This window comes from Rhodococcus sp. NPDC058521, assembly GCF_042719695.1.
Lineage (GTDB): Bacteria > Actinomycetota > Actinomycetes > Mycobacteriales > Mycobacteriaceae > Rhodococcus_F.
Map to the genome: position 1 here is coordinate 1 of NZ_JBHXNL010000010.1, position 57,671 is coordinate 57,671.

The 57,671-nt window shown below is 64.7% G+C and carries 46 protein-coding genes, 3 pseudogenes and 1 riboswitch (1 of these 50 running past the window's edge); of the genes and pseudogenes, 35 read left to right on the plus strand and 14 right to left on the minus strand.

Features of this window, described 5'->3' with window-relative positions:
- Window positions 1–202: 202 nt before the first annotated feature.
- Complete coding sequence (locus ACFWO3_RS15670; protein WP_378579268.1) at window positions 203–850, plus strand: GntR family transcriptional regulator; 648 nt, start codon at window positions 203–205, stop codon at window positions 848–850.
- Entirely contained in the window at window positions 847–2,109 is a 1,263-nt protein-coding gene (locus tag ACFWO3_RS15675; RefSeq protein ID WP_378579270.1) for an MFS transporter, read from the plus strand. Before ACFWO3_RS15670 ends, ACFWO3_RS15675 begins: the two co-directional genes overlap by 4 nt.
- Window positions 2,110–2,121: 12 nt before the next feature.
- Here the strand turns inward: ACFWO3_RS15675 and ACFWO3_RS15680 are convergent, their stop codons facing one another.
- The 4 genes and pseudogenes from ACFWO3_RS15680 to ACFWO3_RS15695 all read right to left on the minus strand — a co-directional run.
- Window positions 2,122–2,382 (minus strand): hypothetical protein, encoded by a 261-nt coding sequence (locus ACFWO3_RS15680; RefSeq protein ID WP_378579272.1) that lies wholly within the window; start codon window positions 2,380–2,382, stop codon window positions 2,122–2,124.
- A 74-nt stretch (window positions 2,383–2,456) separates the two neighbouring features.
- A complete protein-coding gene (locus ACFWO3_RS15685; RefSeq protein ID WP_378579274.1) occupies window positions 2,457–3,818 on the minus strand; it encodes a M1 family metallopeptidase in 1,362 nt (453 codons plus the stop codon).
- Window positions 3,779–7,687 (minus strand): Pls/PosA family non-ribosomal peptide synthetase, encoded by a 3,909-nt coding sequence (locus tag ACFWO3_RS15690; protein WP_378579276.1) that lies wholly within the window; start codon window positions 7,685–7,687, stop codon window positions 3,779–3,781. Before ACFWO3_RS15690 ends, ACFWO3_RS15685 begins: the two co-directional genes overlap by 40 nt.
- A 230-nt stretch (window positions 7,688–7,917) precedes the next feature.
- Window positions 7,918–8,403, minus strand: a pseudogene (locus ACFWO3_RS15695) (MetQ/NlpA family ABC transporter substrate-binding protein); the annotation flags it as partial.
- A 195-nt stretch (window positions 8,404–8,598) separates the two neighbouring features.
- Window positions 8,599–8,714: riboswitch (SAM riboswitch) on the plus strand.
- A gap of 63 nt (window positions 8,715–8,777) precedes the next feature.
- On the opposite strand from ACFWO3_RS15695, the gene ACFWO3_RS15700 reads away from it, so the two are divergent.
- Both ACFWO3_RS15700 and ACFWO3_RS15705 read left to right on the plus strand, forming a co-directional pair.
- Entirely contained in the window at window positions 8,778–9,995 is a 1,218-nt protein-coding gene (locus tag ACFWO3_RS15700) for an aminotransferase class V-fold PLP-dependent enzyme (protein WP_378579278.1), read from the plus strand.
- Between the two features lie 144 nt (window positions 9,996–10,139).
- Window positions 10,140–10,766: a hypothetical protein gene (locus ACFWO3_RS15705; protein ID WP_378579280.1), complete on the plus strand. Its 627-nt coding sequence runs from the start codon at window positions 10,140–10,142 to the stop codon at window positions 10,764–10,766.
- Window positions 10,767–10,773: 7 nt separating this feature from the next.
- Here the strand turns inward: ACFWO3_RS15705 and ACFWO3_RS15710 are convergent, their stop codons facing one another.
- Window positions 10,774–11,313, minus strand: a complete 540-nt coding sequence (locus ACFWO3_RS15710; RefSeq protein WP_378579282.1) for a flavin reductase family protein — start codon at window positions 11,311–11,313, stop codon at window positions 10,774–10,776.
- A 245-nt stretch (window positions 11,314–11,558) separates the two neighbouring features.
- Between ACFWO3_RS15710 and ACFWO3_RS15715 the strand changes: the two genes are divergently transcribed.
- Together ACFWO3_RS15715 and ACFWO3_RS15720 are read left to right on the plus strand one after the other, a co-directional pair.
- Window positions 11,559–11,981, plus strand: a complete 423-nt coding sequence (locus ACFWO3_RS15715) for an alcohol dehydrogenase catalytic domain-containing protein (protein WP_378579284.1) — start codon at window positions 11,559–11,561, stop codon at window positions 11,979–11,981.
- The gene (locus ACFWO3_RS15720) at window positions 11,876–12,379 is read left to right on the plus strand and encodes a zinc-binding dehydrogenase (protein WP_378579520.1); all 504 of its coding nucleotides are present in this window, start codon (window positions 11,876–11,878) and stop codon (window positions 12,377–12,379) included. The genes ACFWO3_RS15715 and ACFWO3_RS15720 overlap by 106 nt, the downstream gene beginning before the upstream one ends.
- Here the strand turns inward: ACFWO3_RS15720 and ACFWO3_RS15725 are convergent.
- The 4 genes and pseudogenes from ACFWO3_RS15725 to ACFWO3_RS15740 form a co-directional block, all read right to left on the minus strand.
- Window positions 12,328–12,801, minus strand: coding sequence for a YbaK/EbsC family protein (locus ACFWO3_RS15725; protein WP_378579285.1), 474 nt, complete (start codon window positions 12,799–12,801; stop codon window positions 12,328–12,330). The two genes, ACFWO3_RS15720 and ACFWO3_RS15725, sit on opposite strands and share 52 nt — an antisense overlap.
- Window positions 12,802–12,867: 66 nt before the next feature.
- Window positions 12,868–14,055 carry a hypothetical protein gene (locus tag ACFWO3_RS15730; RefSeq protein ID WP_378579287.1) on the minus strand — a complete coding sequence of 396 codons (1,188 nt, stop codon included), beginning with the start codon at window positions 14,053–14,055 and terminating at the stop codon, window positions 12,868–12,870.
- A 45-nt stretch (window positions 14,056–14,100) separates the two neighbouring features.
- Window positions 14,101–14,964 carry an alpha/beta fold hydrolase gene (locus ACFWO3_RS15735; protein ID WP_378579289.1) on the minus strand — a complete coding sequence of 288 codons (864 nt, stop codon included), beginning with the start codon at window positions 14,962–14,964 and terminating at the stop codon, window positions 14,101–14,103.
- Window positions 14,965–15,157: 193 nt separating this feature from the next.
- Window positions 15,158–16,212: pseudogene (locus tag ACFWO3_RS15740) on the minus strand (alpha/beta fold hydrolase).
- Between the two features lie 133 nt (window positions 16,213–16,345).
- Between ACFWO3_RS15740 and ACFWO3_RS15745 the strand changes: the two are divergent.
- The 6 genes from ACFWO3_RS15745 (at window position 16,346) to ACFWO3_RS15770 (ending at window position 30,305) form a co-directional block, all read left to right on the plus strand.
- Window positions 16,346–17,176 (plus strand): crotonase/enoyl-CoA hydratase family protein, encoded by an 831-nt coding sequence (locus tag ACFWO3_RS15745; RefSeq protein ID WP_378579291.1) that lies wholly within the window; start codon window positions 16,346–16,348, stop codon window positions 17,174–17,176.
- 236 nt (window positions 17,177–17,412) lie between these two features.
- On the plus strand, window positions 17,413–27,804 hold the full coding sequence (locus ACFWO3_RS15750) for an amino acid adenylation domain-containing protein (protein ID WP_378579293.1): 10,392 nt from the start codon (window positions 17,413–17,415) through the stop codon (window positions 27,802–27,804).
- Complete coding sequence (locus tag ACFWO3_RS15755; protein ID WP_378579295.1) at window positions 27,801–28,049, plus strand: MbtH family protein; 249 nt, start codon at window positions 27,801–27,803, stop codon at window positions 28,047–28,049. The genes ACFWO3_RS15750 and ACFWO3_RS15755 overlap by 4 nt, the downstream gene beginning before the upstream one ends.
- A complete protein-coding gene (locus tag ACFWO3_RS15760) occupies window positions 28,046–29,065 on the plus strand; it encodes an ATP-binding cassette domain-containing protein (protein ID WP_378579297.1) in 1,020 nt (339 codons plus the stop codon). Before ACFWO3_RS15755 ends, ACFWO3_RS15760 begins: the two co-directional genes overlap by 4 nt.
- Entirely contained in the window at window positions 29,062–29,862 is an 801-nt protein-coding gene (locus ACFWO3_RS15765) for an ABC transporter permease (RefSeq protein WP_378579299.1), read from the plus strand. The genes ACFWO3_RS15760 and ACFWO3_RS15765 overlap by 4 nt, the downstream gene beginning before the upstream one ends.
- A 29-nt stretch (window positions 29,863–29,891) precedes the next feature.
- Window positions 29,892–30,305, plus strand: a complete 414-nt coding sequence (locus ACFWO3_RS15770) for a hypothetical protein (RefSeq protein ID WP_378579301.1) — start codon at window positions 29,892–29,894, stop codon at window positions 30,303–30,305.
- 78 nt (window positions 30,306–30,383) lie between these two features.
- On the opposite strand, the gene ACFWO3_RS15775 is transcribed toward ACFWO3_RS15770, so the two are convergent.
- Window positions 30,384–30,875, minus strand: a complete 492-nt coding sequence (locus ACFWO3_RS15775) for an inorganic diphosphatase (protein ID WP_378579303.1) — start codon at window positions 30,873–30,875, stop codon at window positions 30,384–30,386.
- A 150-nt stretch (window positions 30,876–31,025) separates the two neighbouring features.
- On the opposite strand from ACFWO3_RS15775, the gene dacB reads away from it, so the two are divergent.
- The 4 genes from dacB to hpt are packed head-to-tail and all read left to right on the plus strand — an operon-like array spanning window position 31,026 to window position 35,008.
- Window positions 31,026–32,405: a D-alanyl-D-alanine carboxypeptidase/D-alanyl-D-alanine-endopeptidase gene (dacB, locus tag ACFWO3_RS15780; RefSeq protein WP_378579522.1), complete on the plus strand. Its 1,380-nt coding sequence runs from the start codon at window positions 31,026–31,028 to the stop codon at window positions 32,403–32,405.
- Window positions 32,405–33,442 (plus strand): zinc-dependent metalloprotease, encoded by a 1,038-nt coding sequence (locus ACFWO3_RS15785; protein WP_378579305.1) that lies wholly within the window; start codon window positions 32,405–32,407, stop codon window positions 33,440–33,442. The genes dacB and ACFWO3_RS15785 overlap by 1 nt, the downstream gene beginning before the upstream one ends.
- Before the next feature lie 15 nt (window positions 33,443–33,457).
- Window positions 33,458–34,450, plus strand: a complete 993-nt coding sequence (gene tilS / locus ACFWO3_RS15790; RefSeq protein ID WP_378579524.1) for a tRNA lysidine(34) synthetase TilS — start codon at window positions 33,458–33,460, stop codon at window positions 34,448–34,450.
- A 3-nt stretch (window positions 34,451–34,453) separates the two neighbouring features.
- On the plus strand, window positions 34,454–35,008 hold the full coding sequence (gene hpt, locus ACFWO3_RS15795; RefSeq protein WP_378579307.1) for a hypoxanthine phosphoribosyltransferase: 555 nt from the start codon (window positions 34,454–34,456) through the stop codon (window positions 35,006–35,008).
- Here hpt and ACFWO3_RS15800 read toward each other — a convergent pair.
- On the minus strand, window positions 34,996–36,942 hold the full coding sequence (locus ACFWO3_RS15800) for a serine/threonine-protein kinase (RefSeq protein ID WP_378579309.1): 1,947 nt from the start codon (window positions 36,940–36,942) through the stop codon (window positions 34,996–34,998). The genes hpt and ACFWO3_RS15800 overlap by 13 nt on opposite strands.
- An 88-nt stretch (window positions 36,943–37,030) precedes the next feature.
- Between ACFWO3_RS15800 and ACFWO3_RS15805 the strand changes: the two genes are divergently transcribed.
- The 16 genes from ACFWO3_RS15805 to ACFWO3_RS15880 all read left to right on the plus strand — a co-directional run bounded on the left by ACFWO3_RS15805 (window position 37,031) and on the right by ACFWO3_RS15880 (window position 51,494).
- Entirely contained in the window at window positions 37,031–38,362 is a 1,332-nt protein-coding gene (locus ACFWO3_RS15805; protein ID WP_378579312.1) for an amidase, read from the plus strand.
- 188 nt (window positions 38,363–38,550) lie between these two features.
- Window positions 38,551–40,998 carry an ATP-dependent zinc metalloprotease FtsH gene (gene ftsH / locus ACFWO3_RS15810; protein ID WP_378579314.1) on the plus strand — a complete coding sequence of 816 codons (2,448 nt, stop codon included), beginning with the start codon at window positions 38,551–38,553 and terminating at the stop codon, window positions 40,996–40,998.
- 61 nt (window positions 40,999–41,059) lie between these two features.
- Window positions 41,060–41,677, plus strand: coding sequence for a GTP cyclohydrolase I FolE (gene folE / locus ACFWO3_RS15815; protein WP_378579316.1), 618 nt, complete (start codon window positions 41,060–41,062; stop codon window positions 41,675–41,677).
- 50 nt (window positions 41,678–41,727) lie between these two features.
- Window positions 41,728–42,540: a dihydropteroate synthase gene (gene folP, locus ACFWO3_RS15820; RefSeq protein WP_378579525.1), complete on the plus strand. Its 813-nt coding sequence runs from the start codon at window positions 41,728–41,730 to the stop codon at window positions 42,538–42,540.
- The gene (folB, locus tag ACFWO3_RS15825; RefSeq protein WP_378579318.1) at window positions 42,533–42,901 is read left to right on the plus strand and encodes a dihydroneopterin aldolase; all 369 of its coding nucleotides are present in this window, start codon (window positions 42,533–42,535) and stop codon (window positions 42,899–42,901) included. The genes folP and folB overlap by 8 nt, the downstream gene beginning before the upstream one ends.
- Complete coding sequence (gene folK, locus ACFWO3_RS15830) at window positions 42,898–43,407, plus strand: 2-amino-4-hydroxy-6-hydroxymethyldihydropteridine diphosphokinase (RefSeq protein ID WP_378579320.1); 510 nt, start codon at window positions 42,898–42,900, stop codon at window positions 43,405–43,407. Before folB ends, folK begins: the two co-directional genes overlap by 4 nt.
- On the plus strand, window positions 43,401–43,871 hold the full coding sequence (locus ACFWO3_RS15835; RefSeq protein WP_378579527.1) for a DUF3180 domain-containing protein: 471 nt from the start codon (window positions 43,401–43,403) through the stop codon (window positions 43,869–43,871). Before folK ends, ACFWO3_RS15835 begins: the two co-directional genes overlap by 7 nt.
- Window positions 43,872–43,920: 49 nt before the next feature.
- A complete protein-coding gene (locus ACFWO3_RS15840; RefSeq protein ID WP_378579321.1) occupies window positions 43,921–45,036 on the plus strand; it encodes a DUF6779 domain-containing protein in 1,116 nt (371 codons plus the stop codon).
- Between the two features lie 131 nt (window positions 45,037–45,167).
- The gene (locus ACFWO3_RS15845) at window positions 45,168–46,124 is read left to right on the plus strand and encodes a Rossmann-like and DUF2520 domain-containing protein (protein WP_378579323.1); all 957 of its coding nucleotides are present in this window, start codon (window positions 45,168–45,170) and stop codon (window positions 46,122–46,124) included.
- The gene (panC, locus tag ACFWO3_RS15850) at window positions 46,117–47,049 is read left to right on the plus strand and encodes a pantoate--beta-alanine ligase (RefSeq protein ID WP_378579325.1); all 933 of its coding nucleotides are present in this window, start codon (window positions 46,117–46,119) and stop codon (window positions 47,047–47,049) included. The genes ACFWO3_RS15845 and panC overlap by 8 nt, the downstream gene beginning before the upstream one ends.
- Before the next feature lie 20 nt (window positions 47,050–47,069).
- Window positions 47,070–47,516 carry an aspartate 1-decarboxylase gene (gene panD, locus ACFWO3_RS15855; RefSeq protein ID WP_378579327.1) on the plus strand — a complete coding sequence of 149 codons (447 nt, stop codon included), beginning with the start codon at window positions 47,070–47,072 and terminating at the stop codon, window positions 47,514–47,516.
- 2 nt (window positions 47,517–47,518) lie between these two features.
- Window positions 47,519–48,337: a type III pantothenate kinase gene (locus ACFWO3_RS15860; protein WP_378579329.1), complete on the plus strand. Its 819-nt coding sequence runs from the start codon at window positions 47,519–47,521 to the stop codon at window positions 48,335–48,337.
- Window positions 48,338–48,463: 126 nt separating this feature from the next.
- The gene (locus ACFWO3_RS15865; protein ID WP_378579330.1) at window positions 48,464–48,991 is read left to right on the plus strand and encodes a cysteine dioxygenase; all 528 of its coding nucleotides are present in this window, start codon (window positions 48,464–48,466) and stop codon (window positions 48,989–48,991) included.
- Complete coding sequence (locus ACFWO3_RS15870; protein ID WP_378579332.1) at window positions 48,988–49,410, plus strand: rhodanese-like domain-containing protein; 423 nt, start codon at window positions 48,988–48,990, stop codon at window positions 49,408–49,410. The genes ACFWO3_RS15865 and ACFWO3_RS15870 overlap by 4 nt, the downstream gene beginning before the upstream one ends.
- Before the next feature lie 68 nt (window positions 49,411–49,478).
- Window positions 49,479–50,990: a lysine--tRNA ligase gene (gene lysS / locus ACFWO3_RS15875; RefSeq protein WP_378579335.1), complete on the plus strand. Its 1,512-nt coding sequence runs from the start codon at window positions 49,479–49,481 to the stop codon at window positions 50,988–50,990.
- Window positions 50,991–51,143: 153 nt separating this feature from the next.
- A complete protein-coding gene (locus ACFWO3_RS15880) occupies window positions 51,144–51,494 on the plus strand; it encodes an Lsr2 family protein (protein WP_378579336.1) in 351 nt (116 codons plus the stop codon).
- Between the two features lie 117 nt (window positions 51,495–51,611).
- On the opposite strand, the gene ACFWO3_RS15885 is transcribed toward ACFWO3_RS15880, so the two are convergent.
- Window positions 51,612–52,187, minus strand: coding sequence for a DUF3558 family protein (locus ACFWO3_RS15885; protein WP_378579339.1), 576 nt, complete (start codon window positions 52,185–52,187; stop codon window positions 51,612–51,614).
- Between the two features lie 366 nt (window positions 52,188–52,553).
- Here ACFWO3_RS15885 and ACFWO3_RS15890 point away from each other — a divergent pair, with 366 nt between their 5' ends.
- Window positions 52,554–55,109 (plus strand): ATP-dependent Clp protease ATP-binding subunit, encoded by a 2,556-nt coding sequence (locus tag ACFWO3_RS15890; protein ID WP_378579340.1) that lies wholly within the window; start codon window positions 52,554–52,556, stop codon window positions 55,107–55,109.
- Window positions 55,110–55,177: 68 nt separating this feature from the next.
- On the opposite strand, the gene ACFWO3_RS15895 is transcribed toward ACFWO3_RS15890, so the two are convergent.
- On the minus strand, window positions 55,178–55,747 hold the full coding sequence (locus tag ACFWO3_RS15895) for a dihydrofolate reductase family protein (protein WP_378579342.1): 570 nt from the start codon (window positions 55,745–55,747) through the stop codon (window positions 55,178–55,180).
- A 64-nt stretch (window positions 55,748–55,811) separates the two neighbouring features.
- Between ACFWO3_RS15895 and ACFWO3_RS15900 the strand changes: the two genes are divergently transcribed.
- Window positions 55,812–56,384, plus strand: coding sequence for a TetR/AcrR family transcriptional regulator (locus tag ACFWO3_RS15900; RefSeq protein WP_378579344.1), 573 nt, complete (start codon window positions 55,812–55,814; stop codon window positions 56,382–56,384).
- Here the strand turns inward: ACFWO3_RS15900 and ACFWO3_RS15905 are convergent.
- Window positions 56,370–56,978, minus strand: coding sequence for a TIGR03086 family metal-binding protein (locus tag ACFWO3_RS15905; RefSeq protein ID WP_378579346.1), 609 nt, complete (start codon window positions 56,976–56,978; stop codon window positions 56,370–56,372). The two genes, ACFWO3_RS15900 and ACFWO3_RS15905, sit on opposite strands and share 15 nt — an antisense overlap.
- Before the next feature lie 62 nt (window positions 56,979–57,040).
- Between ACFWO3_RS15905 and ACFWO3_RS15910 the strand changes: the two are divergent.
- Window positions 57,041–57,671 (plus strand): annotated as a pseudogene (locus ACFWO3_RS15910) (helix-turn-helix transcriptional regulator); it runs 114 nt beyond the window's last position.

Sequence of the window (57,671 nt, forward strand, 5' to 3'; positions counted from 1 at the left end):
AAGCTAAGCCTGCCTGCGCCGATGGTACTGCACCCGACAGGGTGTGGGAGAGTAGGACACCGCCGAACATCCGTTGCTGAAGCCCCCCAACATTGTGTTGGGGGGCTTCACGCATTTGTGAACTCCCTCACGAACTGAGGGTTTGCCCTGGTTCCCCTTTGCCATACCTCATTAGCGGGGCGTATAAATACATCTTGTGTCTATGTTGTATTCCGCTGCGGAGCAGGTGTACCGAGAGGTCAAGGAGTCGATCCTCTCGGGCGACCTACCGGGCGGAGAGCTGATCAGTGAGGGCGACATAGCCCGGCGTATGGAACTCAGTCGCACCCCGGTGCGTGAAGCATTCCTCCGCCTCGAAGCCGAGGGTTGGATGCGGCTCTACCCGAAACGGGGAGCGCTCGTCGTTCCCATTGCCGACGGAGAAGCCGAGAACGTTGTCGACGCACGACAGATGGTGGAAACCCAGAGTCTGCGCAACATCGTCGATCGCCCGGGCGCACTGAGCGCCTTGGACGCAGCCCTGCGCGCCAACCTGACCGACCAGCACCAGATCGCAGAGCGCCGGGATGTCGCTGCCTTCAGCGCTGCGGATGCGGACTTTCATCGGTTGATCGTGAAGGCCGCGGGCAACCCGATTCTCGACAATTTCTACTCCTCGCTGCGCGAACGGCAGCGACGGATGACGGCCCGATCTCTGGCCAGGGACCCGAGTCAGCTGCCCCGGATCATCGAAGACCATTCTCTGCTCGCAGATCTCGTAGCGGCCCGAGATGTCGATGGTTTCGCAGCCGCGCTGCTCACACACATGCACGAAGTACACGGACTGGAACGACGAGGAGGAACGCGATGACCGAATTGCGAGAGGTCACGTCCTCTGTTCGGACCGAGGAGCGATCGGCGAGTAGACGCACCTGGATGTTGGTCGCTGCAAGTATGTTCGCCGTCGCCTGGGGTGGCAACGAGTTCACCCCGCTGCTCGTGATGTATCGGCTGGACCACGGTTTCTCTCCTGTGGTCGTCGACTTCCTGCTGTTCGCGTACGTACTCGGCATCGTGCCGGCCCTGCTGTTGGGAGGCCCGTTGTCGGACCGGCTGGGACGCCGGCCGATCATGTTGCCGGCACCGATCATTGCGATCGTCGGCTCGTTGTTGCTGGCAATCGGCGCTGATTCCGCTCTGCTTCTCGTGCTGGGTCGTGTCCTGTGTGGCATTGCGCTCGGGCTGGGAATGGCAGTGGGTGGCAGCTGGGTGAAGGAACTGTCGTCGGCGCCGTGGGATCAGTCCGCAACGGGCGGAGCGGGCGCTCGCCGCGCGGCGATGAGCCTTACCGCAGGGTTCGGTCTCGGTGCGGGTATCGCCGGAGTGCTGGCACAGTGGGGCCCGCTGACGAGTTCGTCGGCGTATCTGGTCCACATGGCTCTGACCGGAGCGGCCGCCGTCGCACTGTGGAATGCCCCCGAGACCAGGCCCGCGCAGCCTGTGTCCGAGCGGTCCCGTCTGTGGGACGATCTGAAGATTCCGTCCGCGGGACACCGCCGGTTCCTGTACGTGGTTGTGCCGGTCGCTCCATGGGTATTCGGCGCGGCTGCAGCAGCATATGCGGTGATCCCGGCATTGATGTCGGAGAACAGTGGCGGAATTCCCGTTGCCTTCTCTGCACTGCTCTGCGTGGTGGGGCTGGGCTCGGGGTTCCTGATCCAGTCGCTCGGCCGCAAGATCGACACCCCCGCCAACTCGCGTGCCGTTGTTGTCGCGCTGGTTCTGGTGGCAGCGGGTATGGCCGTAGGAGGTGTCCTCGCAGATCAGCTGACGATCCCGATCGCGTTGTTTGCGTCCGTCGTCCTCGGGTGCGGTTACGGCATGGCACTCGTCTCCGGACTACAGGAGATCCAGCGGATCGCGGGGCCCGACGATCTCGCCGGGCTCACTGCAGTCTTCTATTCGTTGACGTACCTGGGCTTCGCAGCCCCAGCAGTGATGGCGGTGCTGTCCGAGACGTTCCCCGCCGTCACGTATACGCGGATGTTCGTGTTCGGTGTGCTGGCCGCGCTGGCCTGCCTCGGACTCGTGATCGCCAAATGGCGTTCACACCTGCCCAGCCGCGACTGAGAACGTCGGGCGTCAGAACGGCCAGTGAGTTCCGGGAGGCAGCGTGAAGACGAAGTCCCCGAAACCGGTGTGGCATTGAATGCGGGTCGGCGGCGGCGGGTAGATCATGATCATCGGCAACGCCTTGCAGTACGGGACGGAGCTCTCGGGCGCTGGTGACGGCGCGACGGGCTGGGCCCCTGCGAGGGCCGGCGCCCCTGCAGTGATGGCCGCAGCGATTGCGACCGATGCGCCCAGGCGAGTGAGCGTCCGAGTTGGTTTCGTGCCAGGCATGCGATCCTCCGAACAGTCCGATCTTCTCTGCCGTATACATCGTCGGACCCATTCGGAGGATTACCGGGCGCAGGTCAGTGGGGGTGCAAAGGCGGAAGCGTCTTCTCGCCCAACCAGGCGTCCCACAGTGGCCGCAGGGATTCGTCGCTGTACCGGCCTGCCAGGTCCGTGAACTGTTCCGACGTCACACTCCCGTGCCGGTGATCGGTCGTCCAAGCCCGCAGCAGTGCGAAGAACTTCCCGTCGCCGAGCCTGCCCCGCACGGCATGCAGCGTCAGCGCGCCTCGCTTGTAGATCCGATCGTCGAACATCAGGTCGGGTCCGGGGTCTCCCACCACGATGTCCTGCGGCTTGCGGGCGAGTCCCTGGTGCGCCTGGACCGCTAGTTGCTCGGCGGACGGACCACCCGAATGCTGCGACCACAGCCACTCCGAGTAGCACGCGAAACCCTCGTGCAGCCAGATATCACGCCACTGGCTCGCCGTCAGGGAGTTGCCGAACCATTGATGCGCCAGTTCGTGTGCGACGAGTCGCTCGGCGGGGTTCCTGCCGGTGCAATGGTTCGCCCCGAAAATCGACAGGCCCTGCGCCTCGATGGGGATCTCGAGTTCGTCGTCGGTGACGACGACGGTGTAGCTCTGGAACGGAAACGGGCCGAACAGGTCGACGAACAGTTCCATCATCGCGGACTGGTCGGCGAAATCTGCGTCGAACGCCGAGCGAAGACGCGGCGGGTGAACCGCGAAGATGGGCACGCTGCCCGTGCCTACGCTGCGATGCTGATAGGGGCCGATCTGGACGGTGGCCAGGTAGCTCGGCATCGGTTCGGTCTGTTCGTACACCCACGTGGTCTGGCTGGCGCGGGTCTGCTTCCGTAGGAGGGTGCCGTTGGCCAGGGCGTAGTACGGCGAGTCGGTGGTGATCGAAATGCGGTAACTGGCTTTGGAACTCGGGTGATCGTCGCACGGAAACCAGGATGCGGCGCCGTTCGGCTGACTGGCGACGAGAGCTCCCTCGGTGAGTTCTTCCCATCCGACGTCGCCCCATTGGCCGCGGATCGGCTGGGGGTTCCCGCTGTACTGGACGGAGGCGACGAGCGCACCACCGGAATGGATGCGATTGCCCGGGGTGAGAACGAGTTTGCCGCCCTGGTGGGACCATTTGACGTTCCGGGAACCGTTCACGGTCACCTTGCCGACCTGAAGATTCTGGGCCAGATCCAACGCGAACCGTGGCCGCTCCTCCGTGGTCACGGCGGTGATCGTCGCCTTGCCCGTCAATCGATTGCTGTTGAGACGGTATCCGAGATCGAGTTCGTAGCGGGACACGCGATAGCCACGGTTCCCGTTCTGCGGAAGGTAGAGGTCGATCGGTGCGTCGGGCACCTTGCCGGGCTTCACTTCTTCACCCACGGTGCGATGGGGTTGCCCTGCCATCTGCTGGACGGGGGAACAGTGTCACCTCGCATCACCAAAGATGCAGGTCCGACCGTCGCGCCCGCTCCAATTCCGGAGGCGGGCAGTGCGACACAGTGCGGACCCAGAGTTGCTCCGGCTCCCAGAGTGACGGTGTCCATGGCCATGATCCGATCATGGAACAGGTGGGTCTGCACAACGCACCCCCGTTCTACCGTTGCGCCGTCCTCGAGCGTCACCAGGTCGGCCTCGGGCAACCAGTACGTTTCACACCAGACGCCCTTTCCGATCCTGGCGCCGAGGCCGCGCAGCCAGACGTTGAGTACCGCCGTGCCAGTGGCCGCACGCGCGAACCATGGTGCGGCAACCGTTTCCACGAACGCGTCGGAAACCTCGTTTCTCCACACGAACGAGCTCCACAGTGGATGCTCCACCTTCCCGATACGGCCGACGACCAGCCATTTGGCGGCCACCGACACCGCGCCGGCCACTGCGCCCGCCACCAGCAGGACGATCCCGCTCAGCAGGGCCGCGAGCCAGTAACCGACCGCCGACGTGAGGACTTCGAGCGCGAACAGGACGCCGAGACCGATACCGAACGTAACCATCACCGGTATCAGACGGCAGGTTTCGACAAGGGCGCGAGCCACTTTCAGCCGGAACGGGGGTTCGAACGTCCGCGTCGAATCGGCCGAGCCGGCGGCACGGCGCAGGCGAACGGGAGGGCTACCCAACCAGGACGAGCCGGATTTCGCCTTCGACGGCGTCGCGGAAAGCACGGCGACGAGACCGTTCTTGGGCACTCGTCGTCCCGGGCCCGTCATGCCGGAGTTTCCGAGGAAGGCGCGTTTGCCGACCTTTGCATGCTCGATGTGAAGCCATCCGCCACCGAGTTCGTAACTCGCAATCATGGTGTCGTCGGCAAGGAAGGCGCCGTCGGCCACCGTCGTGTACTTCGGTAGCAACAGCACGGTCGAAGCCTCGACGTCCTTGCCGATCTTCGCGCCGAGCAGCCGCAGCCATCGGGGTGTGAGAAGGCTGGCGTACAACGGGAACAGGAAGGTTCGGGCCGAATCCATCAGACGCTCGGTCGCCCACACCTGCCACCCGATTCGGCTACGAACGGGGTGATAGCCCTCCTCGAGTCCGATGGACAGAAGTCGAACCGTGACAACGGTAGTCGCCGCGAACACGGCGAGACTCACGAACGTCGACAACGGCAGGTAGAGCATCGAATGCGCGATCGCGGATCCGATCGAATCGGTGTCTCGAACTCCCCAGCCGATGATGGCGATACCCGCGATCAACGCGAAGATCGGCATACCCGCGAGAACCATCGATGTCACACCGAACACCGGAACCCAGTGCGGGGCGCGCTTCGGATGTTCCTTGGGCCAAGGGGCATTCGCCTTACCGACCTTCACCGCCGGCGAACCGGCCCAGCGCTGACCGGCCTTGACGCGTCCGAACACCGCCGAGCCGGGGTCGACGACCGAACCGCGTCCGATCCGGGCGCCCGGCAGCAGTGTCGATCGTGCGCCGACCGTTGCATCGTCACCGACCTTGACAGCGCCGATATGGATCACGTCCCCGTCGATCCAGTGCCCCGACAGGTCGACTTCGGGCTCGACCGAACACCCGTCTCCGAGGTTCAGCATGCCGGTGACCGGTGGCAGCGTGTGCAGGTCGACGCCCTTGCCGACCTTGGCTCCCAGGGCCCGCGCGTAGTAGAGCATCCACGGTGCGCCGGACAGGTTCGCAGCGCCGCTGGCTTCGGTCAGACGCAGTGCAGTCCACAACCGAAGGTGTTCGCTTCCGCCGCGTGCGTAGGTGCCGGGTTCGAGGTTTCGGAGCAGAGTTCGCGAGCCCGCCACGGAAATGCACATTCGGCCGGGCGGCGTGATGAATGCGACGAACGCGAGCGACACCCACCACCACGACACGGTCGGTGCCCACGGCACGTCCACGAACCAGGACAGAACATTGTTCGTCAGTGCCAGCCAGGTGACCCATTGCAGTCCGGTGAGCGTCGTGAGCGGAACCGTTGCCGCGATCTGGGCGAACTGGCTGCCGCGCGGAGTCGGAGTCACGTCGCGCTGCTCCACAGTTGCCACCGGAGCCAACTCGTCGAGATGCTCGGCGAGAGAACCCAGACGTGGATGGTCGTACAGTTGCGCGACGGTGACCTCGGGGTAGTACTCGCGCAGTGCCGTCACCATTCGAGCAGCCGACAGCGAGCCGCCGCCGAGTTCGAAGAAGTCGTCGTCGAGGCCGCTGACCCGGGCTCCGAGAATGGAAGTCCAGAGGCCGGCGACCCAGGCGGCCGTCCCGTCGAGACCCAGTGCCTCCGCTGCGTCCTCACCGCTTCCCGGCAACGGCCACGGCAGGGCATTGCGGTCGACTTTGCCGGACGTCCGTGTGGGGAGTTCGTCGAGCAGCGCGAGACGTGGCACCAGGGCCGCCGGAAGTTGCTCGGTCAGCATCGCGTGTGCGGCCCGGAGGTCGAAATCCGAATCCGTGCTCGCGAGATAGCCGACCAGAACCTGGTGTCCGGCACCGGTTCTGCGTACGGCCGCGGCAGCGCCGCTGACCCCGGGCAGATTCTGTAGGGCGTTGTCGACCTCGCCGAGTTCGATTCGCCGACCGCCGAGCTTCACCTGGTCGTCCGCGCGTCCCTGAAAGAGTAGACCACCGAGTTCGAGGCGGACGAGGTCGCCGCTGCGGTAGGCACGTTCCCATCCGAGTGTCGGCATGGGTGCGTACTTCTCGCCGTCCTTGGCAGGGTCCAGATACCGCGCCAGGCCCACACCGCCGATGACCAGCTCGCCTACCTCGCCGACGGCGACCGGGTGCCCCTCTGCGTCGACGACTGCGAGATCCCAACCGTCCAGTGGAAGTCCGATGCTCACCGGGCTCTTGCCGTCCATCGGTGCGCCACAGGCCACGACCGTTGCTTCGGTGGGACCGTAGGTGTTCCACACCTCACGACCGTCGACCGCCAGTCGTTCGGCCAACTCGGGCGGACACGCCTCGCCGCCGAAGATGAGCAGACGGACGGCTTCGAGCGCCTCCGCCGGCCACAACGCCGCGAGGGTGGGGACGGTGGAGACGATGCTGATGTCCCGCGAGACCAGCCAAGGACCGAGATCCATACCGCTACGAACGAGCGAACGAGGCGCCGGTACGAGGCATGCGCCGCCCCGCCACGCCAGCCACATCTCCTCACACGACGCATCGAATGCCACGGACAGTCCTGCCAACACCCGGTCCCCGGGGCCGATGGGCTCGGCCTGTAGGAACATGCGAGCCTCGGCGTCGACGAATGCGGCCGCATTGCGATGGTCCACCGCGACGCCCTTCGGAGTGCCGGTGGAACCCGAGGTGAAGATGATCCAGGCGTCGTCGTCCGGTGTGGGTTTCCGGGACGGGGGACTAACGGTGCGCGCAGGTGCGGTACCAGGGCGAACTCCGTCCCCGGTGACGATGACGGCCACCTGCGCCTCGCCGAAGACCAGATCGGCTCGCTCGTCCGGGTCGTCGGCGTCGACGGGTACATACGCGGCACCCGCAGCCAGGGTGGACAGAATCGCCACGTACAGCGAATACGAACCCGACGGTATCCGGATTCCGACACGGTCGCCCGCGCCGACTCCGGCATCCGCCAACCACTGGGCGCCCTCTTCGATCGCTACCAGGAGTTCCTGGTAGGTGAGGGTTGTGGTGCCGTCGTCGATGGCGGCCGCATCGGGGTGGGCATTCGCCGTCTCGGTGAGGATGTCGACGAGCGTGCGGGGAATCGGTGCACAGTCAGCGCGAAGGTATCCCTCGGGTATGCCGCGGGAACGAGTGGAATCGGGGGTGTCCGAATCGAACTGTGAATGGAGCTTCAATCCAGGATTCCTTCTTCTGCGAGCTGGTGGTGCGGTGGGCTCGTTATTTCACAGCCAGGTGGACGGTTGGTGAACATTTGGCGTCGCAAGGACTGTCGTCGACCATTGTTTCACCGCCGAGATGTCACTTCGCTGCAGTTCGCACGCCTATTACCCCCGACGAATGTCACACCGGTTCGCCTGAGCTGAACCGGTGTGACATTCGTCGGGGAGCGACAGCGCTGTCTGCGCGGCGACACTCGAACCTTGGACGCGGCCGTGTCGATGTCCGAAGGAGTGGGTGAGGGGTTGTCTCCGTTGACGGTCAGCAGTCCGGCGTCATTCACAGTTCGAACAGGGCTCGAGCCTGATTGCTCGGATCGTTCGGAACAGCAATCTCCCCACCGTCCGGAATATCGGCAAGTGCGGCGCGGTTGCTCGAGTACAGTCCGAGGGGCACGATCTGAGTGGCACCCATGAGAGTCAGTGTGTCGTCGGCACCCACGTTGTGCTCGCCGAGGGACCGAAGGTGCTGGAACAGGTCGACGTCGATCTGTCCTTGTGACAGGGCAGTATTCGGCTGCGTGTAATCCGAGAAGTTCACTATGTCGAGGGTGATTCCGGCATCGGCGGGCCTTCGGCTCGAACACCTCCCGGTAGTGATCACTGGCCTCCGTGGTGCCGATGCGCACCGCGCCGTCCTCGGCGGAGTCGCCCGAGCATGCCGTGACCCCGGATCATCAACGGAACGGTCGATTGCCAAGGCGAAACGGCTGAACTTCACGTCGGAGACCTCACTGTGTGCGGAATGTGGCCACCTGTGTGGCCGTGACAGACTGCATGTGTGCGGCGAGCGGGACAGAACTGTTCCGATCTCGGTGATTCGAACACGCAGTTGACAACATGGTCCGACTCCTGCATTCTCGTTTTCAGGTCACGAGTACCAGCGTCAAGCCCCGGCTAGCTGGTCGGCAACCCTCCACCGCGGCGGGGTGCTCCGGGTGACGACCGGGCCGAGGTTCGAACCCGAATCCGGCAAGCGCGGACTCCGAGTAGTCACTCCGCAAGGTTTGCCGACTGCGACGAGTCCCTGATGGCAAGGGATTTCGTGATGACCGCTGCATTTACCGCTATCGCTCCGCTCGCCCAGGTGACGGGTGCAGACCTGTGTGTTCCGCTCGCCGACGGCAGCACCCGGACGTACGCGAACTTCGATTACGCCGCGAGCGCACCGGCGCTCACCCAGGTCGTAGAACGCATCGACCAGCTACTGCACACGTACTCGAGCGTTCATCGTGGCGCAGGATATGCGTCGAAGGTATCGACCGACAATTACGAGAATGCTCGCGAAATTGTCGGCCGGTTCGTGGGTGCCACCGACGAACATGTCGTGGTCTTCACCCGCAACACCACCGATTCTCTGAACCTGCTGGCCGGCTGTGTGCCGGGTTCGGTCGTGGTCCTGGACATCGAGCATCACGCGAACCTCTTGCCGTGGAAGGGATCCCGGATCGTCCGAGCCGCAGGCACGATCGAGGAGACGATCCGCCGCTTGGTCGTCGAGTTGTGCGCACGGCCTGCGGGTCTATTGGCGATCACCGGCGCCTCCAACGTCACCGGTGAGGTACTGCCCATAGCCCGAATTGCCGACATCGCGCACCGCTGTGGCGCTCGAATCCTGGTGGACGCCGCGCAGTTGGCTCCCCACCGCGCGATCGACATCGGAGCTTGGGGCGTCGACTACCTGGCATTTTCGGGTCACAAGCTCTACGCGCCGTTCGGTGCGGGGGTGCTGGTCGGTCGCCGCGACTGGCTCGACTGCGCCGATCCGTACCTTTCCGGTGGTGGCGCGGTTCGGAACGTCACCGTCACGAACACGCAATGGGCGCTTTCTCCCGCCCGCCACGAAGCGGGCACACCGAACATCCTGGGTGCCGGCGCATTGGCGGCGGCGTGCGAGACGATCGAGAGTCTGGGATTCGAGTACATCGCCGAACACGAACGCGCTCTGTGTGAGCAGTTGGTTGCAGGTCTGCGGACCGTGCCCGGTCTCGAAGTGCTGAGTCTGTGGTCGGATTGCGAGGACTCGGTCGGAATCGTCACCTTCACGGTAGACGGGTTCGAGCCGAGAGAGATCGCAACCTATCTGTCGGACGTTCACGGGATCGGTGTGCGGGACGGACGTTTCTGCGCGCATCCACTGCTCGACAGGTTGGGGCATGCAGACGGTGCGGTGCGCGCCAGCATCGGTCTCGGCACCGGCTGCGCCGACGTCGAACGTCTGGTGGGGGCTGTCCGCACACTGGTGCCGGAATCCGCGCTAGCATGAGCGGCATGGCATCGCAGGCAGGAACCACACGGGTGGCTCACTGGTGCCGTCGGCATGTGGATCTGTGCCGAACCGCCTCGGGCATGTGTTTCGACTGACGATCCGTCAGTTCGTAATCAACACACCATTTCCCGAGGAGAACCCATGTCTTCTGTCGATTTCGCAGTCGTCCGTCCGCTTCGTGTCGCCGTCGAACTGGTGGGGGCCGGGCATCACCCGGCAGCCACCGCGGCGCCGGGCAATCGCGCAGTACCCGAAAACTACTGGGTCGAGTTGACCGACCCCGGCGTCACCGAACCGTTGGACCTCACATCCGATCCTGCCGAGGTGGTACGTATTCGCGCAGTGGACCTTCGTGACGCACAGCAACAGCGCACGCGGATCCGGGCGGCCGCCGCCGCGGATGGGCGTGATCCGGATTCGATCACGGTCCTGGTCGATGTGGAAATCCTCGTCGCCGACGAAGCGAGGGCGGCCCGAAAAGAGTTGGCGCAGTTGGACAGTGCCCTGGATGTGGCACGTGCACCGCTGTCGCTGCAGTACATCGGAACAGGGTCCGGTCTCGCTGGTCTGATCTCGGATATCCAAGCCGCCGACGTCGCGGACGGAGTGACGCTCCTGCCGCTCTCACTCCCCAGGGTTCTGCAGAATCTGGTCGAGGTGACGCTGCCGTGGCTCGGCGATCGGGGTGTGCAACTGGCTCAGGGAGCAGCCGACGACGCGTTGGCCAGGTTCGGCCTGTCACGCGATCGTCGGGTGCTCGCGTCCTGAGCCCGGCCTACTCCGCGATCGGAGTGGGCCGGTAGTACCGGCCCTCGTGGTACAGCAGGGGAGCGGCAGCGGTTTCGTTCAACTCCTCGCTGTACACGCGGGTGACCAGGCCGATGACGAGCGTGTGGTCACCGACCGGAATCAGCTGATCGACCTTCACGCGTAGCCAGCTCGGGGTGCCGTGCAGTACCGGCTCGCCGCTGTCGAGACGCGTCCACAGCGATTCGTCCGCGAACCGCTCGTCCGCGCTACGCGCGAAGCGCTGGGCGAGATGCTGCTGGTGCTCACCCAGCAGGTGAATGACGAGGGTCTCCGCAGAGTGCACCGCGCCGATGCTCGAGGACGTGTTCGCGATGTTGAGAGACACCAGCGGCGGGTCGAGCGAGAGCGATGCAAAGGACGTGGCGGTGAATCCGACTGGGCCGGACCCGGCATCGAGCGTCACGACGGTGACGCCTGCGGGGTGACGGCCCAAGGCGGCGCGGTACTCGGCGGCACCGATGCCGTCGTTGCGGTATTCGGAAAGGTGCTTCACTGGATCGGACAACGAATTCTCCGTGTATGTAGTGGTCGTGCGCGTATCAGACGTGTTTGGACTGCTCTGCAGGCGAACACAGAGACGCGTCCGTACGGCACAGGTCGACGTGGCGTCGCCTCCACACTCGGATCATCATGATGAGCCCACTATATGTGAATCCGGTTCGGAATCGACGTCGAGTCGTTTCCCCTTGACCTCGAGTGCACTCGAGGTTCGAGACTGGCTGCAACATCCGAAATCTAAAGGTGAATGCGATGTATGCAGTCCGTGTCCACGAGTACGGGGGACCCGAAGTGCTCGTCCACGAAGAGGTCCCCGATCCTGTGGCGGGTCCGGGACAGGTGGTGGTCGGAGTGTCCGTTGCCGATGTGATGTTCCTCGACACGCTGCTCCGTGGCGGCTGGGGTGGCGAAGTGTTTCCCCGAGACCTTCCCTACGTACCGGGTGGTGGCGGGGCGGGCGAGGTGTTGTCGGTGGGCGCAGGAGTCGACCCCGCATGGGTCGGACGCAAGGTGGTCGCTCGCACGACGCCGGCGCGCACGTCGTTGCAGCGGCGCGAGGTGAGCAGAAGCTGCAGTCGGCAAGGCGCCGCGGGGCCGATGTCACCGTCGATTACACCGAAGACGGCTGGGTACAACGCGTTCGCGATGCCACAGGCGGGTTCGGTGCGACTCTGATCTTCGACGGTGCGGGTGGCGACCTGGGTGTGGAGGCGTTCGACGCGACGGCAGACGGTGGGCGGTTCACCACTTATGGAAGCTCCGGCGGATTCACCGAGATCGGCCCGGACGCTGCACACGAACGCCGGATCGACGTCTACTACGCGCTTGCCGCAGGACCACCGGATCGGGCAACGGCGCGAGCCCGTCTCGAACGAGCCTTGTCGCTGGCCGAGGAAGGTCGGCTTCGCCCGGAGATCGGGGTGACCTACCCCTTGGAGCGCGCCGTCGATGCGCACGTTGCGCTCGCGAACCGAAGCGTGATCGGCAAGTCGCTCCTGCTGGTCCGCACATCGGAACGGAATCAATCCATGTCGACGGAGAGGCCGGCGGTGATGCGGAGAAGTTCGGAGTAGGTAGTGCGGAACACGAAGCTCGGATGCCCCGCTGCCGCCCACAGTTCCCGATGGTCACCGAGCGCGGAGTCGACGAACGTCTGCAGATTGGTGGGGTGACCGAGCGGCGCAACGCCACCGACCGGTTGCGCCGTCGCCGTGGTGATCATGTCCAACGGCGCGGGAGTCAGCGCTCCGTCGAGCCGTTTACCGGTCCTGGGCAGATCGACACGGTGAGAACCCGACACCAGGAGCAGAACGGGCTCGTCGTCGAGGAGAAACACCAGTGATTTCACGATCGCACCGACGTCGACGCCCAGCGCCCCCGCAGCCTCCGTGGCGGTGTGCGCCGACTCCGGGCTCGCGACGATCACACCGTGATGACCGCGCGCGATGAGGGTCTCGGAGACATGCGCCGCGTTGGGATGCAGTGTCGTCGACATGATCTCAGGGTAGGACGAGACCGTGTGCGCCAGCGACTGTACGAGGTCACGGGTTGGCGAAGACGGCTATCCAGCGCTGCGCCGCGCCCTCAGAATGGCCCGCACGCGGTACTTGACCAGGGCGAAACCGATATCGACCACGTAGAACTTGGTGGTCACCAGGAACTGCTGGAAGCGACCTCGGTGGATGGCGAAATCCAGGGCGTGGACGAGGTCGGAATCGGTCTCGCCCTGGGCACGAAGGCGCTCCAGGTTCTCCTTCGCGAAGAGCTCCCCGCCTTCGCCGCCGGCTCGCAGGTACATCCATCGGACACTGCGCGGATCGATCTTCTTCGGCAGGCTCTCACATCGACCGCCCGCGCCCACGATGTGCAGCCCGATCATCGTTCGGATGCACTTCTCGCAGATGCCGCAGTTGTACTTGCCGGAAAGGTTCGACCAGCACACTCGCAGGTGACGCATCGCGGTGGGAGACTCCGCGAGCACAGCCAACTTGGCGACACGATCGGCTTCGATGCCGTCGTGCACGATCGTGACCCGACTGCTCGACCACAACGGATCGAGGTCCGGATGAGTGCCCAAGGGGGCGAGGCGGGACTCGTCGTCGGACGCCGGAATGTAGACCTTGCCGAGGACGGGGGACAGCAGCAGCGAGATGTGTGCGAGGAAGGCGCCGTGCGCCTGGTTCTGCCAATGTGGTCCGTGCTTCGCGTGCAGGTAGCGCATGTTGGAACGAACCTCGATCAGTTCCTTCCCCAGGTCGTCCGCCATCTTCCTGGCTCGATCGACGGCTTCGTCCCAGAGCGCCTCGTTGTCGAGACTGATGTCGAGACCGTGGATGATGATCAAGTGCGTGATCTCGTCGATGTGCTTCAGGGCCGTGTAGAACGAATCGACACCGCCCGAGAAGAAGCAACCGACGCCCCGAGCACCGGGTTCGGAGTGCTCCGGCGCCGCGGCCTTCGTGCGGGTGCCACTGCGCTGTAGCTGGTCCGGGTACCAGCCGAGCAGAACTTCCTCGGCAGCGAGACTCCCCGCCAGCGCGACCTCGTCCACGGCCGGTGCCACGTCGAGGGTGAGGCCCTTGGGCATCGACGTCACCCGCAACGGGGGCAACCACGCAGTTCCGGTGACGTCGATGTCGACATTGGACTCGGTCCACACGGTGAACGGCTCACCACCGATCGTCAACTCGGCGGTGGACCGGCGTCGCCGAGAGTCCGTCGAAACGGACGCCGTGAGGTCGGTAGACATGGTGAGGCCTTTACTGTCGGTGGAATTGTCCGAGTGTTGCAGAGTTCAAGCAGGCAGGCGAGCGCGAACACGTTCCACTAACGCACGAATTTCGTTCACGACGAGGTTCGGTTCGGTCAGCTGAATATCGTGACTCGAATTCCTCGAGTAGAGGTGACGCCCTTCCGGCGACAATTCTGCGATGCGCGCATGCGCAGCGCCGAGAAAGTCCCGGTGGCGGTCGCGCTCACGACTCATTCGATTCGAGGAAATGCTGCACATGGGGACGTCCGGAACAATCGGTCCGTTCGCGTGCAGCTTTTCGAAACTCGATCCGAACGCGCGCCATTCCTCGCGGGCTGCCCGCACGGAGTTCATGCGCGCTGCCTCGGTGGCAGCGGCACGCGCATCCTCGGCCGCAAGGTCGCCGAAACGAAACCGCTCCAGCAGTGGGGCGAGCAGACCGAGTTGCGCCAGCACCACCTGCGCGCCGTAGATCAGCGAGGCACCACGCATCGCCGCCGACATCTGATCGGGATCGACTGTCTCCGGTACCTCGTCGACCAGTGTCAATGCACTGAATGTCTCGGGCCGTACGGTCTCCGCCATCCTGACGATCGGGCCGCCGTAGCTGTGGCCCACGCCTATCGTCGCGCAGTCGGTGGCCGCGTCGACGACGGCGAGATGGTCGGACAGCAGACGATCGAAATCGCGGCCGCCGGGATCCGGGTCGCTCAGTCCGTGCCCCGCGCGGTCGTAGACGACCGTGCGTGCGAACTCGGCTACACGCGGTTGTACGAGTGCCCAGGTCGAGCGGCTCCTGCCCATTCCTGCCTCGAAGAACACGGTTACCGGGCCCTCCCCGGTCGTCTGGTAATGCAGGCGACGACCACCCAATGACACGTAATTCGAGGAGCCTTTGGTACCCATTGAGGACGAGACTCCTTCCGTGACGTACGTCGCATTGTTGGGTGCTGATGCGACTATTGCACGTACCACATTGAAGGACTCGCTTCGATCAGTCCAGTTACCCACGGGTAATCGAACGGAGTGTTAACGAATCGTGAATGGATATTCGGTCATTCCGGGAAATAAATTGGAACAACCGGATATTCCGGTCGAATCAGGCAGGAATTGCCGAGACCCCGCTCAAGAACGAATCGATGTGTCGCCACGAGTTCTCGCGGGCGCCGGGGCCGGCGACGATACCGAGGTGATTTCCCGGTGACGTTTCGAAGCGGACGTGCGGCGAACCGCTGAGGACGGTTGTCGCGTGTGCGACGGAGTCGGCAGGCGCGAGGACGTCGTCGGTGCCGCCGATGGCAAGAACAGGAACGCGAACATCGGCAAGATCGACGTGACGATCGCCGAGTCGAACGCGGCCGTGCGCGAGCGAATTGCGAAGGACGAGTTGCGAGGCCATCTGCTCGAAGAGACGGCCTGGGTAACCGGGCATGTCGGACTGGAACCGGTCTATCGCTTCCATTCGGGCGAGGCTTTCGGTGTCGAGGAGATTTCGTGCGATGAACCAGGGTTTCGTGAGTTCACGCTGCAACGCGGTGAATCGGTAGCCGGCCTGAACGAGCGGCGCCGGGAGCCCGCCCAGCGCCCAGGTGAGGGTGGTGAGTGGCTTCTCGGTCGTCACCTTGCCCACCATTCGCAGTGCCTCGATGGTGGGGATCTTCGTGTAGTCGAGGGGCGTGCCGATCGCGGTCACCGAACTCAGCGGCAACTCGGGGCGTGACGCCGCGGTCAGGAGGGAGATCGTCCCACCGAGGCTCCATCCGACGAGGTGCACGGGAGCGCCGTCGTGACGGGCGCTCACCCTGCGGATCGTGTCGGGCAGCACGTTCTCGGTCCAGTATTCGAAACCGAGGCGTCGGTCCGAACGGTGCATGGCGCCGTAGTCCACGACGTAGGTGGGCAGTCCCTGCTCGGACAGGTGCGCCGCGAGACTCTGCCCGGGGCGAAGGTCGAAGCACTGAACCGGAGCCGCGAGGGGTGGGACGAGCAGGACCGGAGTCTGTGTACTACCGGTGCCGTGGAATCGATACAGGTCCGGTGGTGGCCTGCGAAGATCGGCTCCGACGGCGTGCGCTCGACGGGTGCGATGCCGCCACCGAAGGAGACGTTCCAGGCGTTGCGCGCTGCATGTGACAAGTACACAGCGTGTGACAGGTATTGGGGGCTCGGCAACTGATTTCTGACGAGGTCGAGCACGAGGGTCCTCTCGGGGGTGGAACGTCTATCTGAGTGTGACCGGGAATCTGCTGGTACTTCATTTCGTCGCCGACATCGCTACCCTCGAGCAATGAGCGCAGAGAAGAGCTGGAACGCATTCACCGTCGAGACGAAAGCGAACGTTGCCCAGGTGACCCTGATCGGGCCGGGTAAGGGCAACGCGATGGGCCCCGACTTCTGGCAGGAATTGCCGGAGATCTTCGCCGCACTCGACGCGGACCCGGAGGTGCGGGCTGTGGTACTCGCGGGTTCCGGCAAGCACTTCTCGTTCGGACTCGACCTGCCCGCGATGAGCGGCGAGTTCGGCGCCGTGCTGGCGGACAAGGCCCAGGCCGGTCCGCGCACCAAGTTCCACGAGATGATCAAGCGGATGCAGGCCTCGATCAACGCGGTTGCCGACTGCCGCAAGCCGGTTATCGCGGCGGTCCACGGCTGGTGCATCGGCGGCGGCGTCGATCTGATCACGGCCGCGGACTTCCGCTACGCCTCCACCGACGCCAAGTTCAGCGTCCGTGAGGTCAAGGTTGCGATCGTGGCGGACATGGGCAGCCTCGCGCGTCTCCCGGCAATCATCGGTGACGGTCATCTTCGGGAGCTGGCGCTGACCGGAAAGGACATCGACTCCGGAACTGCCGAGAAGATCGGCCTCGTCAACGCGGTGTACGAGGATGCGGAATCGGTGCTCGCCGCAGCCCACGAGACGGCCGCGCAGATCGCCGCCAATCCGCCGTTGGTGGTGCATGGCATCAAGGACGTGCTCGATCACTCGCGCTCGGCCGCGGTCGGCGACAGTCTGCGCTACGTCGCCGCCTGGAACGCCGCCTTCCTGCCTTCGCAGGACCTCACGGAGGCCATCTCTGCAGTGTTCGAGAAGCGTCCGCCCGAGTTCAAAGGGGAGTAGTCCCCGATGCGGATCACCGAGTGAGCCGCGATAGCCCATCGGCGGGTGTGCGACGCGAATGTCGCACACCCGCCGATCTGTATTCGAACCGTCTTACCAGCCAACATGTTTCGAACGGACCTTCCCGAAGCCTGGAATGGATGTGATGTAAGTCACACCTACCAATCGGTTCGGCTTTCCCCTCCGAAGTACCGCACAGTGCCCGGTACGAACGCCGAGTCAGTCGAGGGAGGAACATGGACCGCGCGGAGGCAACTCGAAGCCGAGCCGACGAGACTGCAGGGGGCGACCGAACTCATCGATTGTCCGCTGCGCAGCAAGGTATTTGGTTCGGACAGCAGATCGCTCCGGACAGTCCGTTGTTCAACATCGCCCAGTACCTCGACCTGCGCGGTGACGTCGACGTCGAAGCGCTCAGCCGGGCGGCCAGGCAGATATTCGTCGAAGCTCCCTCTCTGAGGGCACGTTTCGTCTACACGGATGGTGTAACCGGGCAGGTGATCGACCCCTTCGACGGTTGGGCAATTCCGTGCATCGACCTTCGTGGCGAGTCCGACCCGAATGCGCAGGCACTGGCTCGGATGCACGAGGACGCCACCACCGCACTCGACCCCCTTTCGGATGCGTTGCTGCGAACCGAATTGATTCGTGTCGAAGACGAGCGCTACCTCTTCTACCTGCGCGCGCACCACCTCATGGTGGACGGTTTCGGTGCTGCCATGTTGGTGCTACGTGCCGCCGGTGTGTACACCGCCGAGCTCGAGGGCTCCGATTCCGGTCCAGGGTTCTTCGGAGACTTCTCGGCGCTGTTGGAAGAGGACGCGGGATACCGGGATTCCGAGGAATTCGAGTCGGATCGGCAGTTCTGGCGCGAGCGCTTCTCCGACCTCCCCGAGGCGACTGCGCTCAGTTCCTCCGCCGAACCGATGGCGCCGTACTGCCTGCACAAGTCGGCTCGACTCGATACCGCAGAGGCCGCCGAGGTCACCGCAGCGGCGGACACGGTCGGCACGAGCTGGTCGCCGCTCATGGTGGCCGTACTGGCCGCATACCTGCACCGGGCAACGGGTTCTCGCGATGTGGTTCTCGGGTTGCCGGTGAATGCGAGGATCACGCCGTTGCAACGCACCACTCCGGCGATGATGTCCAACGTCCTGCCGTTGCGCCTGCACGTCACCCCGGACACGAGTATCTCCGACCTGGTTCGGCAGACGTCGGAAGAAATCAAATCCGTTGTGAAGCATCAGCGCTATCGCGGGGAGGAGATGCTGCGCGACCTGGGATTGCCTCGCAGCCGCCGGTTGTACGGGCCGACCATGAACGTGCTCCCCTCGATAGGTGAGATGCAGTTCGGACCGCACCAGGCGACCGTACGAAATCTTTCGGTGGGCCCCGTCGACGATCTGTGGGTTGTAGTGCAAGGCATCTCGCCGGTCGACGGAATCACCATCGACTTCTACGCGAACCCCGACCGGTACACCGAGGACGAGCTCGACGGGCACCATCGACGATTCATGCGGGTGCTGCGCAGTGCTGTCGCAGAGCCTCGGCTTCGAATCGGCGACATCGAACTGCTCTCCGCGAACACACACAGGACGGTGACCGAATTATGGAACCGGGCGCCACACTCGGGTGAGGACGACGCCTCGGCTCCGACCGTTCCCGAACTGTTCGGTCGCACAGCACGAAGGATCCCCGATGCCACCGCGGTATCCGACCTCGAAACGTCCTACACGTATGCAGAGCTGGACGACGCGTCATCCAGGGTGGCCGCCTCCCTCGCGAACCACGGGTGCGGCCGAGGTGATCTGGTGGCGGTGTCGCTGACCCGCTCGGCGGACTGGATCGCTGCAATTCTCGGCGTACTACGCAGTGGTGCTACGTATCTGCCGATCGACAGGAGTCAACCGGCGACACGCATCGCGCGCATCATCGGTGACGCGAAGCCTGCCGTGGTTGTCGTCGAAGGCGGCGAAGAGGTCGACGGTTCGGTCTCTCTCGGTCTCGCCGAGGCGCTCGAGGGATCCGCGGGAGGACGTCACGAACCGTTGCGTCCGTTCTCGGCGCGCGACGGCGCTTACCTCACATACACCTCGGGTTCCACGGGCACACCGAAGGGTGTGCTGGTCGAGCACTCGTCCTTGGTGAATCTTCTCCGCTCGCACGAACACCGGATCTTCACCCCAGCGACGGACTTCGCAGGTCGTGGCCGGCTTCGGGTGGCGCACCTTTCAGGGCCCGCTTTCGACGCTTCGTGGGATCCGTTCCTGTGGATGGTCGGCGGCCACGAGTTGCACGTGGTGGCCGACGTCGTGCGAACGGACCCGCAAGAATGCGCCCGATACCTGATCGACGAATCGCTCGACGTGGTGGAAACCACCCCGTCCTACCTCCGACAGTTGCTCGACGCCGGCATGAATGCAACCCGGGCCGTCGGAGGCCCGACCGTCGTCGCGGTCGGTGGTGAAGCGGTGGACCCGACTTTGTGGGAGCGGCTCGCAGCGACAGATGTGTTGGCGTTCAACCTGTACGGACCGACCGAGACCACAGTCGATGCGACGGTCGCCGTGATCGACGGTCGATCCCCACACCTCGGTTCCCCCGCCGACAACGTGAGTGCTTACGTGCTCGATGCCGCACTACGCCCGGCGGACGTCGGCACGCCCGGCGAGCTGTACCTCGGTGGCCCGGGTTTGGCCGTCGGGTACCACGCGAGACCAGGATCGACGGCGGCGTCGTTCGTGGCGAACCACATGTCCGGGGACGGCGATCGCCTGTACCGAACGGGCGATGTGGTGCGGTGGAATGCAAGCGGCCGTCTCGAATTCGTCGCCCGCGCGGACTCTCAGCTGAAGATCCGAGGTTTCCGGATCGAGCCCGCAGAAGTCGAAGCCGCCCTGCTGGAACTGGCAGGAGTCACCGGCGCTGCGGTGCTACCGGCAGGCGAGGGGGAGAACAGTCGTCTGATCGGATACGTGCAGCACACCGATCCGGCCTCGACCGACCCGACCGCACTACGTGGCGACCTTCGCACGACACTGCCCGGTTACATGATTCCGCAGCAGGTGGTGGTGCTCGACACGCTGCCCCTCACTCCGAGCGGCAAACTCGATCGAGACCGACTACCGGACGCGACCGAGCTTCGAGGTACGTCGCACGGACGTGCACCGGCCGACGACATCGAGGCTGCCTTGTGTCGAATCTTCGCCTCGGTTCTCGAACAGCCGATCGTCGGCCCGGACGACGACTTCTTCGATCTCGGCGGACATTCGTTGCTGGGCAATCGCGTCGTCGCACGGATTCGGTCGGAACGGTCGGCGACCGTGAGTATCCGAACTCTGTTCGACCGACCGACACCTGCGGCCCTGGCCGAGGCGGTCGGCGCGAGCGACTCGGCGACCGGTGAACCCGTTCTGCGGCGGCGCGAACGGCCGTCCAGGATTCCCTTGTCGGCTGCGCAACGCCGACTGTGGTTCCTGGCTCGATTGTCGCCCGGCACACCGGAATACAACATGCCCGTGGTGCTGCGGTTGACCGGTTCGTTCGACCTGGGGGCGATGCAGGGTGCGTTGACGGATCTCGTGACCCGTCACGAGATCCTGCGTACCCGATTCCGCGAAGAGGACGGCGAACCCTACCAGTACGTGGTCGGTGTACAGGGCGCCGTGCCCGAACTGCAGCCCGCCCCTGTCGCACCCGAAGCGGTGTCCGAAACAGTTCTCCAGCTCGCTGCCGGCGGGTTCGATCTGGCAGCCGACCTGCCGCTGCGTGCCGACGTGCTCGAAATCGCGCCCGACGACCACGTACTCGTTCTGGTTCTGCACCACATCGCCGGTGACGGTTGGTCGTTCACCCCACTGGCCAGGGATCTCGCTCTGTCCTATCAGCAGCGGGTGAGGGGAGAGGCAGCCGAAACGCAGCCGTTGCCGGTCCAGTACGCGGATTATGCATTGTGGCAACAGGAACTACTCGGCTCGGAAGACGATCCTGGCAGTCTTGTCTCCCGAGAGCTCGCTCACTGGCGATCCATGCTCGACGGGGCTCCGGAAGAAATCACGCTCCCTGTCGATCGGCCGCGACCCGGGCGTCCCACCGGGGCCGGCTCGTCCGTGCCGGTGGAGATTCCCGCTGCGCTGCAGGTGAAGCTAGGCGAATTCGCAGCCGACAGTGGTGCGAGCCTCTTCATGGTCCTTCACGCCGGCTTCGCCGCAGTCCTGTCTCGTATGGGCGCAGGCGAGGACGTGGTGGTCGGTACCCCCGTAGCGGGACGACCGGACGAGACGCTCGACGAACTGGTCGGATTCTTCGTGAACTCGCTCGCGCTGCGTACCCGCGTGAGCCGGAAGTCGAGTTTCCGTGAGCTGATCGCTCACGTACGAGACGTCGACTTGTCCTCCCTCGCTCATCAGAGCGTGCCCTTCGAACGCATCGTCGAGGAACTCGCTCCCGCGCGGCGTGCGGGTCGAAATCCCTTGTTTCAGGTGCTGTTCACTCTTCAGAACACCGGCGAACCCACCATTGCCCTCGACGGCCTGGATGTCACCGTGGACTCCACCGACGTGGCTGCTGCCAAGTTCGACCTATCCCTCACACTTTCGGAACGACCGCATCGCGGCGGGGAACCGGCCGGAATCACCGGTCAACTGGATTTCGCAACCGAACTGTTCGACCGCAGAACGGTGGAGAACCTGGTCGGCTATTTCGTGGAACTGTTGAGCACTGCGCTCGAAGATCCCGACCTACCGGTTCACAGCACGCACCTGGTCTCGGCGGACGAGCGTGACGTACTCCTCGGTGCCAGGCAGGGGCGGCGAGTGCAACACGAGCCGATCACGTTGCCTGCATTGTTCGCCGACACGGTCACCACGTATGGCGACCGAACCGCCGTCGTATCCGGATCGGAGTCGCTGACCTTCCGCGATCTGGGTGCACGGGTGAACCGGTTGGTACGCGCGTTGCGGGTCCACAGGGCCGGACCCGGCAGACGAGTGGTCGTGGCGCTGCCCAGATCTGCCGACACCGTTGTAGCCCTCTTCGCCACGTTGAGTGCCGGAGCCGTCTACGTGCCGGTGGACGTCGATCACCCCGATGCACGAATCCGATACTTGCTCGAGGACGCGGCACCGACACTTGTGGTGACAGTTTCCGATCTGTCGGACCGGTTCGAAGTCGACTGCCCTCAGTTGCTTCTGGACGACTCGGAGACATTGGCGGAGTTGGGATCCGTCGCAGTTCCCTTCGCTCGCGTGGCGCCCAGAGATACGGACGGCGCCTATCTCGTCTACACCTCGGGTACCACCGGGCGCCCGAAGGGCGTTCTCGTCGACCACGACAGCCTAGCAAACCTGTTCCACAGCCATCGAGAACGCTTGTTCGGGCCGGCCGCTGAGCATGTCGGTTGTGCGAGTTTGAAGGTCGCCCACCTCGCAGGTGTCGGGTTCGACGCGGCGTGGGACCCGATCCTGGCGCTCGTGGACGGGCACGAGGTGCACGTCGTGGACGACAGAACACAACGAGATGTGGAGGCGCTCGTCGACTACATCCATACCGAGGCGATCGACTTTCTCGAGACCACACCGTCGTACGTCAGGCAGCTGGTCGGTGCCGGCCTTCTCTCCGGAGAGTCACGGCGCCCAGGGGTCGTCGCACTCGGCGGTGAGGCCGTCGGACAGGCGTTGTGGGAACTTCTCGGACAGGACCCGTACGTGCTGGCATTCAATCTGTACGGGCCCACCGAGGCCACGGTGGATTCGGTTACCGCGCGGATTCGGGATTTCGGCACACCGGTGATCGGCACCCCGGAACACAACGTTCGGGCCTACGTCCTCGGCGGCGATCTGGGTCTGATCCCTACCGGGGCAGTCGGCGAGTTGTATCTGGCAGGGCCAGGCCTTGCCCGGGGTTACCGCAAGCGGTCGGCTCTCACCGCCGAACGCTTCGTCGCCGATCCCCACACCGATGCGGGCGAAAGGATGTACCGGACAGGTGACCGCGCTCGCTGGAACTCGGCAGGGATGCTCGAGTTCCTGGGACGTCACGACTCGCAGGTCAAACTTCGTGGCTACCGGGTCGAGCCGGCAGAAATCGAGGCCGTCCTCGAAGACGTTCCCGGAGTGCACCACGCGGTGGTCGTCGTCGCCGGCGCCGATGACGAGGCCAGGCTCCTCGGCTACGTGGTGGCCGGGGAGGACGTGAATGTCTCTACCCTCCGCGACATCGCCGCGACGCGGCTTCCCGGATACATGGTTCCCCAAGCGATCACACCGATCCCGGAGGTCCCCTTCACCGTCAACGGGAAGCTGGACGTCGCAGCCCTTCCCGATGCAGTCGTACAACCCGCCGAAGGGCGCCCGCCTGCCAGTCGGCAGGAGCAGGCACTGTGCGAACTGTTCGCCTCCACACTGGGCGTCCCGGAAGTGGGTCCGGACGACGACTTCTTCGCCTTGGGCGGGCATTCCCTGCTTGTCACGAAGCTGGTCAGCCGAATCCGATCGCGGATGGGCATCGAAGTTCCGATCCGAGCGGTGTTCGACGCTCCGACCCCCGCGGCCCTCGCCGGTACAGGTGCGCAGGCACGGCTGCGCGTGCCGCTCGTCCCGTGGGAGCGTCCCGAACGAATTCCCCTGTCGGCAGCGCAGAAGCGGATGTGGTTTCTGAACACCTTCGAGGAATCCGGTGCGGCATACCACATTCCGATGGTGATCGAGATGGAAGGTGATGTCGACACCGAGGCATTGCGGCTCTCGCTCCGGGACGTGATCGCACGGCACGAGGTGCTGCGTACCGTTTTCCCGGTCGAAGACGGCTCACCCCACCAGCGGGTTCTCGACCTACGAGATGTCGACCTGGAACTTCCGATCGTCGAGGCGGAAGGAGCTGACCTCCCCGCCCTCACTGCCGAGCAGATGACGGTGCCGTTCGACCTGTCCGTGGACATTCCGATTCGTGGTGTTCTCTTCGACATCGGTCCCGGGCGCCGGGTGCTCGTACTCGTCGCACATCACATCGCCACCGACGGCTGGTCGTCCGGGCTGCTCGCACAGGATCTGACCCTTGCGTACTCCGCCCGTGCGCGAGGGGAGCGACCGAACCTGGCGCGACCGGCGGTTCAGTACGCCGACTACACACTGTGGCAGGAACGCATCCTCGGAGACGAGGCCGACCCGGACAGTGCGGTTCGAGCTCAGCTCGACTACTGGCGTGCCGAACTCGTGAACCTGCCGGAGGAACTGCTCCTTCCGTTCGACCGTCCCCGACCGGACACGGCGACGCGCACTGCCGGTGAAGTCGACCTGTCCGTGGGTGAACCGGTTCTCGACGCCCTGTCCGTGATCGCATCCGCACACGGAGCAAGTCTGTTCATGGTGGTGCACGCAGCTTTGGTGGCGACGCTGGATCGACTCGGAGCGGGGCCCGACATTCCGATCGGCACGGCTGTCGCAGGGCGCAGAGACGAAGCACTTCACGATCTGGTGGGCTTCTTCGTCAACACCCTCGTGCTGAGGGTCGACGCATCCGACGACCCCGACTTCGACGAACTCGTGAGTCGTGCACGTACAACCGACCTCGGTGCGTTCGACAACCAGGACGTGCCCTTCGAACGCGTGGCCGAAGAACTGGCGCCGCGCCGCGTACCGAACCGGCACCCGTTGTTCCAGGTGATGCTGGTACTGCAGAACACACCACCGGCAAGCCTCGATCTCGACGGGCTGAACGTTTCACACTTCGATGGTGCCGAATCGGTGTCGGCCAAGTTCGACCTGTCGATCACATTGCAGGAGAACAGTTCCGGCGGCTTATCGGGAAAGATCGAGTACGACGCCGAGATATTCGATCGGTCCACGGCCGAGCGAATTGCTCGATGGTTCGAGCGAATGCTCTCGGAACTCTCGACTCGCCCCGATCGACCAATCAGCCTCGCGCCCATGCTCACGGCTGCGGAACAACATCTCATCGTCGAGGGCCGCAACGACACGGCCCGAGATGTGGTCGACGAGACCGTGGTCCATTCGTTCGAACGTCGGGCTGCAGCACATCCACATTCGGTCGCAGTGGTGTCCGACGGTGTCGAGATCACCTTCGGCAGGTTGGATCGTGATGCGAATCGGTTGGCGCGGGTGTTGTCGAACCGAGGCATCGTGGCCGGAGATGCGGTCGCTGTCGCGCTCGCGCGGTCGTCGGCCAGCATCACCGCGCTGCTTGCCGTGCTGAAGGCGGGCGCCGTGTACGTGCCCGTCGATGTGATGCACCCGGCTTCGCGCATCCGGTACATGCTGGAAGACGTCTCGCCTGTCCTCGTCCTCGTCGACTCGGCAACACCGGAATCCGTGACCGACGTTGCCAACGGAGCGACCGTCCGGGTGGACGCCCCGCGAGTACTGGCCGAGTTGTCCGAGACGAGTTCGGCACCCGCGAGCGACTCCGAACGAACCAGTCCTCTTTCCGCGTCCGATCCCGCTTACGTGATCTACACGTCCGGCTCCACGGGTAGGCCCAAAGGTGTGGTGGTGGAACATGGTTCGTTGTCGAATCTGCTCGGTCACCACCTGAACGACGTCTTCGACGGCGCCAACCCGACCGCTCGGTCCAACGTCCTTCGCGTCGCCTTCACCGCGGCCCTCACCTTCGACGCATCATGGGATCCGATCCTGGCGATGGTGGCCGGACACGAACTACATCTGATAGACGACGAGACCAGACGAGATCCGGAATCGCTGGTCGACTACGTGCGACGCTGTGAGATCGACATGATCCAGACGACGCCCTCGTTCGCGAGACAACTCGTCGGCGCGGGTCTGACTGCGCCCGACCAACACACGCCGTCCGTGGTGACTCTCGGCGGCGAAGCGGTCGACGAAGCTCTGCGCGACGAGCTCGGTGCCGTTCCCGGTCTCGTCGTGCACAACTACTACGGCCCGACGGAATCGACGGTGAACTCGGTGACCACTCGGATGACCGAAGGAACCGGAACGCAGATCGGTCGCCCCGTCGACAACATGCGGGCCTACGTACTCGACGGAAACCTGCAGCCGGTGCCGGACGGTGTTCCCGGCGAGCTGTATCTCGCGGGAGCCGGGGTGGCCCGCGGATACCTCGGCAGAGAGTCCATGACCTCGGAGAGGTTCGTCGCCGACCCGTTCGTGCCGGGCGGGACCCGCATGTACCGCACCGGGGACCTGGCGCAGTGGCAGTCCGGAGGTGAGCTCGAGTTTCTCGGGCGGCTGGACGACCAGGTGAAGCTTCGTGGGTACCGCATCGAACTCGGTGAGATAGCCGGCGCGCTCACCAGGCAGCAGGCGGTTGCCAACGCCGCGGTGGTCGTCCACGGAGAAGCCGAGGCCATGCAACGTTTGACCGCGTACGTCGTGCCCGCCCCCGGTTCGTCACCCGCTCCTTCCGATCTGCGCAGAGCGGTCGCGCTCGAGGTGCCGGAGCACATGGTTCCTTCGCACTTCGTCTCTTTGGGGGAGCTGCCGTTGACAGCCAACGGAAAACTCGATACCGCAGCACTTCCGGAGCCGACTGCGGTGCACGCTGCGGAGTCGAGTCGAATGAGGCGCGCACCGCGTTCGCCCGGTGAAGCAGTGCTGTCCAGATTGTTCGCCGATGCTCTCGGCACCGCCGACATCGGAATCGACGACAGCTTCTTCGAACTCGGGGGACATTCCCTGATGGCAACTGGCCTCGTCGCCCAGATTCGCGAGACATGTGGCGCGAAGGTGACCGTGCGTGACCTGTTCGCAGCACCGAACGTCGCCGCACTCAATGCGCGCATGAACGGGGATGCGGGCGGCGACCGCGACTTTCTCGCGGTGCACTTGCCGCTACGCACTTCTGGATCGTTGCCCCCGCTGTTCTGCCTTCCGCCCGGAAGTGGGTTCGCATGGTCGTACGCGGGCCTGCTGCCCTACCTCGACCGTGACCAGCCCGTGTACGGACTACAGTCACCCCGGCTCACCGACCCGAACTACGAGCCGAACGACGTCGCCTCGTACGCCGCGGATCTGGTCGCGGTGATCAAACGGACCCGACCGGCCGGACCGTATCGTTTGCTGGGGTGGTCCTTCGGTGGCAACCTCGCCCACGAAGTGGCTGCTCAACTCCAGCAATCCGGTGAGGAAGTCGAGTTTCTGGCACTCCTCGATTCGTACCCGTGGGAAAAGGCAGGCACGTTCGACATCACGGACGAGAGCGTCGTCGCCGCCGTGTTCATGGCCAGCCAGAAGCTGATGCCGATTCCGACGGATCGACCGGTAACCCGCGCCGACCTCCTGGAGGCCTACCAGGCCAACGGCAGCCCGCTCGGCGGCCTGGACGAGGAGTCGATCGGCGCCATGCTCGCCGCCTTCCGGACCGTGGTGCGGCTACGTGAAACGTCGACACCTTCGCGCTACGACGGGAACATCACGTTCTTCACTGCCCTGGAAGGTCGCAACGAATGGACCCCCACCGTCGACGACTGGCGCGCGTTCGTCGACGGGCACATCGACGAACGCGGTGTCGCGGCCACCCACGACCAGATGACGCAAACCGAGGGACTGGCCACAGTGGGGCCCGTTCTCGCGTCGTTGTTGCAGGACCTACAAGCCGAATCTGCAGCGCATCACACAGGAGGAGAACGACCATGACCACCAACGCCACCAACCCGTTCGACAACGAGTCGGGACAGTTCCTGGTTCTCACCAATCACGAAGAGCAGCACTCGCTCTGGCCGTCGTACATCGACGTTCCAGGTGGGTGGGACGTTGCCTATGGTCCTGGTGAGCGCTCCGTGTGCCTCGATTACGTCACCGAGCACTGGACCGATATCACCCCGAAGAGTCGGCGGCTCGTCCGGTTCGACAACGGTTCCGATCTGGGTGAGGCTGTATGAGCGGTTCCGAAGTTCAGCCGCCGGCCATCACCATCGAGGGCCTCCGGAAGTCTTTCGGGAACAACACCGTGCTCGGGGGGATCGACCTGGAGATGCCCGCAGGCAAGGTGTTCGGCCTACTCGGCCCCAACGGTGCGGGTAAGACCACGATCGTCCAGATACTCTCCACCCTGCTTCGTGCAGATTCCGGACAGGTGACCGTTGGTGGATTCTGTACTCGCACACAGCCGAACGAGGTCCGGAGATCCTTGGGTCTGTCGGGGCAATTCGCTTCGGTCGACGACAAGCTCACCGGGTACGAGAATCTCTACCTGGTTGCGAAGCTGTACGGGATGCGGAAGAAGAATGCGGAGGACACTGCGAAGGAACTCCTGGGGCGTTTCAAACTCGACGGCGTAGGAGATCGTCTTGCTGCGGGCTACTCCGGCGGGATGCGTCGGCGCCTGGACCTCGCCGGTGCGCTCGCGGGTTCCCCGAAGGTGGTGGTGCTGGACGAGCCGACGACCGGTCTCGACCCGCAAAGCAGGGCCGACACGTGGGACATCGTCGGGGAGTTGGTGAACGGGGGCACCACGGTCCTGCTCACCACGCAGTATCTCGAGGAAGCCGATCAGCTCGCCGACAACATCGCCGTGCTCGACCACGGTGAAGTCATCGCGCTCGGTACTTCGGACGAGTTGAAGCGCAGGATCGGTGGCGACCGTCTCGAGGTCATCGTCTCCGACGCCGTGGAACTCGACACCGCATATCGGATTCTCGACGAGATAGCCGACCACACACCGACTCTCGATCTCAGAGCACATCGAGTGGAGGTTGCGGTTCGCGACGGCCAGTCTGCACTCGGCAGGGCAGTGGCGGGACTCGAGCGATCCGGAATCCGCGCCCTCGAAATCGGATTGCGTCGCTCCACTCTCGACGATGTGTTCCTGGGCCTCACAGGCTCGGGGGCAATGTCGGAACCGGAAGTGTCCGTGCACTGTTCGGATCACGATGATCGCGTGGAGGTTCCGGTATGACGGTCATGACTCGCCTCACCGCGGACAGTAGTTCGCTCGCCTGGCGGAACCTTCAGCACATCAAGCGGACTCCGGGCTCGCTGGTCGCCAGCGTCGTCAACCCGATCATGTTCGTGATGCTCATGGGGTACGTGTTCGGCGGCAGCCTCGGCGGAGAGCCCTACCGGGAGTTCATCATGGCCGGAATCTTCGCCCAGACGGTCACGTTCAATGCGTCCTTCACGACCATAGGTTTTGCCAACGATCTGCAGAAGGGTGTCCTCGACCGATTCCGGGCGCTCCCGATCTCCCGGGTCGCCGTCGTCTTGGCGCGTACGACATCCGATCTCGTCACCAGTGTGGTGAGTCTTCTCGTTACCACCGTGTGCGGTCTGGCGATCGGATGGCGCATCCGGGGCAGTTTCGTGGATGCCGTGCTCGCGTTCGCCTTGGTCCTGCTCTTCGCGTTCGCGATGTCCTGGGTGGGCGCCTACATCGGACTCGTCGCGCGCAGCGTGGAAGTGGCACAGAGCATCGGACTCGTGTGGCTGTTCCCGGTGACTCTCGTCTCCTCGGCATTCGTTTCGGTCGACGGAATGCCTGCGCCTCTGCGCGGTATCGCGCAATGGAACCCGATCAGTTCACTGTCGAATGCCGTCCGCTCCCTCTTCGCGAACCCCACTCCCGCTGGAATCACCCAGCCCGACAGTTGGCCCACTCAACACCCGATTCTGTACACCGCCATCTTCTCGGCAGGTGTCGTCGCCGTGTTCATGACTCTCGCTGTCCGCCGCTACATGCGCATCGCCAATCGCTGAACACCCACACGAGAAAAATGGAGAAGAAGATGCTCACACGTATCCGCCGTACTGCGGTGACCCTGGCCGTCGCCGCAGCCGCTCTGTCCGCACCGATGCTCGCGCAGGCCGCGCCCGCACAGGCACATCCCGGCATGCCGACCTCCGTCGTCGCGCCGAGTGGCGAACTGTACGTCGTCGACACACCCGGCAATCGGGTGATGAAGTTCGCCCCCGGGCAGCTCGCATCGACGGATCTTCCGTTCGACAGGCCGACGAACGTCGCGGTGGGTGCGGAAGGTGTGGTCGTGGTGACCGATGCCGCCGGCGATCATCCTCTCGGTGCTCCGGCACCTGCCGCTGCCCCCGCTGCTCCCGCCCCGGCGGCGCCCGCGCCCTCGGATGCGCCCGAGCCGCCGGACCGCGTGATGAAGAACTGCATCGGTTTCGTCGTCGTGTGCTGAGTTCGTCCGAACGAGAGAGCGGCCCCGAGGTGTACCTCGGGGCCGCTCTGCCGTGCTGCGGTCAGTGTTCGCAGTGAGTCAGTGTCCGCCGTTGTCCTTCAGACGCTGGAAGGAAGCTTCGATCTCCGCCTTCGCCTCGGCCACACCGACCCAGTCGGCGGCTTCGACGTGCTTGCCGGGCTCGAGGTCCTTGTAGTGCACGAAGAAGTGCTTGATCGCGTCGAGTTCGAACTGCGGAACATCCTTGATGTCCTGGATGTGATCCCAGCGGGTGTCTCCGGCCGGAACGCAGAGAACCTTGTCGTCGCCGCCGGCCTCGTCCACCATCTTGAACATGCCCACGGGCCGTGCCTCGACGATGACGCCCGGGAACACCGACTCTGGGAGCAGAACCATGGCGTCCAACGGATCGCCGTCCTCACCCAGGGTGTCCTCGATGAATCCGTAATCGGCCGGGTAGCCGAATGCGGTGTAGAGGTAGCGGTCGAGTTTGACACGACCGGTCTCGTGGTCGACCTCGTACTTGTTTCGCTGACCCTTGGGGATCTCGATGGTGACGTCGAACTCCACGGAAGATTCCTCGCTGTCGTGTCGGTAATGATTCGACGGAAGAATATCGGGTCACCGCTACTGTTGTGTGTGCACCCGGCAATCACCCGTGCGTGCACACCGCGATCAGAGAAAGACGGAGGGGCGTTGGCGAGCCAGGAGAAGAAGAAGGTGGGCTCGTTGCAGGGGCGACGTCGGCGCAATATCCGCATCCTCGTCGGATCGATCGTCACGGTGTTGTTGGTGGCTGGGCTACTGGTCGTTGCCGTCGACAAGGTAGCGGGCGACGATCGCGGCGAACTGACGGTTGCACCCGAGCCCGCACCGGTCACCGCGGCCCCGGCAGTGGTTCCCGTGGCTCCGGACGCTCCGATTCCGTCGACGGCAGGAATTTCCGCCGCGATCGGACCGGCCCTCGCCAATCCGGATCTCGGCAAGTTCAGCGGCACCATCGCAGACGCCGTCACCGGCCAGGTTCTGTGGTCCGCCGAGCCGGCGACACCGATGGTCCCGGCATCGACCACGAAGATTCTGACGGTGGCAGCCGCGCTCAGCACCCTGCCCGCAGACGGCCGAGTGACCACCGAGGTCGTGCAGGGGTCGCGGCCCGGAGAAGTGGTTCTCGTCGGTGGCGGCGACCCCACGATCACCGCCAAACCCCGCGGCGAGAACGGCTACTACCCGGGTGCCGCCCACCTCGCGGACCTCGTCGATCAGATCCGGGCATCCGGAACCCCAGTGGACCGGATCGTCGTGGACACCAGCTTGTACGCAGGACCGACGATGGCACAGGGATGGCTGCCGACCGACGTGCCTGCCGGTTTCATCACGCCCACCGAACCGCTGATGATCGACGGGGGACGCTCGGACCCACTCGTCGACGAGTCGCCCCGCTCGACCACGCCGGCGCTCGACGCGGGTCGGGCACTGGCCGCAGCGCTGGGCATCGACCAGAACGCTGTCGACTCCGGGGCAGCGGCTCCGGGCGCAGCCCAGGTCGCGGCCGTCCAATCTGCTCCGCTGCGTGACCGGCTGCGCCAGATGATGGAACACTCGGACAATGTGTTGGCCGAAGCGATCGGGCGGGAGGTGGCAATGAAAACCGGGGCAGAACCGTCGTTCAGTGGTGCAGCGGCCTCGGTGTCCCAAACGCTGTTCTCGGCGGGATTCGACCTCACCGGCCTCGAACTGCACGACACCAGCGGATTGTCGGTGGACGACCGCATTACGGCGAAGTCTCTCGACGAGATCCTCACCGCCGCAGCCGGCGACGGGCATCCGAAACTGCGCCCGATGCTCGATTACCTGCCGGTGGCAGGCGGTACGGGCAGCCTCGCCGATCGATACGTGACCGGAAACCGAGTCGGCGCCGGATGGGTGCGCGCCAAGACGGGCACGCTGTCCGGTGCGAGTGCGCTCGCGGGTTACGTCCTCGACGAGAGCGGGCGGGTGTTGACCTTCACGTTCATGTCGAACGACCGCCCACCGAATCTGAGCCGCCCGGCGCTCGACGCCCTCGCGTCCTCGCTCAGAACGTGCGGGTGCACCTGATGGCCGACAACTCGCTCAGCGGTGTCGTGGACTGGAAACTTGCAGCCAGGACGGGTGCGAAGCTGGCCAGAAGCGGGCCGGCCACTTCCCGCTACACCGCGGAGAAGGCTGTTCGCGACCTCGCCGATGCGTCCGTCCGTGCCGAGATGCCGGTACGTGAGGTGACCGGCCTGGCCGACGGTCTGCCCATCCCGACCGCCCGCATTCTCGACCGGGCCGGTTGGATCGAGGCGGCTGCGCAGTCGATGGCGCAGCTCACCGGGGACGAAGGTGAGCCCGGGTTTCTCGTCGGCAAGCCCGCTGGCATCCAGGCGGGGGCGATGCTCGCCTATCTGTCTTCGGCGATTCTCGGCCAGTACGACCCGTTCACCGGTGAGAACGGGACGCTGCTGCTCGTGTCGCCGAACGTCATCGCCGTCGAGCGCGCGCTGCGGGTGGACCCGGCGGACTTCCGCCTGTGGGTGTGCCTGCACGAGGTGACGCACCGTGTGCAATTCTCTTCTTCGCCGTGGCTGACGGAATACATGAAGGACGCTGTGGAAACCCTCGGCGCCGGCGACGAAGAGTCTCTGACGGACAGCATCGGCAGACTGTCGACGCTGGTGCGCGATCGTGGCCGCACCGACACGACGGACGGGGCGCCGGGTGGGATCGTCGGCCTGCTGCGTGCCACGCAGGCCGAGCCGCAGCGCGAGGCGCTCGACCGGCTACTGGTTCTCGGTACGGTGCTCGAGGGTCACGCCGACCACGTGATGGACGCCGTCGGACCAGCCGTTGTCCCCTCGGTGGCCAAGATTCGTCAGGCGTTCGACGGGCGGCGACAGCGCAAGAGCAATCCGGTTCATCGGCTGATCCGGGCGCTGCTGGGTATGGACGCCAAGATGGCCCAGTACGTGCGTGGAAAGAACTTCGTGGACGCGGTGGTCGCACAAGTCGGAATGGAGCAGTTCAACACCATCTGGACCGGGCCCGAGACCATGCCCAAGCTGTGCGAGATCGACGACCCCGCGGCATGGACGACTCGAGTGCTCGGCTGAATCGTGCGTGCGCAGGTGCGGCTTCCGGAGAAACCCGCGATCCTCGAGGTTCGTCACGCGTTGCGTGCCTGGATCTCCGAGTACGCCCCAGGGCCCGAGCTCGCAGTCGCCTTGTCCGGCGGGGCGGACTCGATCGCGATGACCGCAGCGGCGGCCGCCGAGATCCGCACCGTGCACGCACTCGTCGTCGATCACCGACTGCAGGACGGTTCGGACGTGGTTGCAGCGCAGGCCTGCGAGCACGCCCTTTCGCTAGGTTGTGCCACGGCGACCGTGCTGAACGTGGATGTCGACGGAGGTGGCGGCATGGAGGCCGCGGCCAGGGCGGCGCGATACGAAGCGCTGGACGATGCCCGCCGCGGTGTACCCGTCCTCGTCGGCCACACTCTCGACGACCAGGCCGAAACGGTCCTGCTCGGGCTTGCTCGGGGTTCGGGTGGCCGATCCATCTGGGGGATGAGTCCGTACGAGCAGCCGTGGGGCCGGCCGTTGCTGAGTGTTCGCAGGAGTGTGACCAGGCAGGCCTGCACCGAACTCGGTATCAATCCGCACGACGATCCGCACAATTCGTCCCCGGATTTCACCAGGGTCCGATTGCGCACCGAAGTGCTCCCGCTCCTCGAAGACGTACTGGGTGGGGGAGTTGCCGGTGCTCTGTCCAGGACGGCGAACCAGCTTCGCGAGGACGGCTCTTGCCTGGACTCCGTGGCTTCGCGCGTTGGTGCACGGGTCGTCGAGGAATCGGCTGTGAGCGTTGCCGCACTCGCAGGTGAGCACCCGTCCATCCGTCGACGAGTGCTCCGAACGTGGCTGCAGGAGCACGGCGCAAAAGGTCTGACCGACAAGCAGTTACGCGCAGTGGACGATCTGGTCGGACGTTGGCGCGGTCAGGGCGGGGTCGCGGTCGGAGGTGGAACACCGAACGCGAGGTTGGTCGTCCGACGCGAACGTGGCAGGCTGAGAGCCGGTTTGGAAGGCACCGGGCCGGACGACGAGCGAAGGGTTTGACGCGTGTACGACGGCGACATCGCATCGGTATTGATCTCCGAGGAACAGATTCGTCAGCGGACCGCTGAGCTCGCGGAAGAAGTTGCTTCCCGGTATCCGGCCGGTGCCCCCGAAGGGGACCTGTTGCTGGTTGGTGTCCTCAAGGGCGCGATCTTCTTCATGACCGACTTTGCGCGGGCACTGCCGATCCCCACTCAGATGGAGTTCATGGCGGTCAGCTCGTACGGATCGTCCACGTCGTCGTCGGGTGTGGTCCGCATTCTCAAGGACCTCGACAAGGACATTGCCGGTCGGCACGTCCTGATCGTCGAGGACATCATCGACTCCGGGCTCACGTTGTCGTGGCTCATGCGCAACCTGTCCACCCGCAACCCGGCTTCGCTCGACGTGATCACACTGCTTCGCAAGCCGGACGCCGTCAAGGTCGACATCAACGTCGACAACGTCGGCTTCGACATTCCCAACGAGTTCGTCGTCGGATACGGCCTCGACTACGCGGAGCGCTACCGCGACCTGCCTTACATCGGAACGCTCGAACCGCGCGTCTACGGCGGCTGACGACCGTTTCCGTTCAGCACGTCGTGTTCGACGACGTGCTCCAGCGCGGTGAGATCCTGTTCCAACTCGCGGAACAGCCAGTACACGCCCACGAATGCCAGAATCCCGCCCACACACAGGATGCGGACAGCAACGATCACCATCGTGATCTCGGTCGGCGACAGGAACGTCACTCCCGCCACCCCTGCCAGCGGGACCGAAGCCGCCAGCGCCAGATAACGGGTGCTCCGCCGGGCCAGCCCGTGAAGCTTCCGAGCGTCGTCGGAACCCGCGATCTCCTGGGGAAGCAGGACGGGATAGATGTAGCGGACCGACAGGAACGCAACGATGAAGAACGGGTAGGCCACCGAGATCGCCCCACACACGACGAGTGAAGCGAGAAAGTGCACGTACGCACTCCGTGGAACGTCTCCCGCAGTGATCTGCAACGTGATCGGGTAAGCGATGCCGGCGATCACCCAGAGCCCGAACACCACCATCACCACTCGGTCGCCGAGCAGCAAGGTGTCGGTCCTCGCCCGCGCCAGGGCGGCCTTGTCGTAGGTCTTTCCCGAACGCAGACCGTGTGGCACGAGCAGGGGATACCGGCACAGATAGACGAGGACCACGGTGCCCAGCGGAAACGCGATTCCGTTGATCACCGTCTGGATCGCCTCGAACGATCGGCCCACCTCGGGTGAGAGTGCACCGATGATCAACATCTTGTTGTGGTGGTAGTTGTATGCCGCCGCGAGCGCGTTGGGTACGGCGATGCCCAGAACCAGCAGAACGACGGCCCACTTTCGCAGGCGCAGCCGACGACTTCCCGGCTGGGGGTCCACGAGATCTCGGGCGCGCGGATCGAGGCACAGGTCGAACTGGTGCGCGAGTTCCCGGCCGCTGGACCAGCGATCCCGTGGTCGCGGAGCGAGACAGGTCAGCAGCACGCGTCGCAACGCGGCAGGGCAGTCGTCGGGAAGCAGATCGACGAACCCGTCCGGCACCCCGGCGCGTCGCCGATCCAGCATGCCCTGCAGTGCAACGAGTGAGTCCGCAGACGCCGCTCCGTCTTCGAACGGCCGTCGCCCGGTCAACAGCTCCCACAGCATCACCCCGAGCGCGAAGATGTCGCTGCGGGTGTCGAGGTCGGCGGCGGTGCCGGGGAGATCTCGGTGACAGGCCGCGAGCTGTTCGGGCGACATGTAGGCGAGTGATCCGCCGAAGTACGACAGTGGCGACGAACCCGTCACCGTCTCCGAGAAACTGATGTTGAAATCGGCCAGTTTGGGAACACCTTCCGCGGTGAGCAGGATGTTCGCCGGTTTGATGTCACGATGCAGCACACCGTGCCGGGCCGCGTGATCGAGTGCATCCGCAAGGCGCCGGCCCAGCCACGCGACCGTCTCCGGCCAGCTCGATCGAGCGAGTTCCTCGCGCACGCTCGAATCGGTGGGATGCAGCTCGCCCTTGCTGCTCATGGTCTCGTCGACGACGTCCAGCAGGAGCCGGCCGGACCGCTCCCCGGCGGGCGTGTTCCGAACCCGATCCAGCACGCGTAACAGGGTGCCGCCCGGCAGATACTGCATGTAGAGCAGCCGGAGTTGTCGATCGGGAACGATCCGTTGATCGAAGACTCGAACGATGTAGTCGTGGTCGAGTCGAGCCAGGGTCTGTGGTTCGGTGCTGTGATCGCGCGAGACCTTGACCGCGACCAGACGCTGCATCGACTTCTGCCGCGCCAGGAAGACCCTGGCGAACGCTCCTCTACCGAGCGCGACGAGAAGGTCGAAATCGTCGATGGACGTGCCCACCTCGATGTCGTCGAGAGAGCCGCCGGTAGGACCGGAATCGGCACGAGTCAATTCCGCCTCGGCCGTTTCGGTCGGCTGCGCGGCGGTTTCGAGGATCGGCTGCGCCTCGGCTGTGAGCGTCGGCTGCGCCTCAGGCTCGTCCATCTCGCATCGAGCCCCCGTTCTTCGGGTCGATTCGAATCGTAACGCCGCACGGAGGCCGAAACCCAGAGGTGAAACATATGATCGGCAAATGACGAGGCTCACCGCTGTCGAGATCGCCCGCGAAGTTCGGTCGGGTGAGTTGTCTTCGTCCGCAGCCACCGACGCGTCGCTCGACACGATCACCCACCGGGACCCCGAGCTACGGGCCTTCGTGCGAGTTCGGGACCAGGCACGTGTCGACGCTCGAGCTCTCGCTGCCAGAGCCGACCTCGCGAATCTCCCGCTCGCGGGCGTTCCCGTCGCCATCAAGGACAACGTGGCCGTTGCCGGACTGCCCGAGACCGACGGCTCTCGCGCGACCTCGAAGGAGCCGCGTACATCCGATCATCCGGTCGTGTCGCGTCTTCGGGCTGCCGGCGCGATCGTGGTCGGCATGACGGCGGTGCCGGAACTCTGCGTTTTCGGCAGCACCGACTCGCCGGGCAGCATCACCCGCAATCCGTGGAATTCGACGCTCACCCCCGGCGGTTCGTCCGGTGGGTCTGCCGCTGCGGTGGCCGCGGGGATGGTGCCGTTGGCGGTCGGGAACGACGGAATGGGATCCATTCGCATTCCCTCCGCTGCGTGTGGGGTCTTCGGTGTCAAACCCGGACGCGGCGTAGTTCCCTCCGAGCTCGGCGTCGATTCGTGGTTCGGGATGTCCGAGAACGGGCCGATCGCCACCACGGTCGCCGATGCGGCGCTGATGCTGTCGGTGATGGCGGATCGACCCGAACTGGCCGTGCCCGGCGACGTCGAATCGTTGCGGGTTGCCGTCGCGGTCGGTTCACCGACTCCGTTGGCGTCGGTGGACGACCAGTGGAGGGCCACGACGGAACGGGTTGCCGCACTGCTGTCGGGTGCCGGGCACCGAACGTTTGCAGCCGAGATTCCCTATCCGAAGAACCTGTTGCCGCTGGTGGCGCGGTGGACCGCGGGCGCCGCCTCGGATGCGGCGGCCCTCGACGCCGGTCTGTTGCAGCCGAGGACTCGGCGACACACTGCTATCGGACGGCGTCTGCGCCGGTTCGTGGACCCGAAACAGGTGTCCGACCTCGAGGAAACTCTCTCGAGGTTCTTCGAGAACGCCGACGTCGTGATCACGCCCTCGCTTGCGCGCCCACCGGTGCCCGCGGTCGCGTGGAGTGAGAAGTCGTGGTTGTCCAACGTCGTATCGAACCTCCGCTACGCGCCGTTCAGTGCACTGTGGAACATGGCAGGCTGGCCCGCAGCGAGTGTTCCGGTCGGGCTGCACCTCGGTTCCGGAACGCCGATGGCGGTGCAGATCGCGGCGCCGCCCGGCAGCGAGGCGAAGATCCTGGGGCTGGCCGCCCGGATCGAGCAGTTGGAGGGCTGGACGAGGGTGGCGCCTACCACGTGACCGCCGATGGGGAACCATGCCAGGCAGATGCACGTTGACAATGCAGGTGCTCACGCTTCGAACCTGGTGAATGCTGCCCGAACGAGCTGTCCGGCATTCGCGGTAACCTGGTTTGTCCGGTTGGCAGCCGGAAAAGTACCTCCGGAGACCCGAACTCTCGAAAGGACCGGCCACCTCGGTCGACCTGTATGAACCGTAAGACTGTGTTTCGTAACCTGGCGATCGTTGCCGCGATTCTGTTGGTGATCTACGCCTTCAGTTACTTCGGCAACGACACTCGCGGATTCGAAAGTGTCGACACCTCCGTGGCGATCGCGCAACTCGACGCCGGCAACGTCACGGAAGCGCAGATCGACGACCGTGAACAGCAGATTCGTCTGTGGCTGAAGGACGGGAACGACGACACCTCGGGAAAGACCGAGATCCTCGCCAAGTACCCGGCCGCCGCTTCGGAGCAGATCTTCGACTCCGTGAGGACCAAAGGTCTCGAGAAGTACAACACCACGGTCACGCAAGAGAGCTGGTTCACCTCGATCCTGCTCTTCGTCCTGCCGATGGTCATCCTGCTTGGCATCTTCTTCTTCGTGATGAGTCGCATGCAGGGAGGCGGCCGCGGAGGTGTCATGGGCTTCGGTAAGTCCAAGGCCAAGCAGCTCAACAAGGACATGCCGACCACCACGTTCAACGATGTCGCCGGCGCGGACGAGGCCGTCGAAGAGCTCTACGAGATCAAGGACTTCCTGCAGAGTCCCGCCCGCTACCAGGCACTCGGAGCCAAGATCCCCAAGGGTGTTCTGCTCTACGGCCCTCCCGGAACCGGTAAGACCCTGCTCGCCAGGGCCGTCGCCGGCGAGGCCGGAGTTCCGTTCTTCACCATCTCGGGTTCCGACTTCGTCGAGATGTTCGTCGGTGTGGGTGCTTCCCGCGTCCGCGACATGTTCGAGCAGGCGAAGCAGAACAGCCCCTGCATCATCTTCGTCGACGAGATCGACGCGGTCGGTCGCCAGCGTGGCGCCGGACTCGGTGGTGGCCACGACGAACGCGAACAGACCTTGAACCAGTTGCTCGTCGAGATGGACGGTTTCGGCGACCGCACCGGCATCATCCTGATCGCTGCCACGAACCGTCCCGACATTCTCGACCCCGCATTGCTTCGACCCGGCCGTTTCGATCGTCAGATTCCGGTCGGTGCACCGGACCTCGCCGGCCGTCGAGCGATCCTCAAGGTTCATTCACAGGGCAAGCCGATCGATCAGAACGCCGACCTCGAGGGTCTCGCGAAGCGAACCGTCGGCATGTCCGGCGCCGACCTTGCGAACGTCATCAACGAAGCTGCGCTGCTCACCGCGCGTGAGAACGGTGCCGTCATCACGGAGGCGGCCCTCGAAGAGTCCGTCGACCGCGTCGTGGGTGGTCCCCGTCGCAAGAGCCGCATCATCAGCGAGCACGAGAAGAAGATCACGGCGTACCACGAGGGCGGTCACACGCTCGCAGCCTGGGCGATGCCGGATATCGAACCCGTGTACAAGGTCACCATCCTGGCGCGGGGGCGTACCGGTGGTCACGCGATGACGGTGCCCGAGGACGACAAGGGCCTCATGACTCGATCGGAGATGATCGCAAGGCTCGTCATGGCGATGGGCGGACGTGCAGCCGAGGAACTCGTGTTCCACGAGCCCACCACCGGTGCCTCCTCCGACATCGACATGGCAACCAAGATCGCTCGCTCGATGGTCACCGAGTACGGCATGAGCGCCAAGTTGGGTGCCGTGCGGTACGGGCAGGAAGCTGGTGACCCCTTCCTCGGCCGTTCGATGGGACAGCAGTCCGATTACTCGCACGAGGTCGCGAGGGAGATCGACGAAGAGGTGCGCAATCTCATCGAGGCCGCGCACACCGAGGCCTGGTCGATTCTGAACGAGTACCGCGATGTCCTCGACGTGCTGGCAACCGAACTGCTCGATCGTGAAACGCTGACGCGCAAGGATCTCGAGAAGATCTTCCACAGTGTCGAGAAGCGGCCCCGCATCACCGTCTTCAACGATTTCGGTGATCGCACGCCTTCGGACAAGCCGCCGGTCAAGACTCCGCGCGAGTTGGCAATCGAACGCGGTGAAGAGTGGATCGAGAAGCCGGAACCGGTTTTCGCTCATCCCGCGCCGCAGACGCCGCAGAACGGTAGTGCGTCGCAGCCGACGGGCCAGAACGGTGGGGATCCGCAACACGCGCTGCCCGAACAGTCGCAGCAGGGTCAGAACCCGTACGGCGGAAACCCGTATGGCGAGCCGGCCTACGGACGGCCCCAGCAGGGGCAGTCGGAGCCGCAGTACAACCAGCCGCCCTACGGGGACGCAGGCTACCCGCAACCGCAATACCAGCCACCCGCGAACGGCTACCCACAACCCGGTCAGCGGCGGCAGGGCCCTCCGCAATCCGGTGGCGGGCAGCAGCCCACCGAGCATCCGCGTCCCGATTACGGGGCTCCCGCGGGCTGGTCGGCTCCGGGATGGCCACCGCGTGAGCCCTCCGGTAATCAGTGGACGCCCCCGCCCCAACGGGAGCAGCGGCCGGATACGGGCGGCGAGGACGAGCAGCCGCCGACGATGCCGTGGGAAGGCCCGGCCGGTCCGCGCTGACCGGAACGGCATAGGCTGTTGAGCTTGGGCGAACGGCCCTCGATCCTGGAGGAGTAGTCGGTTGTCGGTGAATCATCTCGATACTGAGCCGGTGGCGCTCGAGACGGGTCGTGAGTTCGATCAGGCTCGTGCCGAGGCGGCGGTCCGCGAACTGCTCCTTGCGGTGGGTGAGGACCCGGACCGTCAGGGTCTGCGAGATACCCCGGCGCGGGTCGCTCGTTCGTATCGGGAAATCTTCGCCGGCCTGTACACCGATCCTGATTCGGTGTTGAACACGACGTTCGACGAGGGTCATCAGGAGTTGGTTCTGGTCCGCGACATCCCGATGTATTCCACGTGCGAGCACCACCTCGTCTCGTTCCACGGGGTGGCCCACGTTGGCTACATTCCGGGGCGTTCGGGCAAGGTGACCGGCTTGTCGAAGCTGGCTCGTGTCGTCGATCTCTACGCCAAGCGTCCGCAGGTCCAGGAACGGCTCACCAGCCAGATCGCGGACGCCGTGATGCGTAAACTCGACCCGCGTGGCGTCATCGTCGTGGTGGAGGCCGAGCACCTGTGCATGGCGATGCGCGGAATTCGCAAGCCCGGCGCGAGCACCACGACCTCGGCGGTTCGTGGACTCCTGCAGTCCAGTCCGGCTTCGCGGTCGGAGGCCCTGGATCTCATCCTGCGGAAGTAACCGTGTCGGATCGAACAGTGGCGCTTCCGAAACCCGACCGGACGGTCGTGATGGGTGTGCTGAACGTGACGGCCGATTCGTTCTCCGACGGTGGGCGCTTCCTCGATCGTGACGATGCGCTCGAACGGGGTCTCGAACTGAAGCGACTGGGTACGGACATAGTCGACGTGGGTGGTGAATCGACCCGGCCGGGGGCGGTTCGAGTCCACCCCGAAGTCGAGGCGGGCCGGGTCGCTCCGGTCATCGCGGACCTGGTCGCCGAAGGAATCTGCGTGAGCGTCGACACCATGCGCGCCTCGGTGGCGGCCGCAGCGATCGAGGCGGGTGCCTCCATCGTCAACGATGTGTCCGGCGGACGAGCCGATCCCGACATGGCGGCGGTGGTTGCCGATGCCGGCACCCCCTGGGTGTTGATGCACTGGCGTTCGGCCGCGGACTACGTGCACCGCGGCAGCGCCGACCGCTACGACGACGTGGTCCGTGAAGTTACCGAAGAACTGACCACCCAGGTGGACGTCGCCGTGAAGGCAGGTGTCGACCCGGGTGCGATCGTCCTCGACCCGGGTCTCGGCTTCGCCAAGAGCGCGGCACACAATTGGGCGCTGCTCGAGGCTTTGCCACGGATGCGCTCGCTCGGATTCCCTGTCCTGGTCGGGGCCTCACGCAAACGTTTTCTGGGTTCGTTGCTGGCTGACGAATCGGGCGAGAGTCGACCACCAGCGGGCCGTGAGATCGCCACGGCGGTCGTGTCGGCGCTCGCTGCCACGCACGGGGCGTGGGGAGTTCGCGTCCACGACGCACAGGCATCGCTGGATGCCATCGCCGTCGCGGACGCCTGGCGGCGGGGAGGCTCGGGTGCCTGACCGAATCGAACTGCGCGGACTCGAGGTCCGTGGCAACCACGGAGTCTTCGACCACGAGAAGCGTGACGGTCAGAACTTCCTTGTCGATGTGCTGGTCACGATGGACCTTTCGCGTGCTGCCGCGTCGGACGATCTGACGGACACCCTCGACTACGGCGCACTGGCGCAGCGGGCCGCAGCGATCGTGGCCGGACCGGCACGCGATCTCATCGAGACGGTCGCCGCGGAGATCGCGGACGATGTCATGACCGACGAGCGCGTCGACGAAGTCGAAGTGGTGCTCCACAAGCCGTCTGCGCCCATTGCGCTCACCTTCGCCGACGTTGCCGTCGTGGCGCATCGGGTGAGGTCGTCGGCATGAGTCGGGCAGTGTTGTCGATCGGCTCCAATGTGGGGGACAGCCGGGCGCACCTGCAGTCGGTGGTGGACGCGCTCGGGAGTCGAGTGGTCGGCGTGTCCGGGTTGTACGCGACGGCGCCGTGGGGCGGGGTCGAGCAGCAGGACTTCCTCAATGCGGTCGTGATTGCCGAGGACTCCGATTTCGACTGCCGGCAATGGCTCAGGTTCGGTCAGGAACTCGAAGCGGCGGCAGATCGGGTTCGTGTCGAGCGTTGGGGGCCTCGCACCCTCGATGTCGACGTCATCACGTGTGACGACGTTCGTAGCGACGACCCCACGCTCACGTTGCCGCACCCGCGCGCGCACGAGAGGGCGTTCGTGCTGGTGCCGTGGCTCGACGTGGACCCGGATGCGCAGCTCTTCGTCGGCGACGGCCCACAGCGTGTGGACGCGTTGCTCGCCGCCTCGAGTGCGGACGAGCGGGCCGGCGTGCGGCGGAGTCACCTGGCGTTGAGGCCGGCATCGTGAAGGCGACCCGCTTCTGGGACCTCGTGCTGTTGGGTGCGACAGCCCTCGCCGTCACCTGGATTCTGGTCCGAGTCTTCTACGGTTCGGTGCCTCCGATACCCATCTTCGCGGGCGCATCGTTGTATCTGGTGGCTGCGATCGAGACGGTGCTGGCGTTCATGATCAGGTCGCGGATCAAGGACCACCGCATCGGTCCGGGTCCGAACCAGATACATCCGATCACTGCTGCGCGTGCGGCGGCCTTGGCGAAGGCGTCGGCGCTCGTGGGTGCCGCGACGGCAGGGGTGTGGTGTGGTTTCCTGATCTACCTGGTGCCACAGCAGTCGGTGCTGGACGCGGCAGGTGCCGATGCACCCGGCGCCTGGGTGGGATTGGTGGCAGCGCTCGCTGTGATCGCTGCGGCGTTGTGGCTCGAACACTGCTGTCGCACCCCCGAGGACACGAACGACGAACCGGCACACTGACCGGTGCGGAAACCACGGGTTAGCCCGTAGCGACCAGTACCCTGGCAGCATGACGAATCCTGGTCGCCTGAAGGCACCGCGCCGCCCGAAACGCAGCGCCAGCCAGATGATCGTTGCCGGGCTGCTCGCTCTGGCGGTCGTGGCATCGCTCTTTCTGATCTTCAGCGACAGCGTGCAGTTGCTGCGCGTCGGTCTCGTCATAGCGTTGTGGGCCGCAACTCTCGGTGCGATAGCGATGACCAAATATCGTCGTGAGTCCGCGCTGGACAAGGCCAAAGTGAACGATTTGCAGACGGTGTACGAGCTGCAACTCGAGCGCGAGATCACCGCGCGCCGCGAGTACGAACTCACGGTGGAGAAGCGGGTCCGGTCCGAGGTTCGTGCCGACTCGGAAGAACTGGCTGCGCTGCGCGCCGAACTTTCGGCTCTTCGGCAGAACCTCGAGGTGTTGTTCGACGGAGCGATGCCGACGGAGCGGACAGCCTTGCGCGCCGACTCCACCAGGGTGCAGGAACTGGCTCGTGGTGCGTACGGCAGTTACCAGCCAGCAGCCTCCGGTTTGTACATTCCGGGTTCGGGCGGCGGCCAGTCGAGCTCCACCGGATCGCGGGCATACGGGCACGGACACTCGGGGTTCGCCTCGCCGGAGGACGATCCGGTCACCGCCGAGACCACGATCGTGCCCGGTGACTACGACCAGGAAGCTGCGCCGGAACAGGGATCGACCCAGGATCGGAACGAACAGGGCAGTTTCACTGTCGACGGCTATCCGCGCGAGAGCACGGAAGCGGACGACGCCGAGCCCCGCACGGACCCTCGGATGCAGGCCGTCCGCCGTGAGGACTTGGAACCGCAGGAGACCGAAGCGGTGCAGGAGGCGGAACCCGAACTTCGCGTTGCCGAAGAAGTGGGCGCCCAGGAGCCGGCGTCCGAAGAGTTCGTCGCGGAAGAAATAGTTGCAGAAGAGGTCGTCGCCGAGGAAACGGCCGAGGCGGACAGTGCCCCGCAACGGACGTCTCGTCGATCACGTCGTGCGCTCGAGTCCGAGGAACACGAATCCTCCGGTGCACATTCGAGCGGGCTGACCGTTGCCCAGATAATGGCGAACATGCAGGCCGACCCTTCGCGGCAATCCACCGGCGGGCGGCGACGCCGAGCGGAGTAGCGCGCGAGCCTCTCCTGGTGAGGCGCATATCACTGCGATGTGGCGTGGCGAGTCGACGTGCGCGCGGACTACGCTCTCCGCAGGACGTCTGGTACCCGCACGGCGGGACTGGAACGAACGAGAGGACGACTGTGACTTCCTTCGGGATCACGAATGGGCCTGCACCTGCACGATTGACGGTCGGAATCGTCTCGGCGGGACGGGTGGGCACCGCTGTCGGCGCCGCTTTGGAGCGGGTCGGTCATGTTGTCGTCGCCTGTTCGGCCGTTTCCGAGGCTTCACGTGCACGAGCCCGCACGCGTCTTCGCGAATCCGAGGTCCTTCCCGTCGACCAAGTGGCCGGGAAAGTGGAGCTTCTCGTGCTGGCAGTTCCCGACACCGAGCTTTCCGCGCTGGTTGCAGGTCTCGCTGCGACCGATGCAGTCGGCCCGGGCACCATCGTGGTGCACACTTCGGGTGCGAACGGGATCGGAATTCTGGCCCCGCTCGCTGCGAAGGGTGCTCTTCCCCTCGCGGTACATCCAGCCATGACGTTCACCGGCCACGACGAGGACACGGCACGACTGTCTTCCGCCTGCTTCGGGATCACCGCGGCCGACGACATCGGATACGCCATCGCCCAGTCCCTGGTCCTCGAGATCGGTGGCGAGCCGGTTCGCGTGGCCGAGGGAATGCGTCCCCTCTATCACGCGGCACTGGCGCACGGTAGTAACCACTTGGTGACGCTCGTCGCGGATGCCGTGCAGGCTTTGCGTGTAGCGCTCGAAGGCCAGGAACTGCTGGGGCAGGAGTTGGTCGGGGACGAGCCGGGTGGCGTTGCCGAACGGGTCATCTCCCCGCTCCTGACCGCGGCACTCGACAACGTGTTGCGCCGCGGACCATCAGCCCTCACCGGGCCGGTTTCGAGGGGAGACGTGGAGGCCGTCTCGACGCACTTGAAGTCGTTGTCGGACGTCGACCCACGCATCGCCGAGGGGTATCGGGCGCTGTCGCTCCGTTCCGCACAGCGCGTGCGCGCCGACCAGGACATGATCGACCTGTTGGGAACACGAACGGATATGAAGAGTGGAGGTGAGTCCTGTGAGTGATCTTCAGGGCGGATACACACGCGGTGAACTCACCGTGCATCACGACCCGCAGATGCTGCATCGCGTGACGAAAGCGCTGCGCGGCGTCGGCAGGAAGGTGGCGCTGGTCCCGACGATGGGGGCGTTGCACGCCGGACATCTGGAACTGGTGCAGCAGGCGAAGATCACCGGTGCCGTGGTCGTGGTGTCCATCTTCGTGAACCCCTTGCAGTTCGGTCCCGGCGAGGATCTGGACGCGTACCCGCGCACCGTGGACGCGGATCTGGAACTGCTGCGCGAGGCCGGCGTCGAATTGGCGTTCGTCCCGACCGCGGCGCAGATGTACCCGGCAGGTCCGCGGACCACGATTCATCCGGGCCCGCTGGGCAGTGAACTGGAAGGCGCTTCCCGGCCGTCGCACTTCTCCGGCATGCTCACCGTGGTCGCGAAGCTGCTGCAGATCGTGGCTCCCAACTTCGCCGTGTTCGGCGAAAAGGACTACCAGCAACTGATTCTCATCCAGCAGATGGTGCGGGACCTGAACTTCGACGTCGACATCTTCGGTGTCCCCACGGTGCGCGAACACGACGGACTCGCATTGTCGTCCCGCAACCGCTACCTCGACGATGCTCACCGCGAAGCTGCCACCGCGTTGTCTGCGGCTCTCATCGCGGGCGCGCATGCCGCGGCGGGTGGGCCGGACTCGATCGTCGCGACGGCACGGGAAGTTCTCGCCGCCGTGCCGGAGCTCGAGATCGATTATCTCGAGGTGCGAGGGGTCGACCTCGGCGAGCCGCCGGAGCGTGGCGACGGTCGCCTCCTGGTCGCGGCGCGCATCGGCTCCACACGACTGATCGACAACGTCGGCGTCGCGGTGGGAACGGGTTTTCTCGAACGCGACACGGACCCCATTCAGGCATCTGCCGACGATCTGCTCTCCCGATAGAAACCAGTAAGGACCACAACATGTTTCGCACCATGATGAAGTCGAAGATCCATCGCGCCACCGTTACTCACGCCGATCTGCACTACGTGGGTTCGGTCACCGTCGATCAAGACCTGATGGACGCCGCCGATCTTCTCGAGGGGGAGCAGGTGTGCATCGTCGACATCGACAACGGGGCCCGCCTCGAGACGTACGTCATTGCCGGTGAGCGCGGTAGTGGAGTCATCGGGATCAACGGTGCTGCAGCACATCTGGTCAAGCCGGGCGATCTCGTCATCCTCATCGCGTACGGAGTGATGAGTGAGCAGGAGGTGCGCGAGTACCAGCCCCGCGTCGTGTTCGTCGACTCCGACAACAAGCAGGTCGAGTTGGGATCCGATCCCGCGCACGCGCCGGAGGGGTCCGGCCTGGTGACTCCCCGCATGCTCTCCGAGCTCGACGCCCCGCGCGAATCCAGCCTGGTCTGACCATGTTGCTGGCCGTCGACGTCCGAAACACCAGCATGGTGCTCGGTCTCTTCACGGGATTCGGTGAGCACGCGCGGTTGGTGCAGGACTGGCGGATGCGTACCGATTCCCGTATGACCGCGGACGAGTTGGCTCTGAAGTTCCGCGGCCTGTTAGGGCCACACACCGAACAGATCCTCGGGGTGACCGCGCTGTCCACGGTGCCGGCAGTCCTTCGGGAGATCCGCGTGATGCTGGACCGGTACTGGGGTCATGTTCCGCACGTGGTGGTGGAACCCGGTGTGCGAACCGGTGTTCCGCTCCTGGTGGACAACCCCAAGGAGGTCGGTGCGGACCGAATCGTGAACAGTCTTGCCGCCCATCATCTGTACGGCACGGCCGCGATCGTCGTGGACTTCGGTACATCGACTTGCATCGACGTCGTATCCGACAAGGGTGAGTTCCTCGGGGGTTCGATTGCACCCGGGCTGACGATCTCCCACGATGCCCTGGCCGCCCAGTCCGCAGCGTTACGGAAAGTGGAACTGGTGCGTCCCCGGTCCGTCGTCGGTAAGAACACCGTCGAATGCATGCAATCGGGCGCGGTTTTCGGTTTCGCGGGAATGGTGGACGGGCTCGTGCGTCGAGTGCGTGCGGAGCTTCCGGCCTTCGCCGGCCCCGACGTTGCGGTCATTGCGACCGGGGACACCGCCCCACTCGTGATCCCCGAGTCCGAGACGGTCGAGCACTACGAACGCCACCTCACCCTGGACGGTCTGCGGTTGGTGTTCGAGCGCAATCAAACGCGTCGCGGTCCTGGTCGACGGGCTGCGGGTCAGTAGCCGGGGGTTCCGCTCGGGCGAGAGTTGTGTCAGAATCTTCGGCGTGAACTTTGTCGCGGGTGCTCAGGAGTGTTGTCGAGGCTGAACGCTGCCTCGACCAATTTTCACACTCCTGGAGTCTCATCCGTGCTCTCTACATATTCTTCTTCTGCGTCTGCGCCTACCCGTCTGCGCCCGGTCGACCTGCTGCGCATCACCGATCAAGGCGCTGCCGAGGTACTCGACGGCCGCTACGACGACCGCCTCCCCGGCGTCTGGCCCGAGGACGATCGTTGGTCCTCGCGCCTGTACTCCGACGATGATCTGGACGTCTGGCTGATCAGCTGGGTCCCCGAGCGGAACACCGAATTGCATGACCATGCAGGGTCTTTCGGGGCTCTCACCGTCCTGAGTGGCGCTCTCGCCGAGTACCGCTGGGTCGGCGATCAGCTTCGCCGACGAACTCTCGACACCGGCGACCAGGCGGCCTTTCCGCTCGGCTGGGTGCACGACGTGGTGCGTGCCCCCGAATCGACTCAGGTCACCCCGACGCTGAGCGTCCACGCGTACTCGCCGCCGCTCACGGCCATGTCCTACTACGAGGTGACCCCGCACCGCACATTGCGTCGCACCCGCACCGAACTCACTCACGTCCCCGAGGGAGCAACGAAATGACCATCGAGGACATGCTCGAAGAAGCCCGGTCACGTATCGACCGGATTTACGCGTTCCAGCTCACCGAGGCACTGGCGCGCGGGGCGGTCGTCGTCGACATTCGCCCGCAGGCGCAGCGGCAGCGTGAGGGGACGCTGCCGGGGGCTCTGGCCATCGAGCGGAACGTGCTCGAATGGCGTCTGGATCCGGCCAGCAGTGCGCGGCTCGCGATGGCCGTGGATCACGACGTCGAGTGGGTCATCGTGTGCTCCGAGGGCTACACCTCCAGTCTTGCGGCTGCGTCGCTGCAGCAACTCGGTCTCCGTAATGCCACCGACCTCGTCGGTGGTTACCGGGCGATCAAGGCCGCCGGTCTGGTCGGGGCCCTCGTCGCTACCGCGCACTGCACTCGCGAACTGACGACGGTGGCCGCGCACTGACGCTCACGAACGCCGGCCGTCACGGGTGACCTCGGCTCGTCTACCGGCAGGTATTAGGCTGGTTCCCCGTGAGTGAAGTAGCAGCGCAGCCAGTCGACGACACCCCCGAGCAGCTCCGCATCCGGCAGGAGAAGCGGGAGCGCCTTCTCGCCGAGGGGCGCGAGGCGTACCCGGTGTCGGTGGCGCGTACCCACTCGCTGGCCGAGATCCGCGCGAAGTACCCCCAACTGGAAGCCGACACGGCAACCGGCGACCAGGTCGGCGTCGTGGGACGCATCATCTTCATGCGCAACACCGGCAAGCTGTGCTTCGCGACCCTGCAGGAAGGTGACGGCACCCAGCTGCAGGCCATGATCAGCCTGGCAGGCGTGGGCGAAGAAGCCCTCGCCGCATGGAAGGCCGATCTGGACCTCGGTGACTTCGTGTTCGTCCACGGTGAGGTGATCAGCTCCCGTCGTGGCGAGCTGAGCGTGATGGCCGATTCCTGGCAGATCGCGTCCAAGTCCCTGCGGCCGCTGCCGGTCGCGCACAAGGAGATGAACGAGGAGTCCCGAGTTCGTCAGCGGTATGCCGACCTGATCGTGCGCCCCGAGGCACGAGAGAACGCCCGCAAGCGAGTGGCAGTGGTGCGCGCGTTGCGCGACGCGCTCGAGCGTCGCGGGTTCCTCGAGGTCGAGACCCCGATGCTGCAGACCCTGCACGGTGGCGCGGCGGCCCGGCCGTTCGTCACGCACTCGAACGCACTCGACATGGACCTGTACCTCCGGATCGCGCCGGAGCTCTTCCTCAAGCGTTGCGTCGTCGGCGGCATCGAGAAGGTCTTCGAGATCAACCGGAACTTCCGCAACGAAGGTGTCGATTCCACACACTCGCCCGAGTTCGCGATGCTCGAGACCTACGAGGCTTACGGCACGTACGACGACTCGGCTGTGATGATCCGCGAATTGGTCCAGGAGGTTGCACAGGAGGCGTTCGGAACGCAGGTCGTCATGCTCGCCGACGGCACCGAGTACGACTTGAGCGGCGAGTGGAAGACCCTCGAGATGTACCCCTCCCTGTCCGAGGCGATCGGTGTCGAGGTCACCCCCGAGACGACTGTCGCCGAACTCGAAGAACTCGCCGCGAAGGTCGGGCTCGAGATCCCGGAGGGCAAGGGATACGGGCACGGCAAGTTGGTCGAGGAGCTGTGGGAGCACCAGTGCGGTGATCAGCTCTTCGCGCCCACGTTCGTGCGTGACTTTCCCGTCGAGACCTCCCCGCTCACGCGCGATCACCGTGGCAAGAAGGGTGTGACCGAGAAGTGGGACCTGTACGTGCGCGGGTTCGAACTCGCGACCGGCTACTCCGAGCTGGTGGATCCGGTCATCCAGCGTGAGCGCTTCGTCGATCAGGCGCGGTTGGCTTCGGCAGGAGACGACGAGGCGATGGTTCTCGACGAGGACTTCCTGGCCGCGATGGAGCAGGGAATGCCGCCGACGACGGGGACAGGAATGGGAATCGACCGACTTCTCATGGCGCTGACCGGATTGGGTATCCGCGAAACAATTCTGTTCCCCATTGTTCGACCTGGTGCGCGCTGATTTTTCGCATTCAGTACGTTGGACTGATTCACATCTGACTTTTTCGTCATTTTCTGGGTATTCTCGAACTCGGGTATCGGGGTAAGGTTGCGCACGGGTACAGCTCGCGTCGCAACAGTGTCATGCCGTTTCATTCGAGAGGAATAACATCCCATGGCCAAGAAGGTCACAGTGACGTTGATCGATGACGTCGACCAGGACAAGTTTGCAGACGAGACCGTGGAGTTCGGGCTGGACGGCGCGCACTACGAGATCGACCTTTCGTCCGAAAATGCAGCAAAACTGCGCGAGGAACTCGAGGTGTGGGTTTCGAACGCGCGCAAGGTAACCGCACGAAAGCGTGGACGTGCAACAGTACCGGCGGCCACCGGTAAATCGCGGGTATCCGTCGATCGTGAGCAGAGTGCGGCCATCCGCGAGTGGGCGCGAAAGAACAACAAGAAAGTTTCGGCACGCGGGCGGATCTCCGCGGAAATTATCGAGGCATACAACAACGCCAACTGACAGCATCCAGTCGAAGCTGAAAGTTAACTGTCTTCTGATTTCTTTCGATTCATCTGCTACGCCCGTGAGTGGTTGGCGAGTCCGGACACTCGCCAACCATTCACAGGGCCGTAGGCCTCAGTCCCAGTCGAGATTCGAATCGGCGATGCGAGCGAGGTCGGCGGCCTGATCGCACCACTTCCGGTTCGGGTCCGGGTGGTCCGAAGCCTTTGCTTCGCCGGTCGGGACGACCGAGACGAGCAGGGTGCGCTCGTTGCTGTACTGAACCTGGACCGCGCAGTTGCCGGGTGTGCCGCTCATCAGTTCGATGTTTTTACCGTCGACCTCCCCGATCGACTCGTATTCCATGCCCAGGTCGCCACCGAGCATGACTGCGAGGCTTGCGCTCCCTTCACCGAAGCCACCCCAATCACAACCGATGATGTCCGGTGAATCCTGCGGTGAACGTTCGGCGGAAATCTCCGAATCTCCTGCAGCTTCTGCCGCGCGCTCGGCGGGGACGAGGCTGCACGGATCCACGCCTTCGAAAGCGGGTGACGCTTCGACACCCTCTCCTCCTGGCGCAGACGTGGCAGCGGCGCCGTCCGGTTCCGTGGTGTCGGAGTCGCCGCACCCTGCGAGAGCTGCGACGGACAGAACCGCGGCCGCGGCGACGATTCCCCTGAAATTCGAACGAGTGGTCACCAGGGGCATGTGCGGTTCCTTGTCGTGAAGTGGATGGACGTTGTCGTCAGGTGATGGTCGTTGCGTTCGAGCGGTACCGTACCGACCCGCTCGGGGCCGCGATCACGGCACTTGCAGACCTGTTCGCTCCCGGCGTACAGGGAGGCGGAAACGATTGCGCTAGCTGCGACGTTATGCAGAGTGAACGGATTCGAACCTTCACCGATCCGGGTGGAGGGGCACCGGCCGAATGGCGCTCCCACTAGAGTATCGAGTGAGGTCGTGGAACCTGCAGAGGTTCGGCGCCATCCGCCACTTGTGCCGGAGCGAAACGCGGCGGACGGGGACGAGACATCCGGTCTCGTGATCGGTCGTCGGAAAGTGTGAGGGAGAGCGATGTTCGAGAGGTTCACCGATCGCGCACGGCGCGTTGTTGTCCTGGCTCAAGAAGAAGCCAGGATGCTCAACCACAACTACATCGGTACGGAGCACATCCTGCTCGGCCTCATTCACGAGGGCGAGGGTGTCGCCGCCAAGTCGCTGGAGTCGTTGGGCATCTCCCTCGAAGGAGTGCGCAGCCAGGTCGAAGAGATCATCGGTCAGGGTCAGCAGGCCCCGTCCGGTCACATCCCCTTCACCCCGCGCGCCAAGAAGGTCCTCGAGCTCAGCCTGCGTGAAGCGCTGCAGCTCGGACACAACTACATCGGCACGGAGCACATCCTGCTCGGCCTCATCCGTGAAGGTGAGGGCGTCGCGGCCCAGGTTCTCGTCAAGCTCGGCGCAGACCTGAACCGGGTTCGTCAGCAGGTCATCCAGCTGTTGTCCGGCTACCAGGGCAAGGAGCCGACCGAGGCGGGCGGTGCTCGCGGCGAGGCCGGCACGCCGTCCACGTCGCTGGTCCTCGACCAGTTCGGTCGCAACCTCACCCAGGCGGCTCTCGAAGGCAAGCTGGACCCGGTCATCGGCCGCTCGAAGGAGATCGAGCGCGTCATGCAGGTGCTCTCGCGCCGCACCAAGAACAACCCCGTCCTCATCGGTGAACCCGGTGTCGGTAAGACGGCTGTCGTCGAGGGCCTGGCCCAGGCCATCGTCAACGGTGAGGTGCCCGAGACCCTCAAGGACAAGCAGCTCTACACGCTCGACCTCGGGTCGCTCGTGGCCGGCAGCCGTTACCGCGGTGATTTCGAAGAGCGCCTGAAGAAGGTCCTCAAGGAGATCAACACCCGCGGCGACATCATTCTGTTCATCGACGAGCTGCACACGCTCGTGGGTGCGGGAGCTGCAGAGGGCGCCATCGACGCGGCTTCGATCCTCAAGCCGAAGCTCGCCCGTGGCGAGTTGCAGACCATCGGTGCGACCACCCTCGACGAGTACCGCAAGTACATCGAGAAGGACGCCGCGCTCGAGCGTCGCTTCCAGCCGGTGCAGGTCGGTGAGCCCTCGGTCGATCACACCATCGAGATCCTCAAGGGTCTGCGCGACCGCTACGAGGCGCACCACCGAGTGTCCATCACCGACAGTGCGCTCGTCGCGGCGGCGACGCTTGCGGATCGCTACATCAACGACCGCTTCCTGCCGGACAAGGCGATCGACCTCATCGACGAGGCAGGTGCGCGGATGCGCATTCGCCGGATGACGGCTCCGCCGGACCTGCGCGAATTCGACGACAAAATCGCCGACGCGCGCCGCGAGAAGGAATCCGCGATCGACGCGCAGGACTTCGAGAAGGCCGCGAACCTGCGTGACAAGGAGAAGACCCTCGTCGCCCAGCGCGCCGAGCGTGAGAAGCAATGGCGTTCCGGTGACCTGGATGTCATCGCCGAGGTCGACGACGAGCAGATCGCCGAGGTCCTCGGCAACTGGACCGGTATCCCCGTCTTCAAGCTCACGGAGGAGGAAACCACTCGTCTGCTCCGTATGGAGGAGGAGCTGCACAAGCGGATCATCGGTCAGGAAGATGCGGTCAAGGCGGTCGCGAAGGCCATCCGTCGCACGCGTGCCGGACTGAAGGACCCGAAGCGTCCGTCCGGTTCGTTCATCTTCGCCGGCCCCTCCGGTGTCGGTAAGACGGAGCTCGCGAAATCGCTCGCCAACTTCCTGTTCGGCGAGGACGACGCACTCATCCAGATCGACATGGGCGAGTTCCACGACCGCTTCACCGCTTCGCGGCTGTTCGGTGCCCCTCCTGGGTACGTCGGCTACGAAGAGGGCGGTCAGCTCACCGAGAAGGTGCGCCGCAAGCCGTTCAGCGTCGTGCTGTTCGACGAGATCGAGAAGGCCCACCAGGAGATCTACAACACCCTCCTGCAGGTCCTCGAGGACGGCCGTCTCACCGACGGTCAGGGACGTACCGTGGACTTCAAGAACACGGTCCTCATCTTCACCTCGAACCTCGGTACCTCGGACATCTCCAAGGCGGTGGGCCTCGGGTTCACGACGGGCAAGGGCGACGAGTCGAACTACGAGCGGATGAAGCTCAAGGTGCACGACGAGCTGAAGAAGCACTTCCGTCCCGAGTTCCTCAACCGTATCGACGACATCGTCGTGTTCCACCAGCTCACCACGGAGCAGATCGTGGAGATGGTGGACCTGATGATCACCCGCGTCGAGACTGCCCTGAAGAACAAGGACATGGCCATCGAGATCACCGACAAGGCCAAGTCGTTGCTCGCGAAGCGCGGTTTCGACCCGGTGCTCGGTGCCAGGCCGCTGCGTCGCACCATCCAGCGCGAGATCGAGGACCAACTGTCGGAGAAGATTCTCTTCGGCGAGATCGGCCCCGGTCAGATCGTGCTGGTCGACGTCGAGAACTGGGACGGCGAAGGGCAGGGGGAGGACGCCAAGTTCACCTTCTCGCCGAGCGACAAGCCGGTCGAGGTTCCGGACTCACCGGAGACCGTGCTGTCGAGTACTTCGGGCGAGGGTGAAGGCAACGGTAACCAGGAGTCCTGACACCAGGCAACGAAGTGCGGGCCACCAGCATCACGCTGGTGGCCCGCTTTTCTTTGTCCCGCCGATGGTCAGGTACGGCTGAACCAGGTGACCACTGCGCCATTGTCGAAATGTTCCGACCTGGTCGGGTGGAACACGGTGGGATCGAAGTCGCCGTCGAACACGGATAGTCCCGATCCTGCGACTACCGGGTAGCGCTTGATGATCATTTCGTCGATCTCCCCGAGAAGGGCTCCCGCGAGTTTGCCCCCGCCTGCGAGCCAGATGTCCAATCCTGGCTCTTTCTTCAGCGTGCGTATCAACTCGAACGGATCGGTCGTGACGGTGACGGCAGGGTCGTCCGAATCGCCGAGGGTATTCGACACCACGTACTGCCGAAGATGGGCGTATGGGCTCGTGATTCCGATGGTGAGTGCAGGGTCGTACGTGCCGCGGCCCATGACGACCGTATCGAACGCCTGGTTCTCGGCGTCGGACAGGCCGAACGGCGCCCGCAGATGGGTAGGCACGGTGTCGGGGTAGCGCTCGTTGATCCAGGTGGTCATCTGATCCGACACGGGAAAGAACTCGACTTGTTCGTGCGGTCCGGCAATGTAGCCGTCGAGGGTTGTGCCTACGTAGTACACGAGCTTTCGCATGACCACTCCGTTCGTAGTACTCTGAATGTAGTTCGACGATGTACTACGGATGGAGTGGTGTCAAGTGCGTCGAAACCCGGAACGTAGAGCAGCGCTTGTGGATGCGGCCATCGAGGTGCTGGCTGACGAGGGGGCCCGCGGGCTCACCTTCCGTGCAGTCGATGCACGTGCCGCTGTGCCCAATGGAACGGCTTCCAACTATTTCGCGAACCGGGACGATCTGCTGACCCAGGCGGGTGGGCGAATCTACGAGCGTCTCGTGCCGGAGAACGCGGTGTTCGCCGATCTGGCGAACGGTGAGCACGACGTCGCCCACCTGACGAAGCTGATGCGGGAAACCGTGACGAGGGTCGCGACGTTCCGAACAGGCTTCCTCGCGTTGCTCGAGCTCAGGCTGGAGGCCACGCGCCGGCCGGAACTGCGCCGTGTTCTCGGTGAACGGGTACGGGCCGACCTCGATCTCAACATCGAAAATCACCTGACATCGGGTATGCCGGGCGACTCAGTCACGGTCGAACTGCTGTACTCGGCTCTCAACTGGATGATCGTCGACCGGCTGACCCTTCCCGACCTGCACGACGAGGAGCATTTCGACCGTCTCGTTGCGGCAGTCGTGGAGCGTTCACTGCCCCGGTGAGGTCTTACGGCTGTGGCCGGACCAGTTCGCCAGGCGTTCGGTCGGGCCGGCGTCTACCGAGGATTCGACGACCTCGTCGAAGGGGATGAAGTCGCCACCGCGTGGCGAAGCGGGAATCATGGCACGGGCCATCGACAACGCGGCCTCCGCCAGTTCCGGAGCTGCTTCGGCATTCTGTCCGGTGGCGACCGCGAGATCCCAGCCGTGCACGAGTGTCTCGTTGAGGTAGCCGCCGATGGCGCCTCGGCCGGGAACGGCACCCCACGGAGGAGTCACTTCGGTGTCGAGCAGGGTGTCGTCGTTCCACACGGACCACATCCGATCCGTCGCAGCCCGGTAAGCGTTGCCATAGCCGTCGTCCGGGATGTCGGTGAGGACCAGTGGGATGGTGGCGGGCTCTCCGCCGGCGCCGATCACACGCGCGCGTTCGACGGTGGCGACGAGGTGGCCGAGCAGTCTGCGAACGTCGAACTCGGTGCAGGGAGTGGGAAGGGTGAGTTGGTCGGCTGCCACTTCGTCGATCAGTTCGGACACCCACGTGAGGGCGTCACGGTAGAGGGGGCGAGGATCCGTGTGTGTCGCTGTGTTGGTCATGACGTTCACTCTCGACCAGATATATGACACCTTCTGTCATATATCTTTGGAAGACTTCTTGCATGCGCGCCGATCGTCTCCTCTCGTTGGTTCTCCTGCTGCGCAATCGTGGCCGCATGTCGGCGTCGGAGCTCGCGAGGGAGTTGGAAGTGTCGCCGCGGACGGTGTTGCGCGATATCGAGGCGTTGTCCACGGCAGGCATCCCGGTCTACGCCGAGCGTGGCCGTGATGGTGGTTTCGAACTGCTCCCGGGCTTCACGACCGATCTCACCGGGCTGACCGGTGGTCCAACAGGCGGTGTTTGCGGGCCGCCGCATCCGAACGACGTACGCGCCCCGCGACAAGGCGCCTGCCGTTCGCGTCGTGGATCCGATCGGGCTGGTGAATGCCGCGGGGTACTGGTACCTCGTCGCATTGCACGACGGGCAGGATCGCACTTACCGTCTCTCCAGGATGTCCGATGTCGCAATGCTGGACGAACCGGCCGACCGGCCGAAGGACGTGGATCTGCGGGCCCTGTGGGCGTCCCGTCGTGAAAAGTTTCGATCGACGCGGAACTTCGTCACAGCGGTGCTGCGGGTGCGAACCACCAGAGTGAGGGCGATGCTGAACACCACGGTGGCAATTCTTTCGAACGCGGAGGCAGACGACGGATGGAGCGTGGTGGAGGCCGAATTCGGGGACCTCGTGCAT

Excerpts from the sequence above, each read along its gene's own strand:
- ACFWO3_RS15670 (WP_378579268.1), top strand. The coding sequence starts at position 203 with ATGTTGTATTCCGCTGCGGAGCAGGTGTACCGAGAGGTCAAGGAGTCG.
- ACFWO3_RS15675 (WP_378579270.1), top strand. The coding sequence starts at position 847 with ATGACCGAATTGCGAGAGGTCACGTCCTCTGTTCGGACCGAGGAGCGA.
- ACFWO3_RS15680 (WP_378579272.1), bottom strand. The coding sequence starts at position 2,382 with ATGCCTGGCACGAAACCAACTCGGACGCTCACTCGCCTGGGCGCATCG.
- ACFWO3_RS15685 (WP_378579274.1), bottom strand. The coding sequence starts at position 3,818 with ATGGCAGGGCAACCCCATCGCACCGTGGGTGAAGAAGTGAAGCCCGGC.
- ACFWO3_RS15700 (WP_378579278.1), top strand. The coding sequence starts at position 8,778 with ATGACCGCTGCATTTACCGCTATCGCTCCGCTCGCCCAGGTGACGGGT.
- ACFWO3_RS15705 (WP_378579280.1), top strand. The coding sequence starts at position 10,140 with ATGTCTTCTGTCGATTTCGCAGTCGTCCGTCCGCTTCGTGTCGCCGTC.
- ACFWO3_RS15715 (WP_378579284.1), top strand. The coding sequence starts at position 11,559 with ATGTATGCAGTCCGTGTCCACGAGTACGGGGGACCCGAAGTGCTCGTC.
- ACFWO3_RS15725 (WP_378579285.1), bottom strand. The coding sequence starts at position 12,801 with ATGTCGACGACACTGCATCCCAACGCGGCGCATGTCTCCGAGACCCTC.
- ACFWO3_RS15730 (WP_378579287.1), bottom strand. The coding sequence starts at position 14,055 with ATGTCTACCGACCTCACGGCGTCCGTTTCGACGGACTCTCGGCGACGC.
- ACFWO3_RS15735 (WP_378579289.1), bottom strand. The coding sequence starts at position 14,964 with ATGGGTACCAAAGGCTCCTCGAATTACGTGTCATTGGGTGGTCGTCGC.
- ACFWO3_RS15745 (WP_378579291.1), top strand. The coding sequence starts at position 16,346 with ATGAGCGCAGAGAAGAGCTGGAACGCATTCACCGTCGAGACGAAAGCG.
- ACFWO3_RS15750 (WP_378579293.1), top strand. The coding sequence starts at position 17,413 with ATGGACCGCGCGGAGGCAACTCGAAGCCGAGCCGACGAGACTGCAGGG.
- ACFWO3_RS15755 (WP_378579295.1), top strand. The coding sequence starts at position 27,801 with ATGACCACCAACGCCACCAACCCGTTCGACAACGAGTCGGGACAGTTC.
- ACFWO3_RS15760 (WP_378579297.1), top strand. The coding sequence starts at position 28,046 with ATGAGCGGTTCCGAAGTTCAGCCGCCGGCCATCACCATCGAGGGCCTC.
- ACFWO3_RS15765 (WP_378579299.1), top strand. The coding sequence starts at position 29,062 with ATGACGGTCATGACTCGCCTCACCGCGGACAGTAGTTCGCTCGCCTGG.
- ACFWO3_RS15770 (WP_378579301.1), top strand. The coding sequence starts at position 29,892 with ATGCTCACACGTATCCGCCGTACTGCGGTGACCCTGGCCGTCGCCGCA.
- ACFWO3_RS15785 (WP_378579305.1), top strand. The coding sequence starts at position 32,405 with ATGGCCGACAACTCGCTCAGCGGTGTCGTGGACTGGAAACTTGCAGCC.
- ACFWO3_RS15800 (WP_378579309.1), bottom strand. The coding sequence starts at position 36,942 with ATGGACGAGCCTGAGGCGCAGCCGACGCTCACAGCCGAGGCGCAGCCG.
- ACFWO3_RS15805 (WP_378579312.1), top strand. The coding sequence starts at position 37,031 with ATGACGAGGCTCACCGCTGTCGAGATCGCCCGCGAAGTTCGGTCGGGT.
- ftsH (WP_378579314.1), top strand. The coding sequence starts at position 38,551 with ATGAACCGTAAGACTGTGTTTCGTAACCTGGCGATCGTTGCCGCGATT.
- folP (WP_378579525.1), top strand. The coding sequence starts at position 41,728 with ATGGGTGTGCTGAACGTGACGGCCGATTCGTTCTCCGACGGTGGGCGC.
- folK (WP_378579320.1), top strand. The coding sequence starts at position 42,898 with ATGAGTCGGGCAGTGTTGTCGATCGGCTCCAATGTGGGGGACAGCCGG.
- ACFWO3_RS15840 (WP_378579321.1), top strand. The coding sequence starts at position 43,921 with ATGACGAATCCTGGTCGCCTGAAGGCACCGCGCCGCCCGAAACGCAGC.
- panD (WP_378579327.1), top strand. The coding sequence starts at position 47,070 with ATGTTTCGCACCATGATGAAGTCGAAGATCCATCGCGCCACCGTTACT.
- ACFWO3_RS15860 (WP_378579329.1), top strand. The coding sequence starts at position 47,519 with ATGTTGCTGGCCGTCGACGTCCGAAACACCAGCATGGTGCTCGGTCTC.
- ACFWO3_RS15870 (WP_378579332.1), top strand. The coding sequence starts at position 48,988 with ATGACCATCGAGGACATGCTCGAAGAAGCCCGGTCACGTATCGACCGG.
- ACFWO3_RS15880 (WP_378579336.1), top strand. The coding sequence starts at position 51,144 with ATGGCCAAGAAGGTCACAGTGACGTTGATCGATGACGTCGACCAGGAC.
- ACFWO3_RS15885 (WP_378579339.1), bottom strand. The coding sequence starts at position 52,187 with ATGCCCCTGGTGACCACTCGTTCGAATTTCAGGGGAATCGTCGCCGCG.
- ACFWO3_RS15890 (WP_378579340.1), top strand. The coding sequence starts at position 52,554 with ATGTTCGAGAGGTTCACCGATCGCGCACGGCGCGTTGTTGTCCTGGCT.
- ACFWO3_RS15895 (WP_378579342.1), bottom strand. The coding sequence starts at position 55,747 with ATGCGAAAGCTCGTGTACTACGTAGGCACAACCCTCGACGGCTACATT.
- ACFWO3_RS15905 (WP_378579346.1), bottom strand. The coding sequence starts at position 56,978 with ATGACCAACACAGCGACACACACGGATCCTCGCCCCCTCTACCGTGAC.